The organism is Stenotrophomonas sp. YJH_SMC_48-3 (assembly GCF_059369375.1).
Genome location: NZ_JCAFSQ010000005.1, coordinates 1 through 56,559 on the forward strand (window position 1 = coordinate 1; position 56,559 = coordinate 56,559).

Genomic DNA, 56,559 nt, shown 5'->3' on the forward strand with positions numbered 1-56,559 from the left:
GGCGATTTTCTTCGACGAGGCTTCGATGGCCGACATGGTGGTCACCACCTGGCCCACCACCTCACCGCCCTGCGAGGCGACGCCATGGGCGCCGATGGCGAGCTGGTTGGCCTGGCGGGCGTGTTCGGCGTTCTGGCGCACGGTGGAGGTCAGTTCCTCCATCGAGGCTGCGGTTTCCTCCAGGTTGGCGGCCTGCTGCTCGGTACGGCGCGACAGGTCGCTGTTGCCGGACGCGATCTCGCCAGCGGCGAGGGTGATGCTGGAGGCACTGGCCTGGATCTGGCTGACGATCTGGGTCAGCTGTGCGACGGTGGTGTTGGCGTCGTCACGCATGCGCGCGAACACGCCGTTGAACTGGCCGTCCATGCGTGCGGTCAGGTCGCCGGCGGCGATCGACTGCAGCAGCTGCGAGAGCTGGCCGAGGTTGCCGTCGGCGACCTGCATCATGCTGTTGAGCTGCTCGATCATCACGCGGAAATCGTGATCGAAGCGCTGCGCGTCACCGCGCTGGCTGAAGTCGCCCGCAGCGGCGGCCGAGGCCAGGTGCTGGATCTGCGTATTGATGGCCAGCAGGCTGGCCTTGGCGGCGTCCATCGATTCGTGCAGGATCGCGCGGCTGCCGGGCAGGCGGCGGGCGTCCGGAGCAAGGTTGCCGATGGCGTACTGGTTGAGCACTTCAATGGCATCGACGATCGCATCGAGGTGTTCGAAGATCACCGTGTTGATGCCGCTGGCCAGCTGGCCGTAGACGCCCGGGAAGTCTTCCGGAATACGGTGGCTGATGTCCGGGCCGGCATGCATCTGTGCCATCAGCTGCGTCTGCTCGCTGAAACGGCGCAGCATTGCGGTCATTTCGGCCGTGGCCGTAAGCATCCTGCCGGCTTCGTCCCTGCTGGTGGCCTGGGTGCTGACGCTGAGATCGCCGCGGGCGACCGCCTGGATGGCATGCACGGCCTTGCCCAGCGGGCCGGTGACCGCGCGCGAGATGACGATGGCCAGCGCGGCGGCCACCAGCGACAGCAGGATGATGCAGCCGATGATGGCGATCATGCTGTTGCGATGGGTGGCGTTGGCGTCGGCGATCTTGCCGTCCATCTGCCCGGCGATATGGGCGCCCAGTGCCTTCATCGCAGCGAACAGGTCGCGGCGCGCCGGGCGTGACTGCTCGTCGGAGATCTGCCGCGCCAGGACGCCGTCACCGGCGGTCACGGCGTCGCGCATCGCCTTGTTGGCGGCGAAGTAGCGATCCAGTTGCGCGCTGGCTGCGCGATACAGTTCACGCTCCTTGTCCAGCGCCGGCAGCGCCGCGTACGCCGCCAGTTCGTCATGTACGGCCTTGGCGGTGTCGTCCATGCGCTTGTTGTAGTCGGTCACCTTTTCCGGCTGGTCGAGCATGCTCAGCTGGGCCAGTTCGTAGGTGCGGAACTCCCCGAGCTGCGAGCGCGCCTCGCCCAGGTGCTGGACCGAGGGGATATCGTTGCCAGCCATGTCGCGTAGCTGCGCGTTGGCTTCGCTCAGTCGCAGCAGGGCGAACGCGCCGAGGATCAGGGTCATCAACGTGGTGAGGGTGAACCCCACAGCCAGCTTGCGGGCGATGGGCAGATCTTGGAACCACTTCATGCAGGGTGCTCCAGGTGGGCAGAGTGCCGGCGTCTGTGCGCCGGTTTGGGGGTGGTTGCAGAGCGAACGGTGGTTCCCGGTGGGGTTCGGTGACGGCCGTCAATGCGAAATAGCGGCGCAGTCTCGATGGACTTTATGGACGCAGATCACATTCGGATGCGTAGGGAGGGCAGCATGGAAGCGTTGCAGCGACGCGGTTTTCGATTGGATGAAGTGGTTGCGACAGCAACTAGCGTGCCGACGGAGTTCACGATTTGGTTTCGGGGTGCCGTCCCGCAGTCAGATTCCGTTCCTGCGGAAGGGAATCTGACCCCCCCTGGCAGACCGAACACAAACGAAAACCGCCGCCCCGAGGGGCGGCGGTCCATGGTTCGCATGCAGCGTGGATCAGGCCGCCTGCGGCATCCGCAGCGAGCGCACCAACCCACCGATGTCGACGATCAGCGCGACCCGGCCGTCGCCGAGGATGGTGGCGCCGGATACTCCGCCGATGCGGCGGTAGTTGTTCTCGATGTTCTTCACCACGACCTGCTGCTGGCCGACCAGTTCGTCCACCTCCAGCGCGATCTTCTGGCCATCACCTTCGACCACCACCACCAGCGATTCGCTGCCGGGTGCGCGGTTGCCGTAGCCGTAGTACTCGCTCAGCGAGAGGATCGGCAGGTACTCGCCACGCACGCGCAGCACGCGGCCCTCGCCGGCCATGCTGCGGATGTCCTCGGCCTGCGGCTGCAGCGCCTCCAGCACGTACGCCAGGGGCAGGATCAGGGTTTCGCCGGCCACCGCTACGGTCATGCCGTCGAGGATGGCCAGGGTCAGCGGCAGGCGGATCAGCGTGCGGGTGCCGGTACCGAGGCTGCTTTCGATCTGCACCTCGCCGCCCAGTGCCTGGATGTTGCGGCGGACCACGTCCATGCCGACACCACGCCCGGACAGGTCGGTGACCGCATCGGCCGTGGAGAAGCCTGGCTGGAAGATCAGGTCCCAGACCTGCGAGTCGGTCGGGTTGTCCGGCACGGCCAGGCCGCGTTCGTGAGCCTTGGCCAGGATCTTGGCGCGGTCCAGGCCACGGCCATCGTCGCTGACTTCGATGACGATATGGCCGCCCTGATGCGAGGCCGCCAGGGTGATCGTGCCGGTCTCGTCCTTGCCTGCACCGCGGCGCACGTCGGGCATTTCCAGGCCGTGGTCGATCGAGTTGCGCACCAGGTGCACCAGCGGATCGGCGATCTTCTCGATCAGGCCCTTGTCCAGCTCGGTACCTTCGCCGACGGTGCGCAGGCGCACCTGCTTGCCGAGGCGGCTGGACAGGTCGCGGACCAGGCGCGGGAAGCGACGGAACACCGCATCGACCGGCAGCATGCGCACGCCGATCACCGCTTCCTGCAGGTCGCGTGTGTTGCGTTCAAGCTGGTCCAGGCCGGCGAACAGGCTCTCGGCGTGGACCGGGTCCAGCGCGTGCGAGACCTGCTTGAGCATGGCCTGGGTGATGACCAGTTCGCCGACCAGGTTGATCAGCGCATCGACCTTGTCGACGCTGACGCGGATCGAGGTTTCCGCTTCCTGGCTGGCACCACCGCTGGCGGCAGGCGCGGCAGGTGCCGACGGCGCCGCTGCCACCGGAGCGGGGGCCGCTGCGGCCTGGGCCTGGGTGGCCAGGCTTGGCGGAGCGGCCGGACGGATGTCCAGTTCGCAGTCGTCCAGCACCCAGGCGAAGGTGTCTTCGATCTTGCTGCGCGGCACCTTGCCGACCAGGCCCAGATCCCACGCCAGGTGGGCCTCCAGCGGGTCGAGCTGGGCGAAGCCGGGCAGGCGTTCCATGCGCGCGGCGACCTGCAGCGAGCCGAGGTGTTCCAGCTCGCGGATAATGCGCAGCGGGTCGTTGCCGCTCATGAACAGCGACGGCGCCGGAGTGAAGCCGATCTGCCAGGCTTCGGGGGTATCGTCCACCTTGGCCGCTGCCGCGACCGGAGCGCTCGATGCGGCCTGGCCGGAGAGAACGGCTTCCAGGCGCGCCTTCACTGCGGCGACAGCGGCGGGGTCGGCAGCCTGGCCGTGTTCGGCTTCGCGCAGCAGGGCGCGAAGCACGTCCACCGAAGACAGCATGGCGTCGACGGCATGGCCTTCCAGCGCCCGCTTGCCGGCACGCAGCTCATCGAGCAGCGTTTCCAGCACGTGGGTCAGGCCGGCGATGGCATCGAAGCCGAAGGTGCCGGCGCCGCCCTTGATCGAGTGGGCGGCGCGGAACACCGAATTGATGATCTCCGCGTCCTGCTGCCCCGATTCCAGGGCCAGCAGGCCAGCCTCCATCGCGTCGAGGCCTTCGCGGCTCTCCTCGAAGAAGGTGGCGTGGAAGCGTTGCAGGTCCATGCTCATGGCAGTGGCGGTCCGGAAGCGAAGAAGGGGAGCGGTGCGGGGCGATCAGCCCAGCACTTTCTGCACGGTGGCGACCAGCTGTTCCGGATTGAACGGCTTGACCAGCCAGCCGGTGGCACCGGCGGCCTTGCCTTCGGACTTCTTGTCGGCGGCCGATTCGGTGGTCAGCATCAGCAGCGGGGTGAACTTGTAGTCCGGCAGCTGGCGCAGTTCGCGGATCAGCGCGATGCCGTCCATGTTCGGCATGTTGACGTCGGTGACCACCGCATTGAAGCGCTGGCCCTTGGCGCGACCGAGCGCGACCGCGCCGTCTTCGGCTTCTTCGACGGCAAAACCGGCCGAGGTGAGGGCGAAGGAAACCATCTGGCGCATCGACGCCGAATCGTCCACCACCAAGATACGTGCGCTCATGCAGCGTTCTCCACAGATTTCAGGTTGTCATGGGTTGCGTCCAGGCCCAGGGCCTGGGTGACGCCCAGCAGGCGCGCGGCGTCACGGAAGGTTGCGGTGCAACCGTGGAAGCCGGTGCCCAGGCCTGCCTCGCGGCGGGCCTGCACGAATGCACACAGCACCTGCACGGCGGCCGTGTGGATGCGGGCGACCTGGCTTGCATCCAGGGTCAGCTCGCCTGCCTGCGCCACCAGCGGGGCGAGGCGGTTCTTGAGCTCGGTGCTGCTCTCGATGCCGAGATCCCCACCCAGTTCGACAGTGCTCATCGTTGCTCCGGACAAACGGTTCCGTGATCCATAACGGCACCCCGGCAGGGTTCTTTAGGGGAATCGACGCGGTGCGCCGATGCGGTGTTGTTCGGGGACGGGAGATGCCAATGCTGCGCATCGGCACCTGCAGTCCCCGACAGGCACCGCGTCGGCGCAAAGCGCCGACTCAACTCAACAGCCGTGTGGCGTCGAGCAGGATCATCGGACGCTGGCTGACCCGGGCGACGCCACGGAACAGGTCGTTGGAAATCTGGCAGATGCGCGCGGTATCAGGCGGCTCGATCTGCGAGTCGGTAAGGTTGGCGACATCTTCCACCGCCGACACGCGCAGGCCGATGGTTTCGCCGTCTTCCTCCAGCACCACGATGCGGGTCTGCGAATCGTCTTCGGCAGCGGCCGCACCCAGGTGCAGGCCGAGATCCATCACCGGTACCACCTGGCCCCGAAGGTTCATGATGCCGAGCATCGCTGGTGCGGTGCCGCGCAATGGCAGCAGGGGAACTGGCAGCACCACTTCCTGCACCTTCAGCAGTTCCAGCGCATAAGCCTGGGTGCCGCAACGCAGGCGCAGCCAGCGCGAGGTGCGCTCGCCGGCGCGGCGGTTCTGCGGATGCGGGCTGCTGGCGGGCTGGAGAGCCTGTGCCTGCAGTTCCTGCCAGGTGCCGGGACGGTTGGTGGCCGGGGCATCCACGGCAACGCGGGGCGGCGGCGCGACGGCAGCGGGCGCAGCCGGGGCAGGCGCGGGTGCAGGGCGCGGCGCCGGGGGCGCTACCACGGCCGGGGGCGGCGTGGGGACATCCGCGCCGCCGGCAGCGGCCTCGAACGCAGCCTGCAGGCCGGGGCTGTCAGTGTGGGCGAGGTGATGGCTGTCGGCCGCGTCGGTCTCGTAGATCACTTCGTCGGGCAGGTCGTCCCAGGTGGGCTCCGGGCCGGCCTTGGCCGGGGCCGTCTCGTGGATCACCTCGTCAGGCAGATCATCCCAGGTCGGTTCCCGCTCGGGAGCGGCGACCGGCATTGCGGCGGCCTCGAAGGCGGCTTCGAGCGCGGCGTTGTCCGCGGCAGGCGCCGCGGCGACGGTGTCGGTCTCGTAGATCACCTCGGCCGGCAGGTCATCCCAGGTCGGCTCATGTTCCGGTTGCGATATGCTGGCCGGGGCCGGGGCCGGGGCCGGGGCGACGCTGTCCGGCGTTGGAAGCACGACGGCCGGAGCGATCGCTTCGCCCAGCAGTTCGTCCAGATAGTCGTCCAGTACGCCGGTGCTGTTCATGCGGCCTGCTCCAGGGCGCGGGCATCCTCACCGAGGATCCAGTTCAGTGCGCGGCGATAGGCGGCCAGGCCGCGGCCCGGGTACTCCTCACCAACGCTGGGCAGGGTCAGGCCTGCGGCATTGCTGATGCGGGTGTCGATCGGAATGGCGTCTTCCCACACGCGGGTGCCATGACGATCCTGCATGGTGCGCAGCGACTCGTTGCCGGCGCGGGTGCGGCGGTCGAACAGGGTCGGCAGGATCGAGATCGGCAGCGGGCGGCGGCGCGAGCGCTCGACCATCTCGCCGGTGCGGACCATGCCGTCCAGGCCATGCAGGGCCAGCGGCTCGGCCTGGGTGGGGATGATCAGGCGGTCGGCAGCGGCCAGCGCGTTGATCATCAACAGGCCAAGGGTGGGGGCACAGTCCAGCAGGATGTAGTCGTGCTGGCCCTGGTGGCGCGCCAGTGCGTTCTGCAGGGCCAGGCCGAGGCCGGGCTGGTTGGCGCTGCGGCGCTCCAGCGTGGCCAGCGCCGACTGCGCGCAGACATAGTCCAGGCCTTGGATGCTGCTGGCATGGCACAGGCTGGAAAGATCGGCCGGCGGAGCGCCGAACAGTTCCAGCACGCCGGCCGGCGGCGGATCCACCGGTACGCCGAAGGCGCGGCTGAGCGAGGCGTGCGGATCGAGATCGATCAGCAGCACGCGATGGCCCAGCGCGGCCAGGCCGCGGCCGAGGGCGAGGGTGGTGGTGGTCTTGCCGACTCCGCCCTTCTGGTTGGCGATTGCCCAGATGCGCATCGGTTTACTCCTTCATTGCCGGGGGAACGGCGGCGCCGACGCGGCTGCCAGCCGGCACCGGCGGCAACTTCACCGGTGCGATGGGGGAGGTGGGGGCGCTGGCCGGAGTTGCGGCGGCTTGTTCGGTGGTGCTGTTGTCGACGGCGCCGGTGGCCGCATTGAGGCGCTGGCCGAGCGGATCCACCGAATGCGAGGTGTCGGCCAGGATGATGACCATCACCCGGCGGTTGCGGTTGCGCCCCTGCGCGCTGTCGTTCTCTTCGCGCGGACGGAACTGGCCATAGCCGACCATCGCCAGCCGCGACGGCTGCACGCCCTGGTCGGCGAACAGATGCACCACGCTGGCGGCGCGTCCGGCCGACAGTTCCCAGTTCGAAGGGAAGGTGGCGGTGGCGATCGGCACGTTGTCGGTGTGGCCTTCCACGCGCACGCTGTTGGGCACGTCACGCAGCACCTCGGCGAGGCTGGCCAGCGTCTGCCGTGCATGCACGTCCAGCGCGGCCGAGCCGGTGGGGAACAGGATGTCGCTGTTGATCTCCACTTCAATCCACAACTCGGTGCGGCGCACGCTGATCATGCCGCGGTCGATCAGCGGCGCCAATGCAGCGGTGAGGCGGTCGGCGATGCTGTTGAGCTGGCGCTCGGCACGGGCGATCTGTTCCTGGTTGTGCACGGAGACCGGCATGCGCATCTGCGAGGCCATCGACGGCAGCAGGGTCGGGTCGTGCGACGGCGCCGGCGCGGAGGGGCCGATCTTGGTGCCGGACTTGATCACCGAAGGGCTGTCCCAGCCGCCACCCTGCACCTGCTTGTTCCCCACCTGCACCGGGTTGATGGTGCGCGGTGCGCCACCGAAGGCATCGGTGAGCGCGTCGGCCATGATCCGGTACTTGCCCTCGTTGACCGAGGAGATCGCGTACATGACCACGAAGAAGGCGAGCAGCAGCGTCATCAGGTCGGCATAGGGGATCGCCCATGCTTCATGGTTGGCGTGCTCTTCGTGGTGCTTGCGGCGGGCCATGTCAGTGCAGGAAGCCGGAAAGGTTGGTTTCGATGTTGCGCGGGTTCTCGCCCTGGGCGATCGAGATCAGCCCTTCAATGACCATTTCGCGGTCGCGGGTGTTGTGCGAGATCACACTCTTGAGCTTGGCAGCCACCGGCAGGAACAGCAGGTTGGCCGAGGCGATGCCGTAGATGGTGGCGGTGAACGCGGCGGCGATGCCGTGGCCGAGCTTGCTCGGGTCGGCCAGGTTCTTCATCACCGCGATCAGGCCGAGCACGGCGCCGATGATGCCGAGGGTCGGGGCGTAGATGCCCATCGCTTCGAAGACCTTGGCGCCGGCCTGGTCCTGGTGTTCCTGGCTGCCCAGTTCGATTTCCAGCATGTGCCGCATCGATTCGGGCTCGACGCCGTCCACCAGAAGCTGCAGGCCCTTGCGCAGGAACGGGTCCTGCTGCGCTTCCACCTGCGATTCCAGACCCAGCAGGCCCTGGCGGCGGGCGATGTTGCTCCACTCGACGATCTGCTGGATCAGTTCGCGGCGATCACTGTGTGGCGGGCGTACGACCCAGCGCACGATCTTGAACGCATGCTTGAACACCGCCGGCGAGGTATGCAGCAGGATCGCGGCGACGGTGCCGACGATGACGATCACGAACGCCGCAGGCGACCACAACGACGCCAGGCCGGCGCCCTTGAGGATGCTGCCGCCGACCAGCGAGGCCAGGGCGAGAAAGAGTCCAATGAGGCTGAGTCTATCCATGGTTCCGGTATCGGCGTGTATGAATGGGACTTGAGACACCGGTAGATCGCGTACAGACGGTAGTCACAGTTTTTCGGGTCGCCGGGCATGGCCCTGGCGGGGTTCAACGCAGCCCGTCCACGTCCAGGATCAGGGCCATGCGACCATCGCCGATCAAGGTTGCACCGGCATAACCGCGCAGGCCGCGCAGGGCCTTCGGCAGTGGCTTGATGACCACTTCCTCACGCCCGCGCACCTGGTCCACGACCAGCCCGAAGCGGGCTTCGCCGGCCTGCAGCACCACGATGGTCAGCAGGGTTGACGCGGCCGGTGTCACATCCAGCCACTGGCGCAGGTCGACCAGCGGCAGGGTGTGCGAGCGGCGATCAAGCACGGCGCGGCCATCGAACCAGCCCAGCGAGGTGCGCGGCGCGTGCAGCACTTCCATCACGCGTGCCAGGGGTAGTGCGTAGACGTCCTCGCCGGCCTGCACCAGCAGGGTCGGCAGGATCGCCAGGGTGAGCGGCACGCGGATCAGGAAGCGGCTGCCACGACCCAGTTCCGACTGGATCTGGATCTGGCCGCTCAGTTCGCGGATGCGCGACTGCACCACGTCCATGCCTACGCCACGGCCGGAGATGTCGGTGACCTGCTGCTTGGTCGAGAAGCCCGGCAGGAACACCAGGTGCAGGCACTCCTCGCTGCTCAGGCGGGCAGCGGCCTCCGGATCGATCAGGCCTTTCTCACGCGCCTTGGCGCGCAGCTTCTCCGGGTCGATGCCGGCGCCATCGTCCTGCACCTCGATGCTGACGTAGTCGCCTTCCTGCTGCGCCGACAGGCGTACATGGCCCATCCGCGGCTTGCCTTGTGCTTCGCGCAGGTCGGGCATTTCCACGCCATGGTCGATGGCGTTGCGGACCAGGTGCACCAGCGGGTCGGCCAGGGCCTCGACCAGGTTGCGGTCGAGCTCGGTCTCGGCACCGATCAGCTCCAGGTCCACTTCCTTCTTCAGCGAGCGGGCAACGTCGCGGGCGACCTTGGGGAACCGCGAGAACACCTTGCCCACCGGCTGCATGCGGGTGCGCATCACCGCCGATTGCAGGCGCGCGGTGGCGATATCCAGCGTCGACACGGCGCGGTCCAGCTCTTCATCGCGCAGGCGTGCACGCAGGGTCTTGAGCCGATTGCGCGACAGCACCAGTTCGCCGATCAGGTTGACGATCGCGTCCAGGCGTTTGGTATCAACGCGCACCGTGTGTTCGGCCTCGGCCAGCGGCTTGGCCGCCGGCTTGGCCACGGGTGCCGGTGCAGCGACCGGGCGCGGCGCGGGCGCCGGCGCCGGTGCCAGGACTGCAGCAGGCTTGGCACCCGGTGCGGCGCCACCGTGCAACTGGTCGAGCAGGGCTTCGAACTCGTCCTCGCTGATCAGGCCGTCGTCGGCTTTTTTTGCCGGCGCGATCGCAGTCGGAGCATTGCCACCGTGCAGCTGGTCGAGCAGCGCCTCGAATTCGTCGTCGGTGATCAGGTCGCTGCCCCCCGCGGCGGGTGCTGCGGCGGCGGCGGGCGCAGCCACGGCACCCCCGTGCACGTCGAACTGGGCGATCAGGTCCGGCGGCGCATAGCCCGGCTCGGTGCCGGACGACACGGCGTCCAGCATCGACTGCAGGTAATCCAGTGATTGCTGGGCCGCGTCGAAGTGGTGGGCCTGCAGCACGGCCTGGCCGGCGCGCGCCGCGCCCAGCGCCTCCTCAGCGGCGTGGCACAGCTCGACCATGGCAGTGACGCCGAGGAAGCCGGCGCCGCCCTTGAGCGTGTGGTAGCCGCGGAACACCGCATTGAGCTGGTCGCTGTCCTGCGGTGCCTGCTCCAGCGACACCAGCTGTTCGCCGAGGCGGTCCAGGATCTCCTGCGCCTCGATGATGAAATCGGCAGTGATGTCGTCGGATACCGCGCTCATGCTTACAGCCCCAGATCCGACAACAGGTCGTCGGCGTCGTTCTGCGAGACCGCGTGGCGGTCCAGTCCCTTCAGTGCCGGCCCGGCCAGTGCCGGGTCGGTGCGATGCTGTTCCGGCGGCAGGCCGAGTGCGCCGAAGCCCTCGTGCACGCGGCGGACGATGCCGACCACGCGACGGATGATCTGCCCGGTCAGGTCCTGGTAGCTCTGGGTCAGGGCGATCTCGGTCAGGTTGTGGCGGATGCGCTCGAGCTGCGCGTCCTGGCCTGGCTGCAGGCCTTCGGCACGCAGCTGTTCGGTCAGGCTGCGGCATTCCTCGGCCAGGTCCAGGGTACGGTGGGTGGCCTGTTCGGTCATCGCCACCACGTGGTCCAGGCGCGCGCAGGCGTCATCCAGCTCACCGGCCTCGCTGGGCACGGTCGGCAGTTCACCCAGCGCCTGTCCCAGCTCGCGGGCCAGCCGCGACAGGCCGCTCATCATCGGCTGCGTGCGCAGCGCGACCAGTCCGTCGATGCGTTGCCGCCAGGCAGCTTCGTCACCGGACTCCAGTGCGTCCAGGGCTTCCTGCAGGCGCAGGGCCAGGGCGTTCTTGTCGACCGTGGTATCCATCAGGCGCTGGCCGCCAGGCGTTCGAAGATCTTGCCGAGCTTCTCTTCCAGCGTCTGCGCGGTGAAGGGCTTGATGATGTAGCCGTTCACGCCGTTCTGGGCGGCTTCGATGATCTGTTCGCGCTTGGCTTCGGCAGTGACCATCAGCACTGGCAGGGTCTTCAGCTTGGCATCGGCGCGGATCGCCTTGAGCAGCTCGATGCCGGTCATCACCGGCATGTTCCAGTCGGTGACGACGAAATCGAACGACTGGCTCTGCAGCAGCGACAGCGCGGCATGCCCGTCCTCGGCTTCGGCGGTATTGGTGAAGCCAAGATCGCCCAGCAGGTTCTTGACGATGCGACGCATGGTCGAGAAGTCGTCGACGATCAGGATGCGCATGTTCTTGTTCAAAGCAGAGTTCCTTTGTTGTTCATTCCGGGTGGCCGGGGGCAGCCGCCTCGGGCATGTTCACTCTTCCAGGCCGGCGTCGGCCGCCTCGAAAATCTTCAATCGTCCACGCAGGCGCAGCACGGCCTGGCCGTGGATCTGGCAGACCCGCGACTCGCTCACGCCGAGCACCGCGCCGATCTCCTTCAGGTTCAGTTCCTGCTCGTAATAGAGCGAGAGCACCAGCTGTTCGCGCTCGGGCAGGTGGCCGATGGCCTTGCCCAGCTCGCGGCCGAACTCGCCGCGCTCCAGCACCTGCTGCGGCGTCGGGCCGCCCTGGGCGACGGTATCCAGCTCGCCCTGGTCCTCGATGCGTGACTCCAGGCTCAGCACCTGGCCACGCGCGGCGTCTTCCATCAGCCGCAGGTATTCGGGCAGCGGCATCTCCATCGCGGCGGCCACTTCGGTGGCGCTGGCGGCACGGCCGGTGCTCTGTTCCAGGCGGCGGATGGTGGCAGCGGCGTCGCGTGCGCGGCGATGCACCGAGCGCGGCACCCAGTCGCCACGGCGGATCTCGTCGATCATCGAACCGCGGATGCGGATCGAGGCGTAGGTCTCGAACGAGGCGCCCTGGTCGGCGTCGTAGCTGCGCGACGCTTCGATCAGCCCCATCATGCCGGCCTGGATCAGGTCGTCCACCTCCACGCTCGCCGGCAGGCGTGCGGCCAAGTGGTGGGCGATGCGCCGCACCAGGTCCGAGTGCTGGGAGATGACCTCGTTGGCCGCCGAGCGCTGGACCTCCCGGTACTGGGCTGCGCCTTTCATGCGGCCACCCCGCGCTGCTTGAGAATGCGCTCGAGGAAGAACTCGACGCCGCCACGCGGTTCGGTCGGCGCCTGCCAGCGTGCGGTGCGGCGCGCGATCTCGGTGATCGCCAGCGCGGCTGGGCTGGACGGGTAGGCCTTTACCACCGGTTGCTGGCGCTGCACCGACAGGCGCAGCCAATCATCCTGCGGCACACAGCCCAGATAGTTCAGCGAGACATCGGCGAGGAATTTCTCGCAGACCCGGGTCAGCTTTTCGTACAGCACGCGGCCCTCGTTGGGGTCGCGCACCATGTTGGCCACCACCTGGATGCGGTCCACGCCGCGCTCGCGCGACAGCACCTTGATCAGTGCGTAGGCGTCGGTGATCGAGGCCGGTTCGTCACAGACCACCACCACGGTGTCCTGCGCGGCCTGGCAGAAGGTCAGCACGCCATCGGTGATGCCGGCGGCGGTGTCCACCACCATGATGTCCAGTTCGCGTTCCAGTTCGGAGAACACGTTCACCAGGCCGACGTGCTCGGCCGGGGCCAGCTCGGCCATGTGGCGGCGACCGGACGCGGCCGGGACCACCAGCACGCCGTTCGGGCCTTCGACGATGACGTCGTCCAGCGAGCAGCGGCCGGCCACCAGGTCGGCCAGCGTAAAGGTGGGGTTCAAGCCCAGGATCACGTCGATGTTGGCCAGGCCCAGGTCGGCGTCCAGCAGCAGCGTGCGCTTGCCCATGCCCGCCAGCGCCACAGCCAGGTTGGCCGAGACGTTGGTCTTGCCCACGCCGCCCTTGCCGCCGGTCACCGCGATGGTGCGCACAGGGCCGAGCGGCTCGCTGCGGGTGGCCGACAGCGGGAAGGTCTTGGTCAGCTTGGCGTACTCACGCGACGGCATGGTTCAACTCCGGGTTGCAGGGCATATCGGCCGCTCGGCGCAAATCTTCAAGGCGAAGTACGAGATTGGCTGCACTGGCCCGGTGCAGGTCCTCCGGGACGTCCTGGCCATCGGTCACCCAGGTGATCGGCAGGGCATGGTCCACGGCCACAGACAGGGCGTTGCCGAAGCGGCCGGTCTCGTCCAGCTTGCTCAGCACCAGACCCTGCAGGTTGGCGGCGCCGAAGCGGCGGACCACCTCGTCCATGTCGCCGAAGCTGGTATTGGCCGGCAGCACCAGCAGGGTGCGCACCTGGCGGGCGGCACGCAGCCACTGCAGCTGGGCGGCCAGCGCGCGGTCGCGCGGGCCCAGCCCGGCGGTGTCGATCAGCACCAGCTTGTAGTCCTTCAGGCGTTCCAGCAGCTGGTCCAGGTCGGTGCCGCTGTTGGCCTCGTGCACCGCGATGCCGAGCTGGCGGCCGTAGCCGTAGAGCTGCTCGCGGGCGCCGATGCGGGCGGTATCGGTGGTGACCAGGGCGACGTCACGCGGCGCGTGCTTCTCGGCGAATCGCGAGGCCAGCTTGGCGATGGTGGTGGTCTTGCCGGCGCCGGTCGGGCCGACCAGGGCGATCACGCCGCCTTCTTCCAGCGGGTCGACCGGGGCGATCGGAAGCTTGCGCGAGATCAGCCCCAGCATCAGGCCGCGGCCACGATGGGCTTCGGTCTCCAGCGGGATCTGCATGGCCACGTCGCGGGCCAGGCCGGCATCGAAGCCATATTCGTCCATCAGGTCCAACGCGGTGGCGCGCACCGGGCAGCCGCGCAGGCGCTCGTCGGTGAAGCGGTTCATCTCGCGCTCGATCACCTGGCGCATGCCGGCCACTTCCTGGCGCAACTGGCGGATCTCGGCGTCGTCCTGGGCGACCACCGTCAGCACCGGAGCCGCAGCCAGGGTGGGGGCCGGCGCGGTTTCGACAATGGCATCGGCCAACGCCGGTTCGCTGGCGGCGCTGGCCGGCTGCGCGTCGGCGACGGCAGCGGTCGGCAGCGGCGGCGGCTGCACGGCCGGCGCCACGCTTTCGTGATGCGCCTCGTGCGGCGGATCGATCTGGAAGCGGGCGCGGTTGGCCGGCACGGCGGCGGCCGGTGCAACGATGGCCTCGGCGAACGGCGCGAAGATCTGTTCCGGCAGCGCCGGTTGGTTGACGGCGGCACGCGCGAGGGTGGCCGCAAAGCCTGTGCTGCCGCGGGTCGGCACGATCTCGTCGGCGCTGTCCAGGGTGCGGCCGGTGGCGCCGACCGCGGCGCGGGCGAGGGCGGCCACCGCCGAGGTGGTGGCGGCGACCGGCTCCGGTGCCGGGGTGGCGCTGCGACGGCGGGTGACGGCGGCGATCACCGCATCGGCGGCGGTGCGCGGTTTGGGCGCCGGCGGCGGCGCCACGTCGCGGCGCGAGGCTTCCAGCGCACGCTGCACGGCGCTTTCATCGTAGTTGGCGGCGGCGACGATCTCGATGCCTTCCTCGATCCGGCGGTTGGACAGGATCACGGCATCAGGACCATGTTCCTTGCGCACCAGGTTCATGGCCGAACGCATGTCGGCGGCGACGAATCGTTTGATTTTCATGCTGTGGTCACGAGGCGAAGACGGCGGAGTGGCGGCCGGGGAACTCGGGTGGTCGGTGGTCTGCACGGTGCGGGTTCCCCTTGGTATCTGTCTGTTGCGTTGGTTCGAAGGTGGTGTCTGTTTTCTGGCGCGTCGGCGGGCGGCGTCAGCTGATCGTTCCGACCAGCTTCAGGCGCTTGTCCTCCGGCACCTCGCTGTAGGCCAGGACCGACAGCGACGGAACGCTGTGGCGGACCAGGCGTGCCAGCGCGGCGCGCACCGGGCCAGGTACCAGCACGACCGCGGGCTCGTTGCGGGCTTCCTGCTTGCTGACACATTCGGCCAGGCTCTGGTGCAGTCGCTCAGCGAGTCCGGGTTCCAGCGCGGCGCCGTTGCCCTGCGTGGACTCCTGCAAGACACGTTCCAATTGCGGGTTGAGGGTGAACACCGGCAGCTCCGCCGACATTCCGGCGATCTCCTGCACGATGAAGCGGCCCAGGGCGGTGCGCACGGCGGCGGTCAGCACGGCCGGGTCCTGGCTGCTGGGGGCATGTTCGACCAGTGCCTCGGCGATCTTGCGCAGCTGGCGGATCGGAATGCGCTCGACCAGCAGGTTCTGCAGCACGCGCACCACCGCCGACAGCGGCAGCGCCTTCGGCGTCAGATCTTCGACGAGCTTGGGCGCGCTCTTGGCCAGGTTGGCCAGCAGGTGTTGCACTTCCTCATGGCCGAGCAACTCAGGTGCGTGCTCGCGGATCAGGTGCGAAAGGTGGGTGGCGACCACGGTGGCCGGGTCGACCACCGTGTAGCCCAGCGTTTCGGCCTGGGCACGCTGGTGCGGTTGGATCCAGGTGGCATCGAGGCCGAAGGCGGGGTCCTTGCCGGCGATGCCTTCCAGCGTGCCCAGCGCGCTGCCCGGGTCCAGCGCGAGCTCGCGGTCGGGGTGGATCTCGGCGGTGGCCACCGGCACGCCGTGCACCAGCACGCGGTAGCCGTTGGCGGGCAGTTCCAGGTTGTCGCGGATGTGTACCGATGGAATCAGGAAGCCGACATCCTGGGTCAGCTTGCGGCGCACGCCCTTGATGCGCGCCATCAGTTCGCCGCCCTGGTTGCTGTCCACCAGCGGAATCAGCCGGTAGCCGACCTCCAGGCCCAGCGGATCGACCGGGCGCAGTTCGTCCCAGCTCAGTTCGGCGGTGGGCGCCGGCGCGGCCGGGCGGCCGAGGGCGCTGAGCGCCGCCGGGTCCTTGCCCGTTGCGGCGGCATCGGCGGCCGGGGCCTGGGTCTTGCGGTACAGCTTCCAGGCAATGAAGCCGAGGATCGACGCCAGCGTCAGGAAAGCGACGTTGGGCATGCCCGGCACCAGGCCCACCAGGCCGATGATGCCGGCGGTGATCGCCAGCGCCCGGTACTGGCCGAACACCTGGCCGGTCATGGCCTGGGCCATGTCCTGCGAGCGCGAGGCGCGGGTGACCAGCATCGCCACCGCACTGGAGACCAGCAGCGCCGGCAGCTGGGCCACCAGGCCGTCACCGATCGACAGCAGGGTGTAGGTGGCAGCGGCTTCACCGAAGGGCATGCCATGCTGCAGCACACCCACGGCCAGGCCGCCGAGCATGTTGATGAACAGGATCAGGATGCCGGCGATGGCGTCGCCGCGGATGAACTTGCTGGCACCGTCCATCGCACCGTAGAAGTCGGCTTCCTCGCGGACTTCTTCGCGGCGCAGCTTGGCTTCTTCACGCGTCAGCAAACCGGCGTTGAGGTCGGCGTCGATCGCCATCTGCTTGCCGGGCATCGCGTCGAGGATGAAGCGCGCGGTCACTTCCGAGACCCGGCCGGCGCCCTTGGTGATCACCACGAAGTTGATGATGGTGAGGATCGCGAACACCACGATGCCCACCGCGTAGTTGCCGCCGATCACGAATTCGCCGAAGGCGGCGATGACCTTGCCCGCGGCATCGTGGCCGTTCTGGCCGTTGAGCAGGATCACGCGGGTGGAGGCCACGTTCAGCGCCAGCCGCAGCATGGTGGTGATCAGCAGCACGATCGGGAAGATGGTGAAGTCCAGCGGGCGCTTCACGTAGACCACCGCCAGCAGCACCATCAGCGAGATGGCAATGTTGAAGGTGAACAGCGCATCGAGCACCGGCGCGGCCAGCGGCACCACGACCATGGCCAGCAGGGCCAGCACGATCAGCGGCGCGCCAAGACCCTGGCGGATCATTTCCAGGGCGCGGCGGGTGTTGAAGCCGGTGGAGGGCTGGGCGCTCACGGGCGGCCTCCCTTGCCGAATTCATCCACCTGGATGTGCGGGGCGTCCGGCATCGGGCCAGTGCGCCACGCGCGCAGCTGGTAGACGTAGGACAGGACCTGGGCGACGGCCGAATACAGTCTCACGGGGATTTCCTTTCCGAGTTGGCCCTCCCGATACAAGGCGCGTGCCAAAGGTGGGGCAGAGACGATCGCGACCTTGTTGCCGTCGGCCACTTCACGGATGCGCAGGGCGGTCTCGTCCACGCCCAGGGCGACCACGGTGGGGGCGTTCATGGCGCCGCCCTCGTACTTCAGGGCCACCGCGTAGTGGGTGGGGTTGACCACCACCACGTCGGCGGTGGGTACCGCTTCCATCATCCGGCGGTTGGCCATCTGCTGCTGCAGCTGGCGGATGCGGCCCTTGACCTCGGGGCTGCCCTCGCTTTCCTTCATTTCCCGGCGCAGCTCTTCCCGGGTCATCTTCAGCTTGCGCGTCCAGTTCCAGCGCTGGTACGGCGCGTCGATGGCGGCCAGCACCAGCATCGCGCCGGCGGTGGCCAGCAGCAGGCGCAGGGTGAAGCCGAGGCCGTCGGTGATGGCCGTCTCCAGCGGGTGGTGGATCAGGCCGCGCAGGGTGTCGAAGCCGGTCCAGACCACCAGCCCGGCGGCGACGCCGACGAAGGCCACGCGCAGCAGCGATTTGGTGAACTCGGCAATGGCCTCCGGGCCGTACAGGCGCTTGAGCCCGCTCATCGGGTTCATGCGGTTGATGTCGGGCATCAACGCCTTCTGCGACCAGCGCAGGCCGCCCATCACCAGCGGGGCGACGAAGCTGGCCAGCAGGCAGACCAGCACCAGCGGCGCGATCACCAGCATGAACTGCATCAGCAGGTCGCCGAAGTGGCCGAACAGTTCCTTCGGGTTCTGCCGCAGGCTCTGTTCCGGGCTCAGCGCCTGCTTCATCCAGGCCGTGGCGCCGCGGCCGATCGAGCCGCTCATGGCCATCACCGCCAGCACGCCGGCGCCGAACACGGCGGCCGTGCCGAGCTCGCGCGAGCGCGGCAGGTTGCCCTGTTCGCGGGCGTCGCGCAGGCGTTTTTCGGTCGGTTGTTCGGTCTTTTCGCCGGCGGATTCGTTCTCGGACATCACGGGCACTGCGGCAGGGGTTGCCGGGGTGCGTGCAAGAACTGTTCCGTGATGGGGTGTTGCCTATCCACGCGCGGCGCGGATCTATTTGTAGAGCCGAGCCCATGCTCGGCTATGTTTGGATCGGGCGCGAAGAGCAGCCGAGCGCAGGCTCGGCTCTACAGGGGAGAGTTGTCGCTGGACGGTGGGCTCTGCGCCAGCTCCACCCGCGGCCGCGGCAGGTCGTGCAGCTGCATGAAGCGCGCCGCGTCGACCGGGCGGCCGAGCAGGTAGCCCTGCAGGTAGTCGCAGCCCAGGCGCTCCAGGTAGGCGCGCTGGGCGGTGGTTTCCACGCCTTCGGCGACGATGTCCATGTCCAGCGCATGGCCCAGCGCCACGATCGCCGAGACGATCACCACGTCCTCTGCACTGTGTTCCAGGTCGCGCACGAACGCATGGTCGATCTTGATCTCGGTGGCCGGCAGCCGCTTCAGGTACAGCAGGCTGGAATAGCCAGTGCCGAAGTCATCGATGGATATGCCTACGCCCAGCGCCGACAGCGCCTGCAGCAGGCGCAAGCTGGTGTCGGTATCGCGCATCACCGTGCTTTCGGTGATTTCCAGCACCAGGTGGCGCGGAGCGATGTTGTGGCGTTCGATCATCGCGCGCACATCCTGCAGCAGGTGCGGCGAACTGAACTGCACCGGCGACAGGTTCACCGACATCGACCAGCCTTCGTGACCGGCATCGTGCCAGCGCCGCAGTTGCAGGCAGGCCTGGTCCAGCGCCCAGCGCCCGATCTCGTTGATCGCGCCGCTGCGCTCGGCCAGGCGGATGAACCGATCGGGCGGAATCAGGCCATGCTCCGGATGGTGCCAGCGGATCAACGCTTCGGCACCGGCCACCTTCTGCGTGGCCACGCGGATCTTGGGCTGGTAGTGCAGGAACAGCTGCTCGCTGCCAATGGCCCGGCGCAGGTCGGCCAGCAGCCGGAACTGTTGTTCGGCGCTGTCATTCATCCAGTCGGCGAACAGCACGAAGGCGTTGCGTCCGGATTCCTTGGCCTGGTACATCGCCGCATCGGCAAACGCCATCAGCTGCCGTTCGCTGGCAGCGTGGTCGGGGCAGATTGCCACGCCGATGCTGGCGGTTACCTGCAGTTCGTTGTCCGGCAGCAACGGGCCGCTGCCCACCGCCTGCAGGATGCGCCGGGCGAGGGTGGGCAGGTCCTCGTCGTGTTCGATGCGTACCACCAGCACGAACTCGTCACCGCCCAGTCGTGCCAGCATATCGTTGGGCCGCAGCAGCTGGCGGGTGCGCTCGGCCACCGCCACCAGCAGTGCATCGCCGGCCTGGTGGCCGTAGGCATCGTTGACCTGCTTGAAGCCGTCCAGGTCCATGAACATCACGGCGAAACGGCTGCCGCCCTGCTCGGCCTCGGCCAGTGCCTGCACGATGCGACGCTGCAGCAGCAGGCGGTTGGGCAGGCGGGTGAGCGGATCATGCAGTGCGGCCTGGGTCAGTTCCTGCTGCGCATCGGTCAACGAGGTGCTCAGCATGGAGTTGCGCAGTCGCAGCAGCTGCGCCTCCACCCGCTGGTCCAGCCAGGACACCACCAGCACCACCGCGAGGATCGCCACGGACAGCACCACCACCAGCATGGCCAGCCATTCGCTCTGCAAGCCGTCGCCGACGGCTGCGCCGCAGATGCTGCCCTCCGGAAAGCGAGCAGCGGCCATGCCGGTGTAGTGCATGCCGACGATCGCCAGGCCGAGCAGCCCCGCCGCGGCCAAGCGGTCGCCGATACGGGTGCGCTGCCCACGCAGGCGGAACGCAACATACAGGGCTGTCCACGAGGCGGCGACCGCCACCATCAGTGATAGCAGCAGCCAGCCCGGGTCGTAGTCGATGCCTGGCTGCATGCGCATTGCGGCCATGCCGACGTAGTGCATGCCGGCGATGCCGGTGCCCATCAGCAGGGCACCGCCGGCCAGCCGTGGATGCGGCAGAGTACGCAGCGAGACCAGCCACAGTGCGAATACCGACGAAGCGATCGCCAAGGCCAGCGAGAGCAGGGTGATCGGCAGGTCGTAGCCGAGCGGAATGGGCAGATCGAAGGCGAGCATGCCGATGAAGTGCATCGACCAGATGCCCAGGCCCATGGCGAAGCCACCACCGAGGCGCCACCACCAGGCCGCGGCCTTGCCGGGCGCGGTAATCGTGCGCCCGGCCATTGCCAGTGCAGTGTAGGAAGCCATCACGGCTACCAGCAGCGAGATTGCGACCAGCCACGGGTTGTACGTGCCTACCAGCATTCGTCAGTCTCCCGGACCTGCCTGTCGACGGAAACCACGGTGGGGCATGCATGAGGCAGGCCGACGCAGGGCGGCGGCCACGTGCGGCATCCCCCCGGTTGCCGCGCATTCACTCTAACGCGCAGACCCGGGGGAAGGGCAAGCAGTAAAACGTGAAATTGCGCCCCGTAGAGCCGAGCCCATGCTCGGCTGCCGCTCCTGCCGAAGACAGCCGAGCATGGGCTCGGCTCTACAGAAACAAAGGCATGGCAAGCAGTAAAACGTGATGATCAGGTCAGTGTGTGACCGCGTCCGCAGCCTGGAAGGCGGCATCGAACAGGCGCTGTACCGGCGGGCCCATTTCCCCGGCCAGCAGCGCCAGCAGGAACAGACCCAGCAGCAACGAGACCGGCAGGCCCAGCTGGATCGGATTCAGCGCCGGAGCGGCCCGGGCCAGCACGCCGAACGCCAGATTCACTGCCAGCATCGCCACCGTCAGCGGAATCGCCAGGGTCAGCGCGCCGCGTAGCACGGTCAGCAGGAAAGTCGGGGCGATGCTGAAGAACGCGTGCGGGTCCGGCAGCGGAGCGCCGATCGGCAGTGCGCGATAGCTGTCCACCAGCAGCGAGATCAGCGCCAGGTGCCCGTTGGCGGTGAAGAACAGCAGGCCGAACAGCAGATAGAACCACTGGCCGATCACGCCCGAGGTGCCGCCACGCAGTGGGTCACTCATCTGCGCGAAGGCCAGGCCGGTGCCCTGGGCAATCAGTTCGCCGGCCATCGCCCCGGCCTCGAACACCAGCCGTAGCAGGAAGCCGATGGACACGCCGATGGCCAGTTCGCGGGCGATGGTCAGGACCGTGGCGGCATCGAAGCCAGTCCAGTCCGGTACTGGCGGCAGCAGCGGCGCCAGTGCGATGGCCAGGGTGCCAGCCAGCACCACGCGCACCCGTGACGGGACGGCGCGGGTCCCGACCATCGGCATGGCCATGGCCACAGCGCCGATGCGCAGCATGGTCCACAGTACGGTGCCGATCATGCCGAAGGCCTGAAGGCCGTCGGCAGCCATCTGGGTGGCGGCGTCCATCGAAGCGCGTGTCCTAGCCGATCAGGTGCGGAATTCGCTGGAACAGCAGCGTGGTGAATTCAACCAGGTGGCCGATCAGCAGGCTGCCCAGCGCGAACAGCACCGCGGTCAGTGCCGCCGCCTTGGCGACGAAGGCGATGGTCGGTTCGTTGAGCTGGGTCGCGGCCTGCACCACGCCCACCACCACGCCCACCACCAGCACGGTGAGCAGCAGCGGGCCAGCCACCCACAACACGGTGATCAGGCCGCCACGCAGTTCAGTCAGGGCAAGTTCGGGAGACATTCGGGGGTCCATCTGCTCTTGTAGAGTCGAGCCATGCTCGACTGCGCTTTGCGCGGGATATCAAGCCGGATTGAAGCTGGCTGCCAACGTACCCACGGTCAGCACCCAGCCATCCACCAGCACGAACAGCAGGATCTTGAACGGTGCCGACACCAGCATCGGCGACAGCATCATCATGCCCATCGACATCAGCACGCTGGCCACGACCAGGTCGATGATCACGAACGGGATGAAGATCAGGAAGCCGATCTCGAAAGCGGTCTTCAGTTCGCTGGTGACGAACGATGCGACCAGTACCGGGAACGGGATCGCATCGGGGCTGGCGTAGGTGCCGTGCCCGGCGATGCCGGCGAAGGTCATCAGGTCGGTCTCGCGGATCTGCGCCAGCATGAAGGCGCGCAACGGCGTGGTGGTCAGCGTCCAGGCGGTCTGGAAGTCGATCTCGCCATTGAGGTACGGCGCCATGCCGGCGCTCCAGGCCTTGTCCCAGGTCGGCATCATTACCATCGCGGTGAGGAAGAGGGCCAGGCCCAGCAGCACCTGGTTGGACGGGGTCTGCCCGGTACCCAGCGCCTGGCGCAGCAGGCCCAGCACGATGATGATGCGGGTGAACGAGGTCAGCACCAGCAGCATCGACGGGATCAGGGTGATCGCCGTCATCAGCAGCAGGGTCTGCAGCGGCAGGCTGACCGGTGCACCGCCGATCTTGCCGACGTTGATGTCCGGCAGCGGCGTGTTCGGGGCGCCGGGCGCGGCGAACGCCAGTGCCGGCAACAGGCACAGGGCAAGCAACAGCAGCCACGGCATCAGGGTGGCAAGACGGGTACGGGTGACACGCATGTCAGGGATCCTTGCGCAGCCGCTGCTGCAGCAGCTGGGCGAAATTCGGAAGATTCTTGAAGTCCGGCACGCGCACCGGCGCCGGGGGCGGCAACGGTTCGGGCAGGGTATGCAGGGTGTTGATGCCACCGGCGGTGACGCCCAGCAGCAGTTGCTGGCCGTTGACCTCGACCACCACCACGCGCTCCTTGGCGCCCACGCTCAGGCTGGCCACCAGCTTCATGCCTTCGGCCGGGCGGAAGCCGCTGCCGGGCATGCGCTTGAGCAGCCAGCCGAGGCCGATGACCAGCGCGAGCACCGCCAGCAGCGCCAGCACCGCGCCGAACAGGCTGGGTGCGGCGGCCGCATGCTGGCCGACCTGGGGCCCGATGGGCGCGGCGGTCTTGCCGACCGCCAGCAGGGTGGAGGCCAGCAGGCTCAACGCAGTCTCCGGATCCGCTCGCTCGGGCTGACCACGTCGGTCAGGCGCACGCCGAAGCGGTCGTTGATCACCACAACCTCGCCGTGGGCGATCAGGGTACCGTTGACGAACACGTCCAGCGACTCGCCGGCACCCCGTTCCAGTTCCACCACCGAGCCCTGGTTGAGCTGCAGCAGGTTGCGGATCGGCAGGCGCGCGCGACCGACTTCCAGCGACAGGGTCACCGGTACGTCCAGGATCACGTCCAGGTTCAGGTCCGGGCCGTTCGCCTCATCGGCCTGCAGGCTGCTGAACTGGGCCGGGGTGGGTTCGAGGGCGTCGATATCGTTCATTGCGGGTCTTCCTGGATGACGGGTACGCGCGGGCGGGTGCCCGGCGGATGGGTAGCGGTGATCTTCACGGCGTTCATGCCGTTGGCGATGCCGAACTCGCCGGTGAACACCGGGATGTTCTCCACGCACAGCGGCACCTGCGGGCTGAGTTCGATCGGCAGGATGTCGCCGACCTTCAGCTGGGTCAGGTCGCGCAGGGTCATGCGCTTGCTGGCCAGTACGCTGGACAGGGTGACTTCGGCGATGTTGAGCTGCTCACGCAGGGTCTGGCCCCAGCTTTCGTCGCGATCGTTGCGGTCGCTCTGGATGCCGGCGTCGAGCAGCTCGCGGATCGGCTCCAGCATCGAATACGGCAGGGTGACGTGGATGTCGCCACCGCCGCCATCGAGTTCGACGTGCAGGCGGCACACCACCACGTATTCGCGTGGCGTCACGATGTTGGCGAAGTGCGGGTTGATCTCCGAGTTGATGTACTCGAAGTCCACGTCCATCACCGGCGCCCAGGCCTCGCGCAGGTCGGCGAAGGTCTGCTTCAGCAGCAGGTGGATCACCCGCATTTCAGTGGCGGTGAACTCGCGGCCTTCGATGCGGGTCGGGTAGCGCCCGTCGCCACCGAAGAAGTTGTCGACGATGGCGAACACCAGGGTCGGCTCGAACACGATCAGGCCGGTGCCGCGCAGCGGCTTGAAGCGGATCAGGTTCAGGTTGGTCGGTACATACAGCGAGTGCATGTAGTCGTTGAACTTGATCAGTTCGATGCCGCGCACCGACAGCTCGGCCGAGCGGCGGATCAGGTTGAACAGGCCGATCCGCCACAGGCGGGCGAAACGCTCGTGGACCATTTCCAGGGTCGGCATGCGACCGCGGATGATGCGGTCCTGGCTCGCGAAGTCGTACGAGCGCGCTTCGCCTGACGGCGGTTCCGGATCGGTTTCGACCGCGCCAGTGTCCACGCCGTGGAGCAGGGCATCGATCTCGTCCTGGGACAACAGATCATTCATCGGTGGGCCCTTACTGGGTCACGAAGCTGGTGAACAGCAGGTCGTCGGCACCATTGCTGCCGGTCTCGGCCTTGAGCACTTTCTGCACTTCGGCCAGCGACGCAGCCTGCAGCTTCTGCTTGCCGGCGACATCGGCGATCTGGTCCGGGCTGACCTGCGAGAACAGCATCAGCAGGCGTGCGCGGATGGCGGGTGCATGGGTCTTGATCGCTTCCAGCGCAGCCGGGTCACGGGTCATCAGCTGCACTTCCAGCTGCAGGTAGCGCGGACCATCGACCGGGCCATTGAGATTGACCACGAACGCCGGGTCCAGCGCGAAGTACTGCGCGGGGGCCGGGGTGGCGCTCTTCTTCGGCGCCTGCGCAGTCTTGTCTTCGTGCTTGGACTGGGTGAAGAACCATACGCCGCCACCGGCGGCAGCGGCGGCCAGCACGGCCACCAGTGCGGTGATCAGGATCGGACTGCGCGGCTTGGCGGCCTTGTCCTTCTCGGCGGTCTTCTTGGTTTTGTCAGCGGCTGCGGCCACGGGGTGAAGCTCCTGAGGGTTGCTTCACCGGGATATGCAAGGGGTGTGCCGGAGCCGGGGCAGCGGGGGGCGACGGAATTCCGTCGGGATGCCAGCCGCATCGCTCTGGTGGCTGCCAACCTTGGTTGGCACGCCTGTCAGGCGTAAGCGTCCAGCAATCCGCGCTGGCGGATCAGCTGCGCCGACGACACGCTGCCATCGCCCGGCGTCGGTTCTCCGTCGCCGGGCAGACCGCCGCCACCGGCCTGGCCCGACGCATTGCCGTCACCACCGGGCGCCTGGTGGCCGACATCGGCATGAGCCAGCTGGAAGCCCTGTTCGCCCAGCAGTTCGCGCAGGCGCGGCAGGCTGCTTTCCAGTGCCTGGCGCACGTCCACATGCGGGCTGCTGAAACTGGCATGCACCTTGTCGCCGTTCAGTTGCAGGCGCACATCCACCGGGCCCATGTCGTCCGGGCTCAGGCGGATGTGGGCGTGACCGATCTTCTGGTCGGCCAGCCAGCCCAGGCGCGCGCCGACGGCCTGGTCGAAACCATCGTCGCCGAACACGGGCCTGGGCGTCGGTTCGCCGTTGAAGACCGCAGTGCCGGTGGCGAGCGCAGCCTTGAGGTCCTGCAGGGCCGCCGGGGCCGGGGCGTGCAGGAATGGGGCAGCGCTACGGTCGCCGATCGCGGTCACGTCGTTGCTGTCGCGGTCGCCATGCTTGCTGCCCGGCAGGACCGTCTCCGGTAGTGGCAGGGTCGTGGCATCGCTGGCGCTGGCGGCCGGCGGCGTGCTGTCAGTTATGGATGCGACGGCTGCGCCCGGCGCCTGGGTCGGCGTCGGGGCAGGCAGTCCCGGTCCGGCAGTGGCCGGCAGCGCCGCGCCCGCACCCGTTGCAGCAGGAGCAGTGGCGGCAGGATCGGAGGAGGCCGGCATCGCCAGGACCAGGCCGGCCAGGCCCAGCGGCGGCCACGGCGCGTCCTCGGTGGCCACCGGCGTGTCCTTGTCCGTCGCCCGATCACCCGCAGGCGGAGTTTGCGGCGGCAAGGGCGACGTCTCGTTTCCCGTCGCCGCCGCATCCATGCTGCGTTCCTCCGGCGCCTGGCCATTTCCATCGGCGCTCGTCTGCGGCTTCGGTGCCGAGGTGGGCGGTGACGTGGCGGCGCCGGCGGGCGCGTCCGGCGCGCCGCCCTGCAACAGCTGGCTGAAATCCTTGCTGGCCTCGCTGCGTGGCGCGCGCGCTGCAGCGCCGCCGGCAGTCTGTGCCTGCGCGTTGGCGCTGCTGGCGAGCGGGGCGGGCATCACGGGCGGCCTCCCTGCTCGGTGCCATCCTGGTCTTCGGCCTGCACCAGACGCGCACGGCGCGCACCGATGTCGTCCATCTCGCGCTGGTCGCGGCGGTCGGTGACCACTTTCTCCTGCGCCCGGTAGCTGGCCGCCAGCTGTTCCAGCACGGCCTTGTCACGGCTGGCCAGGATCAGGCGGGCGCGCTCGGCCTCCACCTTCTCGCGGTTGCCATTGACCGTGGCCTGCTGCTGCTCGACCGCACTGTCGAGGCGGTCGAGAAATGCACGCCGGTTGAGCAGCTGCGCCGGGCTGGTCGCCGCCATCTGCGCGTTGGCGTACTCCTCGGCATAACGGCGCAGTTCGTCCAGTCGCGATAGATGGGTGTCGAGCACGCGCTGGCGTTCGGCCAGGTCGCGGGCGACCGCGTCCTCGTGTTCCTGGGCCCGCTTGAGCAGGGGATCGATGCGCTTGGACTGGTTCATGGCTTAACTCTCTTGTTCCACCAGGCGCTGCAGCGCCGCCTGGCTGTGCGGGAGATCTGCGGCCTTGGCAACGTCCTGGCCGAGGAACTCCATGATTTCCGGCCAGCGTTCCAGGGCTTCGTCGGTGGCCGCGTCGTTGCCGCGCTGGTAGGCACCGATGGCGATCAGGTCACGGTTGGCCGAATACGCCGAGACCAGTCGTTTCAGTTTGCGGATGCGCAGGCGCCACGGCTCGTCGGCGATTTCCGTGACCACGCGGCTGACCGACGATTCGACGTCGATGGCCGGGTACAGACCGCTGTCGGCCACGCGCCGCGAGAGCAGGATGTGGCCGTCGAGGATCGCGCGCGCCGCATCGGCGATCGGGTCCTGCGGATCATCGCCTTCGGTCAGCACCGTGTAGAACGCAGTGATCGAGCCACGTCCCTTGGCGCCGTTGCCGGCGCGTTCGACCAGTGCCGGCAGCTTGGCGAACACCGACGGTGGGTAACCGCGGGTGGTCGGCGGCTCGCCGACCGACAGGCCGATCTCGCGCTGCGCCTGGGCGAAGCGGGTCAGTGAGTCCATCAGCAGCAGCACGTTCAGGCCCTGGTCGCGGAACCACTCGGCGATGGCGGTGGCGCGGTAGGCGCCGTGCAGGCGTGCCAGCGGCGGCCGGTCGGCGGGACTGGCCACCACCACGGCGCGGCGCAGGCCTTCCTCGCCCAGCGTGGTCTCGACGAAATCGCGGACTTCGCGTCCACGTTCACCGATCAGGCCGACAACGATCACGTCGGCGGCGGTATAGCGGGTCATCATGCCCAGCAGCGTCGACTTGCCGACGCCGGAGCCGGCGAACAGGCCGACACGCTGGCCGCGGCCGATCGGCAGCAGCGCGTTGATCGCGCGCACGCCCACGTCCAGCGGCTGGGTGATCGGTTCACGCGCCAGCGGATTGATCGACATGCCGGCCATGCCAACGTGGCCCTCGGCGCGGATCGGGCCCTTGCCGTCCAGCGGCACGCCATCGCTGTCGATGACGCGCCCGAGCAGCCCTTCGCCCACTTCAACGCCGCCACGGCGCGCAGACGGCACCACCCGTGCGTTGGGCAGCAGGCCGTGCAGTTCCGCGCTCGGCATCAGGTAAGTGCGCTCGCCGGCGAAGCCGACCACTTCGGCATCGACCCAGCCACCATCGACCACTTCCACCTTGCAGCTGGCACCCAGCGGCGCTTCGCAGCCGACCGCTTCCAGGGTCAGTCCGACCGCGCGGCGCAGCACGCCTTCGCGGATCAGGCCACGGCCATGGGCGGTATCCACGCGCAGGCCGTCGAGCCGACGGGCCAGGCGCAGGTTGCGGGCCATGGCCCAGTCGGCCGGTGGCGGCGTCGGCTGCGGATCGGGATTCATGCATTGGCTCCGGTCTGGCGGATCACCGCGTCCAGCGCGCCGCGCAGGCGCGCTTCCAGGGTGCCGTCGATGCGCACCGCTTCGGCGTGCACGCGAAGATCGCCGCGGCTGAGACTGGTATCCGGCACCAGGCGTTGCTGTGGCGGCAGGCTCAACAGCGGGGCGAGCGCGGCGATGTCGTCCGGGTGCAGCCGCACTTCGACCTCGCGGGTGCTGCCACCCACCGCGTCGATCGCCTCACCGACCAGCTGTGCCAGCAGTGCCGGCTCAGCTTCGTAGGCACGGCCGACCAGCGCACCGGCGATGCGTACGGCCAGCTCGCCGAGCGCGCCGACCACTTCGTTTTCCAGCCGCACCAGCGGCCGGCTGAAGTTGTCGAGGATCCCTTCGATCTGCGCGGCGAGGCGGCGCACTTCGGCCTGCCCCTGGCCGTAGCCTTCGGCATGGCCGTGCTGGAAGCCTTCCTTCTCGGCGCTGTCCTGTATTGCCTGGATTTCCTCCAGCGTCGGCAGCTGCAGCGGTGGCTCGGGTTCATGCTCCGGGTCCGGCTCGGTGAGTTCGAATGCATCCTCCTGCTCCAGCACCGGTTCGGGCTGGGCCAGCAGGTCCGGGGCAAGCCAGCGCACGACGTTGCTCACAGCATGGCCTCCGCGCTGCCGCCGATGGTGACGGTGCCTTCATCGGCCATGCGCTTGACGATGGCCAGGATCTCGCGCTGTGCGCCTTCCACGTCGGACAGGCGCACCGGGCCACGAGCTTCCATGTCTTCCAGCAGGATTTCGGCCGCGCGCTGCGACATGTTGCGGGTGATCTTGTCGCGCACCTTGATGTCGGCGCCGCGCAGGGCCAGGCCCAGGCGCTCGCCGCTCACTTCGCGCAGCACAAGCTGCATCTCGCGGTCATCCAGGTCGACCAGATCGTCGAACACGAACATCAGGTCCTGGATGCGGTTGCTCAGCGGCGCATCGATGCGGGCGATTTCGCCCAGGATCGCCTGGTCCTGGCCGCTGTCCATGAAGTTCAGGATGTTGGCCGCGCACTGCACGCCACCGATGTTCGACGACTTCAGGTTCTGGTTGCCGGCGAACTGGCGCTCCATGATCTCGTTGAGTTCATTGAGCGCGTTCGGCGGAATGCCGTCGAGGGTGGCGATGCGCAGCAGCACGTCCACGCGGGTACGGTCCGGCAGCAGCTTCAGCGCGTCGGCGGCCTGGTCGGTTTCCAGGTGCGCCATCACGATGGCGATGATCTGCGGGTGCTCGTTGCGCACCAGGTCGGCCACCGCACGCGGGTCCATCCATTTCAGCGCGTCCAGGCCGGTGGTGTTGCGGCCCAGCAGGATGCGGTCGATCAGGTTGCCGGCCTTCTCGCTGCCCAGCGCCTGCACCAGCATGTTGCGGATGTAGTCGTCCGAACCCACGCCCAGCGAGGTCTTCGAGCCCAGCTCCTGGCCGAACTGGTCCATTACCCGTTCCACCTGCTCGCGGGTGATGTCGGTCATGGTGGCCATGGCGATGCCAATCTTCTGCACTTCCTTGGGTTCCATGTGGCGCAGCACTTCGGCCGCGTCCAGCTCACCCAGGGACAGCAGCAGCACGGCCGCGCGCTGTACGCCGGTCAGTTGTGCCTCAGTCATTGGCCACCCATCCCTTGACCACCTGGGCCACGCGCTTGGAGTCGGTCTTTACGGCTTCACGCGCCATCCGCAGTCGTTCCTCATATGAATCCACCGGCAGGGCCAGGGCCTCCGGCCCGGCCAGGCTCGCCCGGTCGGCGCCCAGCGCCGGCAGCGGCATGCCATCGTCATCCACCAACTGCACGTCCGCGGTGTGCGGCTCCAGTGCCTGCGGGTCGTCCTTCCTGTTCTGGCCGGTGATCGCGCGCAGCGCCGGGCGCAGTACGCCGAACAACAACGCCAGCACCACCACCGCGCCGAGCAGCATGCGGCCGGCATCGTGCACCCATGGCAGTTCCCACCAGGCCGGCCCTTCGACCGGCGTGGTGTCACGCACGAACGGGGCATTCATCACCGACACGGTGTCGCCACGCTCGGCGTTGAAGCCGACGGCCTGCTTCACCAGCGCCTCGACGCGGGTCAGTTCCGCGGCCGACAGCGGCTGCGGGCTGACCTTGCCGTTGGCACCGGCGCGCGGCACGTTGTCCACCAGTACCGCCACCGACACGCGCTTGATGCGGCCGGCCGGCTGGCGGGTGTGCTGCAGGGTGCGGTCCAGCTCGTAGTTGCGGGTGGCGTTCTTGCTGCTTTCGGTCGGGGCCTGCGCGGTGGCCGGCGTGGCCTGCTGGCCCGGCGGACTGTTGCTGGTGGCACCCGGCACGCCCTGCGGGCCCGGGGTGCTGGTGGTGTTCTCGCTCATCTGCTCGCTGCGCAGCTTCTGCGGTTCACCGTTGTAGAGCTCACGGGCTTCCTCGGTCACCGAGAAATCCATGTCCACGCTCACTTCCGGGTTGACCCGGCCGGGGCCGGTCATCGGTTCCAGCAGTTCGCGGATGCGCTGGTTGAACGAGGTTTCCTGGCGGCGCACCTGTTCGAACTGGGCAGCGTTGACCGCCGCCTCACTGTTCGGGTCGCTGACGCTGAGCATGCGCCCGCTCTGGTCAACCACGGTCACCCGTTCCGGGGCGAGATCCGGGATGCTGGCCGCGACCATGTGCACGATGGCGTCCACCTGGCTGCGTTCCAGCTGCTGGCCGCCACGCAGTTCCAGGGTCACCGAGGCGCTGGCCACGTCACGCTGGCGGGTGAAGGCGCTGGGCTTGGGAATGGCCAGGTGCACGCGCGAATCGCGCACCGGGCGCAGCGTGTTGATGGTGCGCGACAGCTCGGTTTCCAGCGCATGCTGGTAGCGCGCGCTTTCCACGAACTGGCTGACGCCGAAGCCCGGGTCGCGCTCCATCAGCTCGAAGCCGAGCTTGCCGCTGTCGGTCAGGCCGGAGCCGGCCAGCTTCAGGCGCGCGTCGTGCAGGTTCTTTTCCGGCACGGTGATGCCACCCGTGGCCGGGTCGAGTGCGAACGGAATCTGTGCGGCGCGCAGCAGGTCGGTCGCTTCAGCGGTCGCCTTCTGGTCCAGGCCGGTGTACAGCGGGACCATGCCCGGCTTCTGCGACCAGAAGAACACGGACAGGCCTGCCGCCACCGCCACCGCGATCATCGCCATCAGGCCCAGCCGACGGGTGATCTGCAGACTCTGCAGGCGGTCGAACCATTGCCCGGCCTTTTCGGCGTTCAGGCTGTCCTTGGAGAGCGTCAGTGCCATGCGTCTCTATTCCTTACAGCGGCATGTTCATCACGTCCTGGTAAGCCTGGACGAGACGGTTGCGAACTTCCACGGTGGCGCGGAAGGCGATCTGGGACTGCTGCGAGGCGACCATCACCTTGGCCAGGTCGGCGCTGGGGTCGCCCATTTCGAAGGCCTTGGCGAGGGCGCCGGATTTCTGTTGCGCATCGTTGACGCCGGCAATCGCACCACGCAGGGTTTCGGTGAAGCTGGCCGGCTGGGCCTGCGGTGCATCGAGCACCGTGCCCGGCAGGGCGTTGCTGCGCGGCGTTTCGCCCAGCGGGTTGAGCGCCGGCTGTCCCATCTGGGTCTGATAGGAGCGGATCTGCGAAAGGATCGAAGTGACGGAGTGGGACATCTGCAACGGTTCCAGAAACAGGGATGGGGTTGTCTGCTGTAGCCAGTGCAAGTGCCGTGCCGAAACCGGTTTTCGATTCAGTGAAGTGAGGAGGTTGGGTGTGCGTGCGGGGTTGCACCCCGCTCCCCGCGGTAGTGCCGGCCGCTGGCCGGCAACCTCAGTGGCAATGACCGAAGCCGGAGCCGGAGCAACAGCAGAAGCGGGTCTACTGAGGGATGGCGGGGCGGGTCCGGTTGCGGGGGACGCTGCAAGTACGTCCATGTAAGCTCGGTCGCCGCATCCATGCGGCTCACGCCCCCACAACCGGACCCACCCCGCCTCCGACAGTTTCCTGCGATCTGATGGACGGGTATGGACTGCCCTTGGTGGGTGTCGACCTTGGTCGACACATTCTGGTCGGCACGGGGTCGGATCCCGTTGCCGTGCATCGGGCGCTGATCCCATTGGCGGCGCCATTTATCCGGCGTCGGTTTTCTGGCCTGGGGCTGCAGAGTCCAGCGGCCGGAGTTCTGGCGCTGCAAATGCGCAGCGGTCGGATCCCTTTCCGGCGGAAAGGGCTCCGACCCCTCTTGGGATCTGACCCCTGGCGCTAGCTACCAGGGATAGTGGAGATCGATCCCGAGCGAACGGTGCAGTTCCACCTTTTCGGATGAGAGAGGGAAGAACCCCTCAGAAAGCTCGTAAAGGCACGTGGGCCAGAAGTTGCTCTCGTCCAGCATTGAGCTGGGATCGGACTTGCGGAAGTCAGTCTCAAGCTCCAGGAGCGTGAACATTGACACGTCCCTGTGGGAGTTGATCGCAGCTTGAATCGCTTCCATCAACGCGGTGTGGAAGATTGCGAAACTGCGCAGGTCTGAATTGCAGTATTGGAGCGGTGTTCCATCGTCGATTGGAAGTAGCCCTACCGAGCCATTCATGAGATCGACGAAAAAGAGTCCGCCCAGTACACGTCCAAAGATCGCCAGGTTGCGATCGTCAGTCTGGTACTTCTGCAGACGTGGATGGAACATCGTGCTGTTGTTGGGATATGGCGCAAGACGGTCAGACAGCTGCCGCGCCTCACGCAGCAGGGCAGAGTTATCAATCTCTTCCTGGCGGATTGGCGTGAGATCAAGCGTTGGCGGTCTGATTGAATTCTCCATCCGGACAAGGCTACCCCTATGCTTCGCAGCTGCCTTTAGGAGAAGTTGCAAACGAGGTCCTGCGGCTCATCCCCTTGTCCAGGCACGGCGTGGATCTACTGATGTCATGCAGCGGCGCCAGAAGCACCAACGCCCGGGCGAGCCCAGGCGTTCGTGCCCCCTTCATGCTGGTGGCGCGGTTCAGCCGGCCAGTTCGGCCTGCTCGCGTTCGATGCCGTACTTGCGCAGCTTTTCCACCAGGGTGGTGCGGCGCAGGCCGAGCAGCTGGGCGGCGTGGGCAACCACGCCCTGGGTGCGTTCCAGTGCTTCGTTGATGAGGCCCAGTTCGATGTTGGCCATGTGGTTGCGCAGGTCCATGCCTTCGTCGGGCAGGGCGGCCGGTGCCGCCGGGCGATTGACGGCGATGCCGTGCTCCAGCGCCGGCTGGTTGCCGCTGCCGGGGGTGTGGAACGAGAAGCTGCGCAGGTCCAGGCGTTCTTCGTTGGCAACCGTAGCTGCCGGTGCCGGTGCAGCCACCGCTGCCAGTGCGGCATCGCCACGGTAGCGGGCCGGCAGGTCCTGCACGCGCACCGAACCGCCCGGATGCAGCACCGCCAGGCGCTCGACCAGGTTGGTCAGCTCGCGCACGTTGCCCGGCCATTCGTAGCTGGACAGCGCCTGCAGCGCTTCGGGAGTGAAGCGCACTTCGCCACGGCCGGTGCGGGCCAGCTGCGCGGCGATGGTTTCCACCAGCGCCGGCAGGTCCTCACGGCGCTCGCGCAACGCGGGCACTTCGATCGGGAACACGTTGAGGCGGTAGAACAGATCCTCGCGGAACTTGCCCTCGGCGATGCGGGTCTCCAGGTCGCGGTGGGTCGCGGCCACCACGCGCACGTTGCAGCGGATGGTCTGGTTGCCACCGACGCGCTCGAAGCTGCGTTCCTGCAGCACGCGCAGCAGCTTCACCTGCATCGGCAGGCTCATGTCGCCGATCTCGTCGAGCAGCAGGGTGCCGCCTTCGGCCATTTCGAAACGGCCCTTGCGCGCGGTCAGTGCGCCAGTGAAGGCACCCTTTTCGTGGCCGAACAGCTCGCTTTCCAGCAGGTCAGGCGGAATGGCGCCGCAATTAATCGCCACGAACGGGCCATCACGGCGCGGCGAACGCTGGTGGATCGCGCGCGACACCACTTCCTTGCCGGTGCCGGATTCGCCCAGCACCAGCACGGTGGTGTCGAACGCGGCCACCTGTTCGATCATGGTGCGCAGCGCGGTGACCGCCGGGCCGTTGCCGGTCGGTCCCTGCTCCTGCGCGGCACCGGCCTGGTGCTCGGCATCCAGGCGCTTGAGGCTGGCGCGGCGCAGCAGCGCTTCCATCTGCGCATGGCGCAGCGGGGTTTCCAGCGGCCAGATGTTGGCTTCGTGCAGGCCATGCTGCTGCGCGAACGCAGCGGCATCACCGTCGGCCAGCAGTACCGGCGGCGGCAGGCTGCTGCCGCCAAGCCAGTGATACAGCGCGGTGCTGGCGCGGCTGTCGTCCAGGCTGCCGACGATCACCGCCATCCAGTCGTTCTGGCGCTGTCGGCCCAGGTCGAAGTCGGCTGCGTCGGACACCCAGCGCGGGTTGAAGTCCATGAATTCCAGCAGGGCAACGGTGCGCTCCGCGCGCACGGCGTCGTTGTCCAGCACCAGGATGCGCGATTCGCTCACGACTGTTCCTCCCTGAGGCCTTCCAGGATCGGCATGACTTCCTGGATGTAGGACAGCTTGCTGACAAAGTTGTCGGCGCCGGCGCGCAGCGCGTGTTCGCGGTGCTCGGCGTCGTCGAAGTGGCTGGCGATCACGATGTACGGCGCATCGTCCTGCGACTTGATCAGGCGGGTGGCCTGCAGCCCCCCCATTTCCGGCATGGCCAGATCCATCAGCACCACCTGCGGGCGCAGCGTTTCCGAGCGCTCGATCGCTTCCAGGCCGTTGCCGGCGCTCCCGACGATCTGCAGCCAGTCGATCTTGCGGAAATGGCGCATCGCCGCGTTGATGAAGCCCTCGTGGTCATCGACCAGCAGGACCGTGAGCTTGTTCATGTCCAACATCCTTTTCAGCCCACCCGGGCCAGCTGGGGTTGCCTGGCGCTGAGCCGGCGCCGTTCGCGGGCCGGGGCGATATCCAGTTGTTCTCGGTATTTTGCGACGGTTCGGCGGGCAATGTTCACCCCCTGGCGCGACAGCAGGCCGGCAATGGCCTCGTCGGCCAGCGGGCGGCCGGCCGGTTCGGCGTCGATCAGGCGGCGGACCATGGCCTTCACCGCCTGGCCGGAGACGCTGGCGCCCTCCAGGCGCACGGCGAAGAAGTGCTTCAGCTCGAAGGTGCCGCGCGGGGTCTGCAGGAACTTGCCGGTGGTGATGCGCGAGACGTTGGACTCATGCATGCCGATTTCCTCGGCCACTTCCTTCAGGGTCAACGGCGCCATGGCCTCTTCGCCCCGCACCAGGAAGGCGGCCTGGCGCTCGACGATCACCCGCGCCGTACGCAGCAGGGTGTCGTAGCGCATCGACAGGCCACGGCTGAACCAGCGCGCCTCCTGCAGCATCTCGCGCAGCGCCGGGGCGGCGTCGCTGGTTTCGGCCAGCACCTGTTCGTACTGGCTGTTGATCGACACGCGGCGGCTGGTGGCCGGGTTCAGGGCGACCTTCCACTGCCCGTCGGCGTGCCAGGCGACGACGTCCGGCACCACCACCGCGTTGCGCTCGGGCAGCAGGCTGTCGCCGGGGCGCGGCTGCAGCGACAGGATCAGGCGCACCGCCTCGCGCACGTCGTCGATCTCGGCGTCGTGCTGGCGGGCGAGGGCGGGGTAGTCGTGGGCAGCCAGTGCATCGAGCGCGCCGTCCAGGATGCGCGCAGCCAGATGGCGGGCCGGCACCACGCCGTGCAGGCTGCGCAGCTGCGCCTGCAGGCCTTCGCGCAGGTCCTGTGCGGCCATGCCGGCCGGCTCGCCGTGCAGCAGCTGCTGGCGGATGGTTTCCACGCCAGCGGCGGCGATGTCGAACTGGGCGCTGGCCAGCAGCTGCAGCTGTGCCAGCGGCGCCTGCAGGTAGCCGGCCTCATCGCAGTGGTCGAGCCAGAACGCGGCCACCGCCAGTTCGCGGTCATCCATGTCCAGCGACAGGCGCTGCAGCACGCGCAATTGCGGGTCGGTCGATTCGCCGGCGGCGATGCGCGCCATGCGATCGTCGTCGCCGTCCTGCCAGCTGGCGCCGGCCACGTCCCACATCGAAGACTCGGGCAACTCGTCGAACGCGGCGGTTTCCAGCGTGGTCGCGCTGGCCTCGGTGGCTTCGGCGGCAGGCGCTTCGGCCTCTTCGATTTCGAGCAGCGGGTTGGAGTCCAGCAGGCGCTGGATTTCCTGTTCCAGGTGCAGGCCGTCGAGTTGCAGCAGCCGGATCGACTGCAGCAACTGCGGGGTGAGGTGAAGTTGTTGGCCCAGCTGGGTCGAGAGTGCAGCCTTCATCGTGGTTCCCCGGCGCCGCTCCCCGGCGCCTTGTGGAACGCATCTTGCTTTTGATCCGGCGGGGGCGGAATCAGGGGGTTCCTGAGGGGCTTGGTGAATGGCCTGACAGGGTGTAGGGGTATTCCCTACATCGACGCGGATTGTTGACGATGATCGCTGCTAAGTTGCTGATTTCCGGTGCAAGGCCCGGATTGATCGGGCTGCGCCGTGTACGGATTCCTGTCGGGGAGTGTCAGGGCGACGGGAATTCGTCGCTGGGTGCGGGTTGGCTGCGTCGGCTGTCGATAGAGACGATCACCGGTAGAGTCGACTGTCAGTCGACTGCTCTCCGATCAGACCAAGGAAAAGTCCCGCGCTCCGCGCGCAAGTCGACTGGCAGTCGACTCTACCAACAGCCCACTCTACCCAGCCATCGTTTCGCGCCGCCGAGGCTCGCGCTTACTCCAGCTCGTGCTGGTGGCGCGCGGCCAGCAGCAGCAGATCGTTGGCGCGGCGGCAGCCGAGCGATTCCATCATGCGTGCGCGGTGGGTTTCCACCGTCTTGACGCTGATGCCGAGGTCGGCGGCGATTTCCTTGTTGCTCTCACCCTTGCCGATGCGGCGCAGGATCTCGCGCTGGCGCGGCGACAGCGCGGCGATGCCGGTGGGCTTCTCGCGGCCCAGCATCGGTGCCAGCATCTTGGCGGAGATCTGCGGGCTCAGGAACACCTGGCCGGCGTGCGCGGCGCGCAGCGCCAGTTCCAACTCCTGCGGTGCCGCATCCTTGACCACGAACCCGACCGCGCCCCGATCCAGCGCATCGCGCACGTGAGCGGCATCGTCGTGCATGGTCATCATCACCACCCGGGTACCGGGCGCGCGCAGGCGGATGTCGCTGAGTGCTTCCAGGCCGGTGCGGCCCGGCAGCGAGAGGTCCATCAGCACCACATCCGGTGCGTGCTGCAGGGCCAGCTGCAGTGCCTGCTCGGCGTTGCTGGCCTCGGCAACAAGCTGCACGTCGGCAAACCCCTGCAGCAGCCGCGCCAGGCCGGCGCGGACGAGGGTGTGATCGTCGACGATGAGAACTCGCACAGGCACGCAACAGATCCGTGTAGGGGAGTCCACCTTAACTTAGCTGAACGGGCGCGCCAAGGCTTGCCCGCAAAGCGTTATGGTGGCAGGTTTCAGCGGGCGCGGCGCGCCTCGGCCACCTGGCGGCGGTGCAGGCGGAACAAGTGCCGCTCCATTGCCATCTCAAGGCCATCGCCAAGACGCTGGAAACGCAGCCACAGGTAGTGACCGCCACCACCGTCCGCCGCTTCGGCGATCACTTCCACCGGCAGGTCGATATGGTCGGGCAGCCAATCGCTGGGCTGCAGGCGCACCACGCCGGCCTGGCCGGGGCTGGCGCCACTGCGTGGGCCCAGCTGCAGGCGGATGCCGCGGCGCGACCAGCGCACGGGGCGCAGGGTCAGTTCCTGGCCCTGCTGGCGTACGAGCCGGCCGAGCAGCACCATCGCCAGATCCAGCTTGGCCTCCAGCCGCTGCAACTGCAGGCTGGCCTCATTGCGGTCGTCATGTTCGTCAACGCGGCTGTCTTCAACCAGCGCCAGGCTGCGCAGCAGGCCTTCGGCGCTGCTGGTGCGACCGGCCGCGCTGCCTGCCTGGAACTCGGCCGGCAGGGCCAGCTCGCAGCTGAGCGTCTCGTCGAACAGCTCGCTTTCAGCCGGGTGGTGCAGTGACGTGGTCGGCAATTGGGTCATGCCAGCGATTCTGCCTGCAGGTAGGCATGCGCTGCGCGAAGGGAACGCTGGCCGTCATTCATCAGTGCTGCCACCGCATCACGGCGCTGGCGCAGCAGGCCGAGCAGATTCTGCTGGCGATCAAACAGCGCAGCCAGCGGTGCGTGGTCGGTGGCGGCCAGCGGCTGGCTGAGCAGCGCATGCAGCGTGCTGTCGTGGCCGTCGAGCAGGCTGTCGGCCTGGTCGAGGGACTCTTCGCCCAGGGCCTTCTCGAAGGCATCCAGCTGGGCGTGCAGTTCGTGCAGGCTCATGGCGCCACCGCGGCCGGCCGGCGCTGTTCCTGCGGGATCGCATTCCAGGCGCTGTCGATCTCGCCCAGCAGTTGAAGCGATTCATCCAGCGCGGCACGGTCGTTGTGCAGGTTGGCCTCGGTCAGGCGCTGCAACACGTAGTCGTACAGTGCCGACAGATTGCCGGCGATCTCGCCGCCGGCTTCGTGATCCAGCGAGCCGTTGAGGTGGCCGACAATCGCGCAGACTTCGCCGATCGCCTTGCCCTTTCCGGCCTGGTCGCCACGCTCAAGACTGGCCTGGGCACGGCGTACGCGCTCCAGCGCGCCCGCCAGCAGCATCGCCACCAGCTTGTGCGGATCGGCGTCGGCAACCGCACTGGTCACTCCTACCTGGCGGTACTGCTCGGCATATTGACGGCTGGAACCGTACATTCGTGATTCTCCTTGCGCTGGGTGCCGTCGGGTGGTCGTGGGGACCGTGGCCGGCGGTGCGGCGTTGATTGCTGTTGCGTCCGTTATCGGTGCGAACCACGCCAAACTTGAGCGTTGCACGCCGTCCTTAGCGGTTCAGCTGTGCCAGCTGCTGCTGCAGTGCGGTGTTGCTCTGCTGCAGCTTGCCCATCAGGCTGTCGAGCGCCAGGAACTGCTTCTTGTAGCGTTCCTCGACGTTCTTCATGCGCGTGTCGAGGTCCTTGCGGCGCTTGTCGATGTTGTCCAGCGTGGTGTTCAGGCCCTTGGTGCGGGCGACGAACGCCCCTTCCTTGCCGACGGTGGTGCTGACATAGCCGTCGACCATGGTGTACAGGGTGCCAGCACCGCCGGTGTCGCCGGTGATGGCCGAGCGGATCTTCTCAGGCTGGCTGGCCAGTGCGGCGGCAAACTTGGTGGTATCGAGAACGAGGCTGCCGTCGGCGTTGGGATAACCGCGGGTCTGCAGGCCCAGCACCTTCGGATCCAGGCCGTCGGCCGAGAGCTCCTTCAACACGCTCGACATCATCGAACGCAGCTGGCTGGAGGCGCCGCGCATCTGCGCGTCACCCGTCAGGGTGGCGGCTTCCTTGGTCTTGGCGTCGTACTTGGTCTCCGTGTTGATCGCCGCGATCGCCGCGTTGTAGGCGGTCACGAATTCCTGCATGACCTTGGTCGCGGCGGCAGTGTCGGTGCTGATCACCACGGTACTCTTGCCGGGAACCTTCAGGTTCAGGGTCAGGCCAGGTACTGCATCGGTCACCGTATTGCTGGCACTGACCACTTTGACGCCGTCGATGGTCAGTTCGGCGTCCGCAGCGGCCGTGTTTTCTTTCAGGCTGCCTACCAGTGCACCCAGCTTGGGGTCGCTGCCGGCATACTCCAGCTTGATCGCGTTGGCGGCTCCGGTCTTTTCCTGGGCGATCGACAGATACTGGTTGTCGCCCGAGCTGATAAGCGTGGCCTGCACGCCTTCCTTGCGCCCGGCGGCATCGATCTTGTTGCGGATGGTGGTCAGCGTGTCGCCGTCCTCCACCGTCACGTTCATGGTCTTGGCCTTGTCGCCCACGCCAACGGTCAGCGTCAAGGTTCCGGCACCGAAGGTGTCGGTCTTGGGCACCGAGGTATCGGCGATCAGCTTGTGTGCCGTGGCGAGGGATTTCACCTCCACCTGGTGCGTGCCGTTGGAGGCCGCTGCCTTGGTCGTGCCCACGTCGTACAACGCGACTGACGCTGTCAGCACATCATCTGCATTGTTCGGACCGGCCTTGCCGGTGGCGGTGACGGTGCGGGTATCGAAGGCCGTCGTGGCCTTGAGGGCCGTCAGCGCGGTCTTCAGCTTGTCGAAGGCCGCCGTAACGGTGCCGATCGACGACAGCTGCATCTTGGCCTTGGACTGCTGCAGGTTCAGCGCATTGTCGGCGGGCTTGCGGTCAGCTGCGACCAGCTGGTTGACGATGCTGGAAATGTCCAGCCCCGAGCCAATGCCACCGTATCCAAAGTCTGCCACGTCGTTTCTCCTGGTATCCGGGCCTGGCCGTCGTGCGGCGGCCCGTCGTCAACGAAAATAGCGGCCTGCGCCGCTGGGTCTTGAGGACTTCGTTGATGCATGCGCCGTGCCAATGGTCTGCCGCAGGTTCTGGCACGCAGATTGCAGGAGGGTTGGGGCAGGGTGCGGGGACATTCACCGCAGGCTGCCGGGGGTCTGCAAAAAGCCCTCCCCCAATGCAGGGGAGGGATCAGGCTACTGACAATCGGGGGGAGACGAAGCCGCCCGGTACGTACAGTCAAAGGTACAGCGCTGAAAGAGAGGTCCGCAGGAGCGGGCGATGCCGAGCCGGTTCGGGAGGTTTCCCGGGCCGGGCATGGCCCGCGCCTTCGAGCACCATGGCTTCCAGGTTGCCGCTACCGTCGATTCACTTCGACGGTAGCGGCGCCTTCTTGCCGTGGATCAGCGCAGCAGGCTGAGCACGCCCTGCGGCACCTGGTTGGCCTGGGCCAGCATGGCCGTGCCGGCCTGCTGCAGGATCTGGGTGCGGGTCAGCTCGGCGGTTTCCTTGGCGAAGTCGGTGTCCTTGATGCGGCTGCGCGAGGAGGACAGGTTTTCCGACGAGGTCTGCAGGTTGGCCACGACCGAGGTGAAGCGGTTCTGGATCGCGCCGAGGTCGGCGCGGGTGCTGTTGATCGCACCCAGGGCCTTGTCGACCACTTCCAGGGCCTGCTGCGCGCCGAGCACGGTGCTCACGTCCAGCTTCTGCACGTTGGCCGAAGTGTCAGCAGCGGCGGTGTAGGCACCGGCGGCGGCCGCAGTGCCCCAGGTCTTGGCAGTGGCGTCGTAGTCGCTGCGCATCAGGGCGATGTCGGCAGTGGCAACGGCCTTGCCTTCCTTCACCGAGCTCAGCTTCAGCGTGCCGTCGGCGTTGGCTTCGGCGTAGATGCCGGCCTCGCCGATCTTGGCGTTGATGGCGGTTGCTACGGCCTTGGACGCGTCGGCGGTGGTGGCACCGGCCTTGACTTCGACGGTACCGATGTCCACGCCCATCACCGTGCCCGAGAAGCGCGCACCGTCGGTGCTGGCGGTGAGGGCAGCGGTCGCGCCGGTGGCGAAGGTCGAGGTGCCCAGCGAGCCGGCCTTGGCATCGATGGTCTTGTCGATGGCGATCGACTGACCGGCGTTTGCACCAACCTGGAACAGCTGGCTGGAGAACGAGCCGTCCAGCAGCTTGGTGCCGTTGAAGTCCGACTGCTTGGCGACGCGGTCGATTTCGGAAACCAGCTGGGTCACTTCGGCCTGCAGTGCCTTGCGGTCGCTGGCCGAGTTGGTGGCGTTGGAGGCCTGCACCGACAGCTCGCGGACGCGCTGCAGGTTGTTGCCGATTTCAGTCAGCGAACCTTCGGCGACCTGGGCCAGCGAGATGCCGTCGTTGGCGTTGCGGATGGCGACGTCGGTACCGCGGATCTGGGTGCCGAAGCGCTCGGAGATCGCCAGGCCGGCGGCGTCGTCCTTGGCGCTGTTGATGCGCGAACCGGAGGACAGGCGCTGGATGGTGGTGGCCAGCGAGCTGCCGCTGGTGCTCAGGTTGCGCTGAGCATTCAGCGACATCGTGTTGGTGTTGATGACTTGTGCCATGGTGCTTTTCCTTTGGCGAAGGTGGGACGTGTTTCAGGAGCCGGGCGCCGCTTCATGCGGCGCCCGGAGGTCGAGCAGAGCGCGGATCAGCGCAGCAGGCTGAGCACGCCCTGCGGCACCTGGTTGGCCTGGGCCAGCATGGCCGTACCGGCCTGCTGCAGGATCTGGGTGCGGGTCAGCTCGGCGGTTTCCTTGGCGAAGTCGGTGTCCTTGATGCGGCTGCGCGACGAGGACAGGTTTTCCGACGAGGTCTGCAGGTTGGCCACGACCGAGGTGAAGCGGTTCTGGATCGCGCCGAGGTCGGCGCGGGTGCTGTTGATCGCACCCAGGGCCTTGTCGACGATTTCCATTGCCTGCTGGGCGCCCTTCACGGTGCTCACGTCCAGGTTGCTGGCGTACTTGGCGGCCGGCGCCGCAGCATCGGCAGTGGCCGTGAAGGTCGCCTGCGTGTTGCCTGCCCAGGTGCCGGGGGTCGCGGTGATCGCCTTGAACGAGCCATCAGCGTTGGCGCTGTCCTTGACCGAGGTCAGGGTGACGCCGGCGGTGCCGTTCACTTCGGCGTAGACACCGGTCTCGCCGATCTTGGCGTTGATCGCGGTCACCAGCGCTTCACGCGAGGCCTTGCCGGTGGCAGCGGCGTCGGCGCCCTGCTTGACCGAGACGTCAGCGATGGCCACGCCATTGATGGACAGGCCGGTGATGCTGAAGTCAGCGTTGGTGCCCGGATCGGCCAGGGTCAGCGCGTTGGTGTCGAAGCGGGCACCACCCAGGGCGTTGGCCTTGGCGTCGATGGTCTTGTCGATGGCGATGGCCTGGCCGGCGTTGGCGCCCACCTGGAACAGCTGGCTCGAGAACGAACCGTCCAGCAGCTTGGTGCCGTTGAAGTCCGACTGCTTGGCGACGCGGTCGATTTCCGAGACCAGCTGGGTCACTTCGGCCTGCAGCGCCTTGCGGTCGCTGGCCGAGTTGGTGGCGTTGGAGGCCTGCACCGACAGCTCGCGGACGCGCTGCAGGTTGTTGCCGATTTCGGTCAGCGAGCCTTCGGCGACCTGGGCCAGCGAGATACCGTCGTTGGCGTTGCGGATGGCGACGTCGGTACCGCGGATCTGCGTGCCGAAGCGCTCGGAGATCGCCAGGCCGGCGGCGTCGTCCTTGGCGCTGTTGATGCGCGAACCGGAGGACAGGCGCTGGATGGTGGTGGCCAGCGAGCTGCCGCTGGTGCTCAGGTTACGCTGAGCATTCAACGACATCGTGTTGGTGTTGATGACTTGTGCCATGAGGAGAGGTCCTTGAGCGGTTGCACGTGAGTTGGGTCAGACGCCCCCGACGTGCCCCGGGGGCGGCTCATGTCAGCGCTGCAACAGGCTGAGCACGTTCTGCGGTACCTGGTTGGCCTGGGCCAGCATGGCCGTACCGGCCTGCTGCAGGATCTGGGTGCGGGTCAGCTCGGCGGTTTCCTTGGCGAAGTCGGTATCGCGGATGCGGCTGCGCGAGGCCGACAGGTTCTCCGAGGAGGTCTGCAGGTTGGCCACCACCGAGGTGAAGCGGTTCTGGATGGCGCCGAGGTCGGCGCGGACGCTGTTGACCGATTCCAGGGCCTTGTCGACGATCGACATCGCCTTCTGTGCGCCTTCGGCGGTGGTGACGTTCAGGTCCTTGACGAAGCTGGCCGCTGCACCGGTCAGGGTGCCGCCGTTGGTGCTGGTCTCGGTCAGGCCCAGGCCGGCGATGGTCGCGGCGGTGACGCCGGCCGGCGGGGTTGCTGCGCTGACGCCCAGGGCGAAGGTCTGGCCATCCTTGACCGACGCCAGGCTGATGACACCGGCATTGACCGAGGCCACCACGCCGGTTTCACCCAGCTTGTTGTTGATCGCCGCAGCGGTGGCCGAGGTGATCGACTCGCCGGCCTTCACGGTGAAGTCGCTGATGGTGACCGTGGTGGCGGTGCCACCCGGCGGGGTGACCGAGACCTGCAGGCCGGAGTAGGTGGTGTCGGCCGTGGCCTTGTCCACCGCCAGCGCGGTGCCGGTGTAGCCGTTGGCGAAGGTGGCAGCCCCCAGTGAATCGGCCTTGGCGTTGACCACGCTGTTGATGGCAATGGCCTGGCCGGCGTTGGCGCCCACCTGGAACAGCTGGCTGGTGAAGCTGCCGTCCAGCAGCTTGGTACCGTTGAAGTCGGCCTGCTTGGCCACACGATCGATTTCCGAGACCAGCTGGGTCACTTCGGCCTGCAGGGCCTTGCGGTCGCTGGCCGAGTTGGTGGCGTTGGAGGCCTGCACACCCAGTTCGCGGATGCGCTGCAGGTTGTTGCCGACTTCGTTCAGCGAACCCTCGGCGACCTGGGCCAGCGAGATGCCGTCGTTGGCGTTGCGGATGGCCACGTCCAGACCGCGGATCTGGGTGGTGAAGCGCTCGCTGATGGCCAGGCCGGCCGCGTCGTCCTTCGCGCTGTTGATGCGCAGGCCGGACGAGAGGCGCTGGATGGTGGTGGCCAGCGAGCTGCCGCTGGTGCTCAGGTTGCGCTGAGCGTTGAGCGACATCGTATTGGTGTTGATTACCTGTGCCATGGGGTCGTCTCCTCTTATATGGAACCCGTTGGTGAATGAAGCGAAGCGCCGCCTGTTTTTTTGTGTGGCTGTGTGCTTCGCCGTTGCCAAATGAATAACGGCGCTTTGTCAACAACCTTTAGCCGTGAATTCCGTTGAAATCGTAATTCGTTGCCGGAGGCTGTTTTTCCGGGGTTTTCCAACCCCGAAGGGGCGTGTAGGCGCACCCGGAAGGGGCGGTTGGGCAGGCCCAACCAGCGCTGATGAAGGTATCGGCGGGGTGGGGCCGGGCTTGATGGGCAATCACGGAAAATCCGCCGAGCGCTGTCTGGAATGCTCCGCGGCGACGGGCCACGGAAACGAAAAAGGCCGCGATGCAAGCATCGCGGCCTTTCGGGGCTGAGGCGGGGGTGCTGTCAGCCGATCTTGTTGAACAGCGACATCGACTGCATCTGCGAGAAGATCGTCTGTGCCGCCTGCAGCGCGGTGCTCTGCAACTGGTACTGACTCAGCGCATCGGCGTAGTCCAGGTCGCGCATCTGCGACAGCGTGGTCTTCAGCGTCACGCTGTTGGCTTCGCGCATGTCGGCGGCGTTGTCCAGTGCCTTCAGCTGCGCGCCACCGGCCGCACGCGAATCGATCATCCGCTCCGACGCGCGCGCCACGTCACGCAATGCACTCTGCAGTTCGTTCTGCTGGGCGCTCATCTTCGCGGTGGTGCCGGTGTCGGCATCCAGTGCGGCGATCAGCTTGTCCATGGTGTCAAAGATGTCGCGGCTGCTCGCCGGCTTCACGTTGAAGCTGTCGCCCGCTGCCGGCGCGCCGGTAATCTGCAGCCGCACGCCGTTCACTTCCACGTTGTCACCTGCCTTGAAGGTGCCCGTGCCGGTCACGTTGCCGGCGCCATCCAGCACCTCGTACTGGTCGGCAGCGGTGAAGCGGATGCTGACGGACTGCCCGTTCCAGCTGTCGCTGCCATCGCGGGTGATGTTGGTCAGCACGCCGTTACCGGTGTTGCCCGCTGCGGCACCGCCATCGACGAAGCCATCGCCGGTGGGGATGCGCATGAAGATCTCGCTGCCGGGCAGGGCATCGCGCACGTAGGTATCGGGGCCGACCTCGATCTGGCGCTGGGTCTGGTCACCGCGGTAGACCACCTTGCCATTGATCCTGGCAAACGGCGGATCGCCGTCGTTGGTGCCGCCGAATACATAGCGACCCGTGCCGTCCTCGGCGTTGGCCAGCGACAGCAGGCCGTCGCGGATCTGGTTCAGTTCGGTGATCAGCGTCTTCTTGTCGGACGCGCTCAGGGCGGGGTTGCTGGCCTGGATGGTCAGGTCGTTGACGCGCCCCATCAGATCATTGACCTGGGCCAGGGTGTTTTCCTGCACGCCCAGCCGGTTCTGCACGTTGCCGGCGTTGAGCTTCATCCGTTCCAGTGCGGCCAGGCTGCGGTCCAGTCCGACCGCTGCGCCGGCCCCGACCGGATCGTCCTTTGCGGAGACGATCTTGCTGCCGGTGGCGATCTGCTGCTCCAGGTGGCTGAGCTTGGCCTGCTTGGCCATCATCAGCGACACCGACTGGTTGTACATCATGCTGGTGGAGATGCGGCTGCTCATCGGCGGACGGCTCCCAGGATGGTCTGGAACATGCTGTCGGCGGTGGAGATCAGCTGCGAGGCGGCCTGGTAGGCCTGCTGCAGGCGCAGCATGTCGGCCGCTTCCTCGTCCAGGTTGACGCCGGACACTTCATCGCGCGCTTCCTGCGCCTTGTCGTTGATCACCAGTTGCGCTTCCAGCGAGTACTCGGCCGAACGGGCCGCAGCACCCACCTGGGTGGTGAGGCCACCCAGCGCGCCGTTCAGCGTCACCGTGCCGGCATTGAAGGCCTTGGCGCTCTCGACCTTGGCCAGCCTGGAGGCGTTGCTGTTGTCGGAGGAGCCGGCCGGCGTCGGGGTGATGTTGAAGGTGTCGCCGACCTTCGGCGCACCGTCCAGCACGAAGCTCCAGCCATTGGCGCTGATGGTCTGGCCGGGCGTGTAGGTCTGCGGCGGGCCACCATCGATGGTGTAGGTGGTGGCCGAGGTGAACACGATCGCGGCCGGATTGCGCAGGTTGGCGTTGCTCGAATCGGTCACAGTCACGCCACTCAGCTTGCCGGTGCCCGTGTTGGCCGTCGCGGCGGCGCCCTTTACCGCGGCAGCGGCTGCAATCCGGGACGGATCGGTGATGGCGATCTCCATGCTGCCGGCGACGCCTGCGGTGGGCTGCAGCAGGAATCGGTCGTTGGCAGCGGGGGTGCCGCCCACGACCAGCGTGACGCCGTTGATCACCAGCGGATCGGCGGCGGTGCCGGTGCCGGCCAGCGGAACGCTGGCGCCGGTGTCGGCCCGGCTGGCCTTCCAGTTGCTGCCATCGAACTGCAGCACCACGTTCTGCGCGTCCAGCTTGCCCAGGTCGCCATAGGTGGCGCTGAGGCTGGCGGTGCCGGTGTTGGCGTTGTTGGCGGTGACGCGCGGGTTGCCGATGTTGAAGAAGTCGCCCCCGAGCTGGCCATACATGTCCACGCCCTGGTGATGGGCCTGGTTGAAGGTCTCGGCCAGGCCGACAGCCAACTTGCCCAGTTCGGCCTGGGCCGGGGTCAGCACGGTGTCGCGGAACTCCATCAGGCCGCCGATCTGGCCGCCTACTGCCTTCGGGTCGAGGCGGATGGTGTTGCCCTGCGTTTCCAGGGCCAGCTGCAGGCGCTCGGGCTGGTACGGGTCGGCCACGGTGGTGACCTTGGTCGCGGTGGTGCCCACCACCAGCGCGTTGCCGCCGGCGGTGTAGACATTCATGATGCCGCCGTCCTGGATCACCGCGGTGCCGCCGGTGTAGCCGATCAGCTGGGTGATCAGCTGGTCGCGCCGATCGAGCAGGTCGGGCGCGGCGGTGGCGATGTTGGTGCCGATCGCACCGTTGATCTGCGCGATCTCCTGCGCCAGGCGGTTGACCTCGGTGGCACCGGCCAGCAGGCCGTTGTTGACCTCGCTGTTGAGGTTGTTCAGGTGGGTGTTGAGCTGCACAAAGCGGTTGGCCAGGGCCTTGCCGCCATCGAGCATGTTCTGGCGATCGGCCGTGCCGGAGGCATTGGAGGACAGGCCACTGACCGAGTCGAAGAAGTTCGACCACACACCAGAGACATTCGTGGCCGCATCAGAGAACAGCGCGTTGACCCGGTCGGCCATTCCCGAAAGCTGTTTCAGGCGCGCCAGTTCACCGCTGCTGTCGAGCAGGCGCGAGATGGCCAGCTGGTCGGCGGTGCGGCGGATGTCGGTGATGCGGGTACCGTTGCCGACCGTGCCGTAGCCATAGTTCTGCGGATCGGCGGTGGCGAAGTTGACCTTCTGCCGGCTGTAGCCGGGCGTATTGAGGTTGGCCACGTTGTGGCTGGTGGTCGCCAACGCACGCTGGAAGGCGAGCAGGGCACCGGTACCGGTGGAAAGTACGCTGGACATGGGGTTCCTCAACGACGGGTGATACCCAGCGCCGCGGTCGCGGTGCTGGCGAAGGTCTGGCCAAGGCGCGAGCCGGCGTCTGCCACGGCGGCGACGGCGCGCTCGATGGTCGGGCCGCCGGCGATCGCGGCGATCTTGGCCGCGTAGCGCGGATCGGTGGCATAGCCGGCGCGCTGCAGGCCACGGGCGAAGCCCTGCACGTCGGTGCCGGCCTGCAGGGCCTGCTGGTAGCGCGGGCTGGTCTTCAGCAGGCGCACGTAGTCGGCAAAGCTCTCGGCCGGCGAACTGTAGGCGCGGAAGCTGGCGGTCTCGTTGCGGCGCACGCCATCGACATATTCATGGGTGCCGGCTACGGCGCGCTGGCCGCTCCAGCCATTGGCCTTGATGCCGAACAGGTTGTGCGAAGTGCTGCCGTCGGCGTGCTTGATGTGGCGCTTGCCCCAGCCGGTTTCCAGCGCGGCCTGGGCGACCAGGGCGCGGGCATCCACGCCCAGTTCCTTGGCCGCACGCTGCGCGTGCTGCCAGATGCTGGCGACGAAGCCTTCCGGGGTGTGCTCGCCGAGCTGGGCGACAGCGGTGCGGGTCGCCATCGCATCGGCCGGGCTGATCGCGGTGCCGCGGTTGCTGGCGGTGGCCGACCACTGGTCGCTGTTGGCGGCCCAGTCCTCGCCCTGCAGGCTGCCGATGTACGGATCGTCGGTGCCCAGCGAGCGGTGCATGCTGCTGCTCTCGCGCCCGGCGATCAGGTCCAGGGCCTGCTCCATCGGCGCCACTGCCGCCTGCGCACCGTGCTGCGCACCGGCGGCCATCTGCTGCAGCAGGCGCACCGCCTGGCTGCCGTCTTCCAGTGGCAGCGACGGTGCCGGCCTGGCCGGTGCATTGAGCTGGTAAGCACGGCTGGCCTTGGCCGGATCCACGCGGGCATCCAGCGCCGGGCCATCGGCGGCCTGGCCGGACAGCTGCCGGCTGATCATGCTGGACAGGCCCAGGCCTTTGCCGCGGGTCATCGCCTCGGCAATCTTCTGGTCGTACATCTCGCGGAACATCTTGTTCTCGCCGGGAAACAGCGAGTCACCGAAGCTGGCGTCACGCATGCTCTTTACCAGCATCTGCGCGAACTGGCCTTCCAGCTGGCGCGCCACCTTGTCGATCCTTGCCGGATCGTTCTGTTGCGCCGGGTGCAGGTCGAATGCGGGATTGATGCGCATGTCAGATCACCTCGAGCTCGGCACTCAATGCGCCGGCCTGCTTCAGGGCTTCCAGGATCGCGATCAGGTCGCCCGGTGCCGCACCTACGGCGTTCACCGCATGCACGATCTCGTCCAGGGTGGTGCCGCCGCTGAACTTGAACATGCGGCTGCCGTCGTTGGTGGCGGTGATGGTGGACTGCGGGCTGGCCACGGTGCGGCCGCCGGACAGGGCATTGGGCTGGCTGACGTTGGTGTTTTCCTGGATGGTCACGGTCAGCGAACCGTGCGAGATCGCCGCGGGTCCCACGCGCACCTGCTGGCCGATGACCACGGTGCCGGTGCGCGAATTGACCACCACCTTGGCCGGGGCGCTGCCCGGGGTCAGTTCCAGGTTCTCGATGCGCGCCAGCAGGCCGACGCGTGCGCCGGGGTCGGTCGGCGCGGTGACCGCGACGGTCACGCCATCGATCGCGCGTGCCGCACCTTCGCCGAAGGCGTTGTTGAGCGCGGCGACCATGCGCGAGACCGTGGTGAAATCGTTGTTGTGCAGGTTCAAGGTGATGTCGCCGCCGTTGGCCAGCGGATCGGGCAGGGCACGCTCCACGGTGGCGCCGTTGGGAATACGGCCGACGCTGGGCACGTTCACCGAGACACGGGAACCATCCTTGCCCTGCGCACCGAAGCCACCCACGATCAGGTTGCCCTGGGCGATGGCGTAGATCTGCCCGTCGGCCCCGCGCAGCGGGGCCATCAGCAGCGAGCCGCCGCGCAGCGACACCGCGTTGCCGATCGAGGACACCGTGATGTCGATCGGCTGGCCGGGCTTGGCGAACGGCGGCAGCTCGGCATGGATCGCAACGGCGGCCACGTTCTTCAGCTGCGGGTTGACGTTCGGCGGCACGTTCACGCCCAGTTCGCCGAGCAGGTTCTTCAGGCTCTGCACGGTAAAGGGCGCCTGGCTGGTGCGGTCGCCGCTGCCATCCAGGCCGACCACCAGGCCGTAGCCAACCAGTGCGTTGCCACGCACGCCGCCGACCTGTGCCAGGTCCTTGATGCGCTCGGCGCTGGCCGGGGCTGCCACGACCATCAGCATCAGCGCGACGAACGACGCCACGCGGCGCTGCCAGGAAGAAGAGGGGAGGAGTTTCATGGCCATACTCAGAACGGCGTCAGGCCGGAATTGAAGAAGCGGCTCAGCCAGCCCATCGCGTTGGACTGCGCGACCGGTCCGCGGCCGCCGTAGACGATGCGGGCCTCGGCTACGCGGCTGGAGGGAATGGTGTTGTCCTGGCTGATGTCGCCAGGGCGCACGATGCCCTGCACCTGCACCAGTTCATCGCCCTGGTTGAGCCGCAGGTTCTTCTGCCCCTGCACCACCAGGTTGCCGTTGGGCAGGCGCTGGATCACGGTGACCGTAACGCTGCCCTGCAGGCGGTTGCTCTGCGCGCTGTTGCCCTTGCCGGTGAAATCACGCTTGCCTTCCGCACTAGCGCTGAGGATGTCCTTGCCGCCCAGGGTGACCGGCGCGCCAAAGATGCTCGGGCTGCCCAGGCTCAGGTTGGACTCCTTGTTGGTGGCGGTGTTTGCACTGGTCTGCGCGGTGGTGCTTTCCAGCAGGGTGATGGTCAGCAGGTCGCCGACATCGCGTGCGCGGCGGTCTGAATACAGCTGCAGGGTCGGGCCGGCGGCATAGATCGCCCCGGCGGTGGGCGCGGCCTGCGGCGGCATGATCGGCTGGATCGGCGCCATCGCCGGGTAGGGGCGCACGTCGCCCGCGATCACGCAGCCACCGAGCAGGGCGGCCACGGTGCAGGCGAGGGCAGTGCGGGCGAAGTTGGAAATGGGCGACATGGCGGTTTCCCGGTTGGGCCGGTCAGATCTTGTTGTTGAGATAGCCGAGCATCGAGTCGGTGGTGGAGATCGCCTTGGCATTCATTTCGTAGGCGCGCTGGGTTTCGATCATCGACACCAGCTCTTCCACCACATTGACGTTGCTGCCTTCCAGCGCCCCCTGCACCACGGTGCCGAGGCCGTTCAGGCCGGGATTACCGTTCTGGGCCGGGCCCGAGGCCGTGGTTTCCAGGAACAGGTTCTCGCCGCGCGCCTGCAGGCCGGCCGGATTGACGAAGTCGGTCAGGGTCAGCGCACCGACTTCCACCGACGCGGCGTTGTCGGCCATCTTCACGCTGATGGTGCCGTCGCTGCCGATGGTGACCGACTGCGCGCCCTCGGGAATCTGGATGCCCGGCTGCACCGGGTAGCCGCTGTTGGTGACCAGCTCGCTGTCCTGGTTGATCTTGAACGAGCCATCACGGGTGTAGGCCGAGCTGCCGTCGGGCATCTGCACTTCGAAGAAGCCGCGGCCGTTGACCATCACATCCAGGGCGCGACCGGTCTGCTGCTGGCTACCCTGTTCGAAGTTCTTGGCGGTTGCTACCACGCGCACGCCGGTGCCCAGCTGCAGGCCGGTCGGCAGCTGCGTCTGCGCCGACGAAGAGCCGCCGGGCTGGCGCACCTGCTGGTACAGCAGGTCTTCAAAACTGGCACGGTCCTGCTTGAAGCCGGTGGTGTTGGTGTTGGCGAGGTTGTTGGAAACCACCGACATGCGCATCTGCTGCGCATCCAGTCCGGTTTTCGCGATCCACAATGCCTGGTTCATCTTCGATGTCCTGTCTGGTGAAACCGGCCGCGTGGTGCGGCCCTTGTATGCGGGTGTGCAAGCGGTGTGCCAGCGCCGGCATCCGCCGGCGCCGGAATTCCGTCAACTGCCCAGGCGCAGCATGCTGTTGGCGCTGCGCGCGTTTTCGTCGCCGTGTTTGATCACCTGCACCTGCATTTCGTACTGGCGCTGCAGCTGGATCATCTGCACCAGTGCCCCGGCCGCATCGACGTTGCTGCCTTCCAGCTGGCCGCTGTGCACTGCGGTGCCCTGTGCCGGTGCGAACGGCTGTTGCGGGTCGGTATTGCGGAACAGGCCATCCAGGCCGCGCTCGAGGCGCTCGTCCGGTGCCTGCACCACCTTGATCCGGCCGATCTGCGCCATGGTCTGCGGGCCTTCACCCTGCGGGATGATCGAGATCGTGCCGTCGGCACCGATCTCCATCGCCTGGTAGGGCGGAATGGCGATCGGGTTGTTGTTGTCATCCAGTACCGTGCGGCCGCCGGAGGTCACCAGCTGGCCATTGGGGGTGACCGACAAGGCCGCGCCGCGCGTATACGCCTCGCTGCCATCGCTGGCCTGCACCGCCAGCCAGGTGCCGCTCTGCAGCGCCAGGTCCAGCGGTTTGCCGGTGATGTGCTGCGCGCCGGGCGTGCGGTTGAAGCCAGCGTCGACGTGCAGCGCATCCACCCGCGAGGCAAAGCCGGGGCCGCGGATCGGGAAGGCTTCGGTGTTGGCCAGCGCTTCCTTGAAGCCGGGGGTGTCCGAGTTGGCGAGATTGTGGCTGAGCGTTCCCTGCGCCTGCAGGGAGGCGCGGGCACCGGTCATCGCCACGTAAAGGGCTTTATCCATGCGGGGAGTTCCGTGACAGGGTCAGCGGGTCATCAACGGATGTTGATGACCGTCTGGGTGATCTGGTCCTGGGTGGTGATCATCTGTGCGTTGGCCTGGAAGTTGCGCTGCGCGGTGATCATGTTGACCAGCTGCTCGGTGAGGTCGACGGTGGACGCTTCCAGCGAACCTGCCTGGATCTTGCCGAGGTTGGAGGTATCGGGCATGCCGGTGCGCGGCGTGCCCGACTCGAAGGTCTCGACCCACAGGTTGTTGCCCTTCGATTCCAGGCCCTGGGTGTTGTTGAAGGTGGTCAGTGCGACCTGGCCCAGCGGCTTGTCGTCGCCGTTGGAATAGCGGGCGTAGACCACGCCGGATTCGGACACGGTGATTTCATTGAGCTTGCCGGCGGCATAACCGTCCTGCTGGGTGTTGCGCAGCGCGAACTTCTCGCCGTACTGGGTCGAGCCGTTGATATCCAGCGTCATGTTCAGCTGGCCGGCGCCGGTGGTGGGGGTGAACGTGCCGAGGCCGACCTTGCCGTTGGCCGGGGCGGTCAGCTTGCCGCTGTTGTCGAAGGTGACCGCGGTCGGGGTGCCAGCGGGCTGGCCATCGACATAGTTGTGCACGGTCCATTCGTTGGGGTTGGCTCCCTTGACGAAGTACGAGACCTGGATGTGGCTCACGCCCAGCGAGTCGTACACGGTGATGCCGCCGCTGGAATGGTTGTAGCTGTTGGAATCGGCCGGGTCGAAGGTGGCCACCGTCGGCTGCTTGGCGTTGGCCGGCAGGGTGAAGCCGACCTTCACTTCGCTGGTCTGCTTCGGCGGGCTGTCGGTGGTCAGCAGCTGCAGGTCGACCAGGCGGCCGGCGTCGAAGTTGGTGCCATCGGCATTCGGTGCGAACACCTGCAGGCGCGCACCCTGCGGATTGACCACGTAGCCGGCCGAATCGGTCTGGAAGTTGCCGGCACGCGAATACACCCGCGAACCGTTCATGTTCATGGTGAAGAAGCCCTCACCGGAAATGGCCATGTCCAGGCTGCGCCCGGTCTGCTCGTTGTGGCCCTGGATGAACTGCTGGGCGACGTTGGAAACGCGCACACCCGAGCCGGTCTGGTTCTTCGACAGGCCATAGCTGGTGGAGGCGAACAGATCGGCGAACTCGGCGCGCGACTGCTTGAAGCCGGTGGTGTTGACGTTGGCGACGTTGTTGGCGGTGACGCTCAGGTCGGTGTTGGCGGCATTGATGCCGGACAGCGAGACATTGAAGCCCATGGGATGCTCCTGGTTGATGCGGGATGTGCGGCTCAGCTGACGCGGAGCACGTAGTCGATCGGGGCCGTGCCCAGGCCCTTGAGGTTCAGGTACAGGCCGTCGGAACCGACGGTCACGCTTTCCACCGGCGCCTGCACGTAGGTGGACAGCTTGGTGCTCTTGCCGGCGGTATCGACATGGTTGGCGACGATGGAGTACTTGCCCGGCTCCATGCGTTTGCCGTTGGCGTCCTTGCCGTCCCACTGGAAGGCGGTTTCGCCGGCGGCAGTGGCTTCCACGCTCAGCGAGGTGACCTTGGCGCCGTTGGCATCGGTGATGTCCACGGTGATGATGCCGGCCGACGGCGCGGCCACCGTGCCTTCGACGCTGCCCTCCTTCTCCAGTACCAGCTTTTCCGACGGCACCAGCACCTGGTGGCCGACCAGTGCCGCGCCACGCAGCACCTGGTCGCTGGCCATCGACTCCAGGAAGCCCTTCACCGTCTTGTTCAGATCGGTGATGCCCTGCACGGTGGACATCTGCGCCATCTGCGCGACCATCTGGGTGTTGTCCATCGGCTTCAGCGGGTCCTGGTGCTGCAGCTGCTCGGTCATCAGGCGCAGGAAATCGGCCTGGTCCAGCGTGTTCTTCTTCTTGGTGGCGTTGCTGTTCGGGGCGTTCAGACCAAGTGCGGTATAGACGTCCTGGTTGGTCTGGTTGTTGACGGCGGTGGTCATGGCGGTATCCGGTACTGCGGGCCTCAGCGGCCCATGGTCAAGGTGGCCAGGGCCAGTTCCTTGGCGGTGGTCAGCATCTCCACGCCGGCCTGGTAATTGCGCGAGGTCGAGATCAGGTTGACCATCTGCGCCACCGGGTCGACGTCGGGCTGGTAGATGTAGCCATCGCCATCGGCCAGCGGGTGGCCCGGCTCATAGCGCTTGATCGGCGCCGCATCGCTCTGGGTGATCTCCTTCACCTTCACCGAGGTGATGTTCGGATCGTTCTTGCTGGTGACAGCCTGGAAGATCGGTTCCAGCGGCTTGTACACGGCGTCGGCGGAACCGGCGACGGTGTCGGCGTTGGAGAGGTTGGAGGCGATGGTGCTCATGCGCACCGACTGCGCCTGCAGCGCGGAACCGGCGATATCGAAGATCGGCAGGTTGCTCATGGCTTATTGCCCCGTGATCGCGGTCAGCATGGAACGCACCTTGCTCTCGACGAAGCTGAGCGAGGCGCGGTACTCAAGCGCGGCGCGGCCATAGGCGGCACGCTCGGCATCGGGATCGACGGTGTTGCCGTCCAGGCTGGGTTGCACGCCTTCGCGCGCGATCTGGAACGGGTTCAGGCCGCTACTGATTTCGTAGTGCTGCTCATGGGTGGTGGCCATCAGGCCATTGGCATCCTGCCCCTGGGCATGGCGCAGCGCGGCGTCGAAGTCCAGGTCCTGGGCCTTGTAGCCGGGCGTATCGGCATTGCCGAGGTTGCTGGCGATCAGCTTCATCCGTTGTTCGCGCAACGGCATGGTCTGGGCGTGGACGCCCAGGTAGTCGGTAATCAGGTTGCGCACGGTGCACTCCCACGGGAACGTTGCCCGGGAAGCTGCAAGGGATGTGCCAAAGCACGCGCGACATCGCGTCCGCCGGGCATGGCCCGGCGCTACCCCAGGGGTCGGGGAGGTTGTGGTAGCGCCGGGCCACGCCCGGCGGAGACCCGTGACGCGGCCTTACGCCGCCATCGCGACCTTGCGCAGGCGGTCCAGCACGAAATCGGCCAGTTCGTGCGGCGAGTACTTGGCGACGAAGGCATTGGCGCCGACGCGCTCGACCATCGCGTTGTTGAATACGCCCGACAACGAGGTATGCAGCAGCACGTACAGGCCGGCAAGGCCAGGGTGGCGCCGGATTTCCGTCGTCAGCGTATAGCCGTCCATGGCCGGCATTTCGATGTCCGAGATGACCATGGCGTAGCGCTCGGCCGGGTTCTCGCCCGAGGCGTGGATCTGCAGCAGATGGTCCAGCGCCTGCTTGCCATCGGAAAGCAGGGTGGCGCCAACGCCCAGCTGGTCCAGCACGCTGCGGATCTGCTGGCGGGCCACGCGCGAATCGTCCACCACCAGCACCTGCAGCTGCGGGCCATCGGCAGGCATTGCCATTGCCGGATCGAGTACGGCATCACCGCGTACCTGGGCGATATCGGCCAGCACGCTTTCAACGTCGATCACCTGGATCAGCTCACCCTGGAAGCGGGTCACCGCCGTCAGGTAGCTCGATTCGGCACCCAGTTCCGGCGGCGGGTGGATGTCTTCCACCGCGATGTTGACGATGCGCTCCACGCCGCTGACCAGGAAGCCCTGGATCGAACGGTTGAATTCGGTGACGACCAGGTAGCCAGGCGAGGTGTCCGCGTCAGGCTCACGCTCGGGGTGGCCGATGGCCAGGCCCAGGTCGAGCACCGGCACCGAGCGGCCGCGTACGTCGGCCACGCCGGCAAACTGGCTGGGCAACCCGGGCACCTGGAACAGCTCCGGGCGCCGCAGGACTTCCTGCACCTTGAAGACATTGACGCCAAAAAGCTGACGTCCGCCGAGACGGAACAGCAGCAGCGCCAGGCGGTTGTGGCCGGCCAGTCGGGTTCGCTGGTCGATCCGGTTGAGCAGGTC

At 67.3% G+C, this 56,559-nt stretch carries 55 protein-coding genes (1 of these 55 only partly in view); all 55 read right to left on the reverse strand.

What is annotated here, in order from left to right:
- The coding region (locus tag AC5P65_RS09245; RefSeq protein ID WP_495215536.1) for a HAMP domain-containing methyl-accepting chemotaxis protein at positions 1 to 1,620 on the reverse strand (1,620 nt) is incomplete at its 3' end.
- A gap of 387 nt (positions 1,621 to 2,007) precedes the next feature.
- Positions 2,008 to 3,996 (reverse strand): chemotaxis protein CheA, encoded by a 1,989-nt coding sequence (locus tag AC5P65_RS09250; protein WP_495215537.1) that lies wholly within the window; start codon positions 3,994 to 3,996, stop codon positions 2,008 to 2,010.
- 45 nt (positions 3,997 to 4,041) lie between these two features.
- Positions 4,042 to 4,407, reverse strand: a complete 366-nt coding sequence (locus tag AC5P65_RS09255; protein ID WP_005409521.1) for a response regulator — start codon at positions 4,405 to 4,407, stop codon at positions 4,042 to 4,044.
- Positions 4,404 to 4,712, reverse strand: a complete 309-nt coding sequence (locus tag AC5P65_RS09260; RefSeq protein ID WP_019659587.1) for an STAS domain-containing protein — start codon at positions 4,710 to 4,712, stop codon at positions 4,404 to 4,406. The genes AC5P65_RS09255 and AC5P65_RS09260 overlap by 4 nt, the downstream gene beginning before the upstream one ends.
- A 169-nt stretch (positions 4,713 to 4,881) precedes the next feature.
- Positions 4,882 to 5,982 (reverse strand): chemotaxis protein CheW, encoded by a 1,101-nt coding sequence (locus tag AC5P65_RS09265; RefSeq protein ID WP_459389499.1) that lies wholly within the window; start codon positions 5,980 to 5,982, stop codon positions 4,882 to 4,884.
- The gene (locus tag AC5P65_RS09270; RefSeq protein ID WP_019659589.1) at positions 5,979 to 6,761 is read right to left on the reverse strand and encodes a ParA family protein; all 783 of its coding nucleotides are present in this window, start codon (positions 6,759 to 6,761) and stop codon (positions 5,979 to 5,981) included. The genes AC5P65_RS09265 and AC5P65_RS09270 overlap by 4 nt, the downstream gene beginning before the upstream one ends.
- A gap of 4 nt (positions 6,762 to 6,765) precedes the next feature.
- A complete protein-coding gene (motD, locus tag AC5P65_RS09275; protein ID WP_049397376.1) occupies positions 6,766 to 7,782 on the reverse strand; it encodes a flagellar motor protein MotD in 1,017 nt (338 codons plus the stop codon).
- Position 7,783: 1 nt separating this feature from the next.
- On the reverse strand, positions 7,784 to 8,524 hold the full coding sequence (locus AC5P65_RS09280) for a flagellar motor protein (RefSeq protein ID WP_010482457.1): 741 nt from the start codon (positions 8,522 to 8,524) through the stop codon (positions 7,784 to 7,786).
- Between the two features lie 103 nt (positions 8,525 to 8,627).
- Positions 8,628 to 10,460 carry a chemotaxis protein CheA gene (locus AC5P65_RS09285; protein WP_026346971.1) on the reverse strand — a complete coding sequence of 611 codons (1,833 nt, stop codon included), beginning with the start codon at positions 10,458 to 10,460 and terminating at the stop codon, positions 8,628 to 8,630.
- A 2-nt stretch (positions 10,461 to 10,462) separates the two neighbouring features.
- Positions 10,463 to 11,068, reverse strand: coding sequence for a protein phosphatase CheZ (locus AC5P65_RS09290; RefSeq protein WP_019659591.1), 606 nt, complete (start codon positions 11,066 to 11,068; stop codon positions 10,463 to 10,465).
- Positions 11,068 to 11,460, reverse strand: a complete 393-nt coding sequence (gene cheY / locus AC5P65_RS09295) for a chemotaxis response regulator CheY (RefSeq protein ID WP_019659592.1) — start codon at positions 11,458 to 11,460, stop codon at positions 11,068 to 11,070. Before cheY ends, AC5P65_RS09290 begins: the two co-directional genes overlap by 1 nt.
- Positions 11,461 to 11,517: 57 nt before the next feature.
- Positions 11,518 to 12,261, reverse strand: a complete 744-nt coding sequence (locus AC5P65_RS09300; RefSeq protein WP_019659593.1) for an RNA polymerase sigma factor FliA — start codon at positions 12,259 to 12,261, stop codon at positions 11,518 to 11,520.
- Positions 12,258 to 13,145 carry a MinD/ParA family ATP-binding protein gene (locus AC5P65_RS09305; protein WP_005409532.1) on the reverse strand — a complete coding sequence of 296 codons (888 nt, stop codon included), beginning with the start codon at positions 13,143 to 13,145 and terminating at the stop codon, positions 12,258 to 12,260. Before AC5P65_RS09305 ends, AC5P65_RS09300 begins: the two co-directional genes overlap by 4 nt.
- On the reverse strand, positions 13,132 to 14,748 hold the full coding sequence (flhF, locus tag AC5P65_RS09310) for a flagellar biosynthesis GTPase FlhF (protein ID WP_111098340.1): 1,617 nt from the start codon (positions 14,746 to 14,748) through the stop codon (positions 13,132 to 13,134). Before flhF ends, AC5P65_RS09305 begins: the two co-directional genes overlap by 14 nt.
- Positions 14,749 to 14,893: 145 nt before the next feature.
- Positions 14,894 to 16,954 carry a flagellar biosynthesis protein FlhA gene (flhA, locus tag AC5P65_RS09315; protein WP_180832666.1) on the reverse strand — a complete coding sequence of 687 codons (2,061 nt, stop codon included), beginning with the start codon at positions 16,952 to 16,954 and terminating at the stop codon, positions 14,894 to 14,896.
- A 44-nt stretch (positions 16,955 to 16,998) separates the two neighbouring features.
- The gene (gene flhB / locus AC5P65_RS09320; RefSeq protein ID WP_111098339.1) at positions 16,999 to 18,129 is read right to left on the reverse strand and encodes a flagellar biosynthesis protein FlhB; all 1,131 of its coding nucleotides are present in this window, start codon (positions 18,127 to 18,129) and stop codon (positions 16,999 to 17,001) included.
- A gap of 158 nt (positions 18,130 to 18,287) precedes the next feature.
- Positions 18,288 to 20,423: a putative bifunctional diguanylate cyclase/phosphodiesterase gene (locus AC5P65_RS09325; protein ID WP_021203857.1), complete on the reverse strand. Its 2,136-nt coding sequence runs from the start codon at positions 20,421 to 20,423 to the stop codon at positions 18,288 to 18,290.
- Between the two features lie 274 nt (positions 20,424 to 20,697).
- On the reverse strand, positions 20,698 to 21,489 hold the full coding sequence (fliR, locus tag AC5P65_RS09330; protein WP_049397365.1) for a flagellar biosynthetic protein FliR: 792 nt from the start codon (positions 21,487 to 21,489) through the stop codon (positions 20,698 to 20,700).
- A gap of 13 nt (positions 21,490 to 21,502) precedes the next feature.
- A complete protein-coding gene (locus tag AC5P65_RS09335) occupies positions 21,503 to 21,772 on the reverse strand; it encodes a flagellar biosynthetic protein FliQ (protein ID WP_005413254.1) in 270 nt (89 codons plus the stop codon).
- 60 nt (positions 21,773 to 21,832) lie between these two features.
- On the reverse strand, positions 21,833 to 22,612 hold the full coding sequence (fliP, locus tag AC5P65_RS09340) for a flagellar type III secretion system pore protein FliP (protein WP_019659599.1): 780 nt from the start codon (positions 22,610 to 22,612) through the stop codon (positions 21,833 to 21,835).
- 1 nt (position 22,613) lies between these two features.
- Complete coding sequence (gene fliO / locus AC5P65_RS09345; RefSeq protein ID WP_014037105.1) at positions 22,614 to 23,033, reverse strand: flagellar biosynthetic protein FliO; 420 nt, start codon at positions 23,031 to 23,033, stop codon at positions 22,614 to 22,616.
- Positions 23,030 to 23,365 carry a flagellar motor switch protein FliN gene (gene fliN, locus AC5P65_RS09350; RefSeq protein WP_005409543.1) on the reverse strand — a complete coding sequence of 112 codons (336 nt, stop codon included), beginning with the start codon at positions 23,363 to 23,365 and terminating at the stop codon, positions 23,030 to 23,032. Before fliN ends, fliO begins: the two co-directional genes overlap by 4 nt.
- Entirely contained in the window at positions 23,362 to 24,366 is a 1,005-nt protein-coding gene (gene fliM, locus AC5P65_RS09355; protein ID WP_021203860.1) for a flagellar motor switch protein FliM, read from the reverse strand. Before fliM ends, fliN begins: the two co-directional genes overlap by 4 nt.
- A gap of 10 nt (positions 24,367 to 24,376) precedes the next feature.
- Positions 24,377 to 24,892: a flagellar basal body-associated FliL family protein gene (locus AC5P65_RS09360; protein ID WP_019659602.1), complete on the reverse strand. Its 516-nt coding sequence runs from the start codon at positions 24,890 to 24,892 to the stop codon at positions 24,377 to 24,379.
- Positions 24,893 to 25,029: 137 nt separating this feature from the next.
- Positions 25,030 to 26,175, reverse strand: coding sequence for a flagellar hook-length control protein FliK (locus AC5P65_RS09365; protein ID WP_111098345.1), 1,146 nt, complete (start codon positions 26,173 to 26,175; stop codon positions 25,030 to 25,032).
- Positions 26,175 to 26,642, reverse strand: a complete 468-nt coding sequence (fliJ, locus tag AC5P65_RS09370) for a flagellar export protein FliJ (protein WP_021203862.1) — start codon at positions 26,640 to 26,642, stop codon at positions 26,175 to 26,177. Before fliJ ends, AC5P65_RS09365 begins: the two co-directional genes overlap by 1 nt.
- Positions 26,643 to 26,645: 3 nt before the next feature.
- Entirely contained in the window at positions 26,646 to 28,031 is a 1,386-nt protein-coding gene (locus AC5P65_RS09375; RefSeq protein WP_019659605.1) for a FliI/YscN family ATPase, read from the reverse strand.
- Entirely contained in the window at positions 28,028 to 28,669 is a 642-nt protein-coding gene (locus tag AC5P65_RS09380; RefSeq protein ID WP_111098338.1) for a FliH/SctL family protein, read from the reverse strand. The genes AC5P65_RS09375 and AC5P65_RS09380 overlap by 4 nt, the downstream gene beginning before the upstream one ends.
- Complete coding sequence (fliG, locus tag AC5P65_RS09385) at positions 28,666 to 29,652, reverse strand: flagellar motor switch protein FliG (protein ID WP_024958226.1); 987 nt, start codon at positions 29,650 to 29,652, stop codon at positions 28,666 to 28,668. The genes AC5P65_RS09380 and fliG overlap by 4 nt, the downstream gene beginning before the upstream one ends.
- A gap of 7 nt (positions 29,653 to 29,659) precedes the next feature.
- Positions 29,660 to 31,306: a flagellar basal-body MS-ring/collar protein FliF gene (gene fliF, locus AC5P65_RS09390; RefSeq protein ID WP_021203865.1), complete on the reverse strand. Its 1,647-nt coding sequence runs from the start codon at positions 31,304 to 31,306 to the stop codon at positions 29,660 to 29,662.
- Between the two features lie 13 nt (positions 31,307 to 31,319).
- Complete coding sequence (gene fliE, locus AC5P65_RS09395; protein WP_005409552.1) at positions 31,320 to 31,685, reverse strand: flagellar hook-basal body complex protein FliE; 366 nt, start codon at positions 31,683 to 31,685, stop codon at positions 31,320 to 31,322.
- Positions 31,686 to 32,278: 593 nt separating this feature from the next.
- Positions 32,279 to 32,827, reverse strand: coding sequence for an SUKH-4 family immunity protein (locus tag AC5P65_RS09400; protein WP_111098337.1), 549 nt, complete (start codon positions 32,825 to 32,827; stop codon positions 32,279 to 32,281).
- A gap of 180 nt (positions 32,828 to 33,007) precedes the next feature.
- On the reverse strand, positions 33,008 to 34,513 hold the full coding sequence (locus AC5P65_RS09405) for a sigma-54 dependent transcriptional regulator (RefSeq protein WP_495215539.1): 1,506 nt from the start codon (positions 34,511 to 34,513) through the stop codon (positions 33,008 to 33,010).
- The gene (locus tag AC5P65_RS09410; RefSeq protein ID WP_005409556.1) at positions 34,510 to 34,887 is read right to left on the reverse strand and encodes a response regulator; all 378 of its coding nucleotides are present in this window, start codon (positions 34,885 to 34,887) and stop codon (positions 34,510 to 34,512) included. Before AC5P65_RS09410 ends, AC5P65_RS09405 begins: the two co-directional genes overlap by 4 nt.
- 14 nt (positions 34,888 to 34,901) lie before the next feature.
- Entirely contained in the window at positions 34,902 to 36,311 is a 1,410-nt protein-coding gene (gene rpoN / locus AC5P65_RS09415) for an RNA polymerase factor sigma-54 (RefSeq protein ID WP_495215540.1), read from the reverse strand.
- Between the two features lie 438 nt (positions 36,312 to 36,749).
- Positions 36,750 to 37,382, reverse strand: a complete 633-nt coding sequence (locus tag AC5P65_RS09420) for a response regulator (protein WP_005413261.1) — start codon at positions 37,380 to 37,382, stop codon at positions 36,750 to 36,752.
- 92 nt (positions 37,383 to 37,474) lie between these two features.
- The gene (locus AC5P65_RS09425; RefSeq protein ID WP_019659609.1) at positions 37,475 to 38,053 is read right to left on the reverse strand and encodes a PilZ domain-containing protein; all 579 of its coding nucleotides are present in this window, start codon (positions 38,051 to 38,053) and stop codon (positions 37,475 to 37,477) included.
- Positions 38,050 to 38,343, reverse strand: coding sequence for a hypothetical protein (locus AC5P65_RS09430; protein WP_021201752.1), 294 nt, complete (start codon positions 38,341 to 38,343; stop codon positions 38,050 to 38,052). Before AC5P65_RS09430 ends, AC5P65_RS09425 begins: the two co-directional genes overlap by 4 nt.
- Positions 38,340 to 38,756 carry a flagellar export chaperone FliS gene (gene fliS / locus AC5P65_RS09435; RefSeq protein WP_021201753.1) on the reverse strand — a complete coding sequence of 139 codons (417 nt, stop codon included), beginning with the start codon at positions 38,754 to 38,756 and terminating at the stop codon, positions 38,340 to 38,342. Before fliS ends, AC5P65_RS09430 begins: the two co-directional genes overlap by 4 nt.
- 127 nt (positions 38,757 to 38,883) lie before the next feature.
- A complete protein-coding gene (gene fliD / locus AC5P65_RS09440) occupies positions 38,884 to 40,302 on the reverse strand; it encodes a flagellar filament capping protein FliD (RefSeq protein WP_111104208.1) in 1,419 nt (472 codons plus the stop codon).
- A 441-nt stretch (positions 40,303 to 40,743) separates the two neighbouring features.
- A complete protein-coding gene (locus AC5P65_RS09445) occupies positions 40,744 to 41,922 on the reverse strand; it encodes a flagellin (protein ID WP_206621683.1) in 1,179 nt (392 codons plus the stop codon).
- Positions 41,923 to 42,008: 86 nt separating this feature from the next.
- On the reverse strand, positions 42,009 to 43,199 hold the full coding sequence (locus tag AC5P65_RS09450) for a flagellin (protein ID WP_111104205.1): 1,191 nt from the start codon (positions 43,197 to 43,199) through the stop codon (positions 42,009 to 42,011).
- Between the two features lie 72 nt (positions 43,200 to 43,271).
- Positions 43,272 to 44,489, reverse strand: a complete 1,218-nt coding sequence (locus tag AC5P65_RS09455) for a flagellin (RefSeq protein ID WP_005416451.1) — start codon at positions 44,487 to 44,489, stop codon at positions 43,272 to 43,274.
- A gap of 395 nt (positions 44,490 to 44,884) precedes the next feature.
- Complete coding sequence (gene flgL / locus AC5P65_RS09460; protein WP_111104201.1) at positions 44,885 to 46,087, reverse strand: flagellar hook-associated protein FlgL; 1,203 nt, start codon at positions 46,085 to 46,087, stop codon at positions 44,885 to 44,887.
- Complete coding sequence (gene flgK / locus AC5P65_RS09465; protein ID WP_021201758.1) at positions 46,084 to 47,964, reverse strand: flagellar hook-associated protein FlgK; 1,881 nt, start codon at positions 47,962 to 47,964, stop codon at positions 46,084 to 46,086. The genes flgL and flgK overlap by 4 nt, the downstream gene beginning before the upstream one ends.
- Before the next feature lie 8 nt (positions 47,965 to 47,972).
- Entirely contained in the window at positions 47,973 to 49,172 is a 1,200-nt protein-coding gene (gene flgJ / locus AC5P65_RS09470; protein WP_495215542.1) for a flagellar assembly peptidoglycan hydrolase FlgJ, read from the reverse strand.
- A 1-nt stretch (position 49,173) separates the two neighbouring features.
- Positions 49,174 to 50,310, reverse strand: a complete 1,137-nt coding sequence (locus AC5P65_RS09475; protein WP_019659617.1) for a flagellar basal body P-ring protein FlgI — start codon at positions 50,308 to 50,310, stop codon at positions 49,174 to 49,176.
- Between the two features lie 2 nt (positions 50,311 to 50,312).
- On the reverse strand, positions 50,313 to 51,005 hold the full coding sequence (flgH, locus tag AC5P65_RS09480; RefSeq protein ID WP_019659618.1) for a flagellar basal body L-ring protein FlgH: 693 nt from the start codon (positions 51,003 to 51,005) through the stop codon (positions 50,313 to 50,315).
- A gap of 22 nt (positions 51,006 to 51,027) precedes the next feature.
- Positions 51,028 to 51,813: a flagellar basal-body rod protein FlgG gene (gene flgG, locus AC5P65_RS09485; protein WP_101765416.1), complete on the reverse strand. Its 786-nt coding sequence runs from the start codon at positions 51,811 to 51,813 to the stop codon at positions 51,028 to 51,030.
- Between the two features lie 102 nt (positions 51,814 to 51,915).
- Positions 51,916 to 52,665 (reverse strand): flagellar basal body rod protein FlgF, encoded by a 750-nt coding sequence (locus tag AC5P65_RS09490; RefSeq protein WP_019659619.1) that lies wholly within the window; start codon positions 52,663 to 52,665, stop codon positions 51,916 to 51,918.
- Between the two features lie 32 nt (positions 52,666 to 52,697).
- Positions 52,698 to 53,921 (reverse strand): flagellar hook protein FlgE, encoded by a 1,224-nt coding sequence (gene flgE, locus AC5P65_RS09495; RefSeq protein ID WP_019659620.1) that lies wholly within the window; start codon positions 53,919 to 53,921, stop codon positions 52,698 to 52,700.
- Positions 53,922 to 53,953: 32 nt separating this feature from the next.
- Complete coding sequence (locus AC5P65_RS09500; RefSeq protein ID WP_495215543.1) at positions 53,954 to 54,637, reverse strand: flagellar hook assembly protein FlgD; 684 nt, start codon at positions 54,635 to 54,637, stop codon at positions 53,954 to 53,956.
- A 23-nt stretch (positions 54,638 to 54,660) separates the two neighbouring features.
- Complete coding sequence (gene flgC / locus AC5P65_RS09505; RefSeq protein WP_005409575.1) at positions 54,661 to 55,068, reverse strand: flagellar basal body rod protein FlgC; 408 nt, start codon at positions 55,066 to 55,068, stop codon at positions 54,661 to 54,663.
- Positions 55,069 to 55,071: 3 nt separating this feature from the next.
- Positions 55,072 to 55,467, reverse strand: a complete 396-nt coding sequence (gene flgB, locus AC5P65_RS09510; protein WP_206621685.1) for a flagellar basal body rod protein FlgB — start codon at positions 55,465 to 55,467, stop codon at positions 55,072 to 55,074.
- A 156-nt stretch (positions 55,468 to 55,623) separates the two neighbouring features.
- Positions 55,624 to 56,559: the 3' portion of a chemotaxis protein gene (locus tag AC5P65_RS09515; protein WP_019659622.1), read on the reverse strand. It continues 9 nt past the right edge of the window; only the last 936 of its 945 coding nucleotides appear in the window; the start codon falls outside the window, past its right edge — the gene reads right to left on this strand; the stop codon is at positions 55,624 to 55,626.

Bases quoted from the DNA above. Each gene is read 5' to 3' on its own strand.
- AC5P65_RS09430 (WP_021201752.1), bottom strand. From the start codon at position 38,343: ATGAGCCTGCACGAACTGCACGCCCAGCTGGATGCCTTCGAGAAGGCC.
- AC5P65_RS09425 (WP_019659609.1), bottom strand. From the start codon at position 38,053: ATGACCCAATTGCCGACCACGTCACTGCACCACCCGGCTGAAAGCGAG.
- flgH (WP_019659618.1), bottom strand. From the start codon at position 51,005: ATGTCGCCCATTTCCAACTTCGCCCGCACTGCCCTCGCCTGCACCGTG.
- AC5P65_RS09455 (WP_005416451.1), bottom strand. From the start codon at position 44,489: ATGGCACAGGTAATCAACACCAATACGATGTCGCTCAACGCTCAGCGC.
- AC5P65_RS09445 (WP_206621683.1), bottom strand. From the start codon at position 41,922: ATGGCACAAGTCATCAACACCAACACGATGTCGCTGAATGCTCAGCGC.
- flgE (WP_019659620.1), bottom strand. From the start codon at position 53,921: ATGGGCTTCAATGTCTCGCTGTCCGGCATCAATGCCGCCAACACCGAC.
- AC5P65_RS09280 (WP_010482457.1), bottom strand. From the start codon at position 8,524: ATGGATAGACTCAGCCTCATTGGACTCTTTCTCGCCCTGGCCTCGCTG.
- AC5P65_RS09400 (WP_111098337.1), bottom strand. From the start codon at position 32,827: ATGGAGAATTCAATCAGACCGCCAACGCTTGATCTCACGCCAATCCGC.
- fliP (WP_019659599.1), bottom strand. From the start codon at position 22,612: ATGCGTGTCACCCGTACCCGTCTTGCCACCCTGATGCCGTGGCTGCTG.
- AC5P65_RS09450 (WP_111104205.1), bottom strand. From the start codon at position 43,199: ATGGCACAAGTCATCAACACCAACACGATGTCGTTGAATGCTCAGCGT.
- AC5P65_RS09325 (WP_021203857.1), bottom strand. From the start codon at position 20,423: ATGCTGGTAGGCACGTACAACCCGTGGCTGGTCGCAATCTCGCTGCTG.
- fliF (WP_021203865.1), bottom strand. From the start codon at position 31,306: ATGGCACTGACGCTCTCCAAGGACAGCCTGAACGCCGAAAAGGCCGGG.
- AC5P65_RS09270 (WP_019659589.1), bottom strand. From the start codon at position 6,761: ATGCGCATCTGGGCAATCGCCAACCAGAAGGGCGGAGTCGGCAAGACC.
- fliE (WP_005409552.1), bottom strand. From the start codon at position 31,685: ATGTCCCACTCCGTCACTTCGATCCTTTCGCAGATCCGCTCCTATCAG.
- AC5P65_RS09500 (WP_495215543.1), bottom strand. From the start codon at position 54,637: ATGACCACCGCCGTCAACAACCAGACCAACCAGGACGTCTATACCGCA.
- fliR (WP_049397365.1), bottom strand. From the start codon at position 21,489: ATGGACGCCGCCACCCAGATGGCTGCCGACGGCCTTCAGGCCTTCGGC.
- fliN (WP_005409543.1), bottom strand. From the start codon at position 23,365: ATGAACGATATCGACGCCCTCGAACCCACCCCGGCCCAGTTCAGCAGC.
- fliM (WP_021203860.1), bottom strand. From the start codon at position 24,366: ATGAATGATCTGTTGTCCCAGGACGAGATCGATGCCCTGCTCCACGGC.
- flhB (WP_111098339.1), bottom strand. From the start codon at position 18,129: ATGTCCGAGAACGAATCCGCCGGCGAAAAGACCGAACAACCGACCGAA.
- AC5P65_RS09260 (WP_019659587.1), bottom strand. From the start codon at position 4,712: ATGAGCACTGTCGAACTGGGTGGGGATCTCGGCATCGAGAGCAGCACC.
- motD (WP_049397376.1), bottom strand. From the start codon at position 7,782: ATGGCCCGCCGCAAGCACCACGAAGAGCACGCCAACCATGAAGCATGG.
- AC5P65_RS09300 (WP_019659593.1), bottom strand. From the start codon at position 12,261: ATGAAAGGCGCAGCCCAGTACCGGGAGGTCCAGCGCTCGGCGGCCAAC.
- AC5P65_RS09410 (WP_005409556.1), bottom strand. From the start codon at position 34,887: ATGAACAAGCTCACGGTCCTGCTGGTCGATGACCACGAGGGCTTCATC.
- fliS (WP_021201753.1), bottom strand. From the start codon at position 38,756: ATGTACGGTTCCAGCCGTCAATATGCCGAGCAGTACCGCCAGGTAGGA.
- flgG (WP_101765416.1), bottom strand. From the start codon at position 51,813: ATGAACCAGGCATTGTGGATCGCGAAAACCGGACTGGATGCGCAGCAG.
- AC5P65_RS09365 (WP_111098345.1), bottom strand. From the start codon at position 26,175: ATGCCCGCCCCGCTCGCCAGCAGCGCCAACGCGCAGGCACAGACTGCC.
- AC5P65_RS09255 (WP_005409521.1), bottom strand. From the start codon at position 4,407: ATGAGCGCACGTATCTTGGTGGTGGACGATTCGGCGTCGATGCGCCAG.
- flgL (WP_111104201.1), bottom strand. From the start codon at position 46,087: ATGAGCAGCCGCATCTCCACCAGCATGATGTACAACCAGTCGGTGTCG.
- flgJ (WP_495215542.1), bottom strand. From the start codon at position 49,172: ATGCGCATCAATCCCGCATTCGACCTGCACCCGGCGCAACAGAACGAT.
- AC5P65_RS09475 (WP_019659617.1), bottom strand. From the start codon at position 50,310: ATGGCCATGAAACTCCTCCCCTCTTCTTCCTGGCAGCGCCGCGTGGCG.
- AC5P65_RS09285 (WP_026346971.1), bottom strand. From the start codon at position 10,460: ATGAGCGCGGTATCCGACGACATCACTGCCGATTTCATCATCGAGGCG.
- flhA (WP_180832666.1), bottom strand. From the start codon at position 16,954: ATGATCCGCCAGGGTCTTGGCGCGCCGCTGATCGTGCTGGCCCTGCTG.
- AC5P65_RS09250 (WP_495215537.1), bottom strand. From the start codon at position 3,996: ATGAGCATGGACCTGCAACGCTTCCACGCCACCTTCTTCGAGGAGAGC.
- flhF (WP_111098340.1), bottom strand. From the start codon at position 14,748: ATGAAAATCAAACGATTCGTCGCCGCCGACATGCGTTCGGCCATGAAC.
- AC5P65_RS09375 (WP_019659605.1), bottom strand. From the start codon at position 28,031: ATGAATCCCGATCCGCAGCCGACGCCGCCACCGGCCGACTGGGCCATG.
- AC5P65_RS09265 (WP_459389499.1), bottom strand. From the start codon at position 5,982: ATGAACAGCACCGGCGTACTGGACGACTATCTGGACGAACTGCTGGGC.
- AC5P65_RS09290 (WP_019659591.1), bottom strand. From the start codon at position 11,068: ATGGATACCACGGTCGACAAGAACGCCCTGGCCCTGCGCCTGCAGGAA.
- AC5P65_RS09305 (WP_005409532.1), bottom strand. From the start codon at position 13,145: ATGCCGTCGCGTGAGTACGCCAAGCTGACCAAGACCTTCCCGCTGTCG.
- flgC (WP_005409575.1), bottom strand. From the start codon at position 55,068: ATGAGCAACCTGCCGATCTTCGATATCGCCGGTTCCGCGCTGCAGGCG.
- rpoN (WP_495215540.1), bottom strand. From the start codon at position 36,311: ATGAAGGCTGCACTCTCGACCCAGCTGGGCCAACAACTTCACCTCACC.
- AC5P65_RS09335 (WP_005413254.1), bottom strand. From the start codon at position 21,772: ATGTCTCCCGAACTTGCCCTGACTGAACTGCGTGGCGGCCTGATCACC.
- fliJ (WP_021203862.1), bottom strand. From the start codon at position 26,642: ATGAACCAGTCCAAGCGCATCGATCCCCTGCTCAAGCGGGCCCAGGAA.
- flgK (WP_021201758.1), bottom strand. From the start codon at position 47,964: ATGTCCAGCGTACTTTCCACCGGTACCGGTGCCCTGCTCGCCTTCCAG.
- AC5P65_RS09490 (WP_019659619.1), bottom strand. From the start codon at position 52,665: ATGGATAAAGCCCTTTACGTGGCGATGACCGGTGCCCGCGCCTCCCTG.